Raw genomic sequence first — 57,671 nt, forward strand, 5'->3', positions numbered from 1 at the left:
GCATCTCCTACGGGAACGGTAATCTCTGCTGTTAACGCCGTAACAATTGAGCGATTAATCATTACAGTTTTTCGATCTGGTGTTAATAACGCAACACTATCACCATGATCGGATTGTCCGAGTGTGAAAAGTGTTTCCACATTTAAGATGCTTCTTTCCCTGGGGCGTAACGCATCTGTTGCACAATACACAAAATCTGGTTGACCTAGTTGTTCCAAGGTAACAAATAATGAGCGTGCTAAATTGGTAAATTGAGGCAAGCCATTCCATAAAGGTGAAAATAAACTGACAGACTCACTGGCAGGTAAATGAGGAACAAGCAATTTTAATTTGTCCCAATATCCATCCCCTAATTTTTCCAAGCGTTGACAATCAGAGTATAAAGCCTGCAAATACTCCATTAACCCTTCGATATCATCTAAATCTACAACAGCGTTAGTCGTATTCGCGCTTGCCCCAGCAGCATCAAATAAAGCATCAATCTGTTTATCTTCCATCGATAATTCTTTGACCTTAAAATCCTCCAAGGATGTATTGGTTAAGATCTTAATAATATCCACTGCGGACAATAACCGTAAAGGCACAGGCATATTATCTTGAATGACCTGGGGTGTTCTGGTGGTAAAGCGAGAAACCAACCCTGTAGATTCATTTCCTCCTTGAGGGTTCATATCTTGCAGAAAGTTTAGCTTTTCATTTTGGTAATGAGCCTCCAAAGTTTTCCCTGGTTTAGTAGCTAAACTTGAAACTAAATAAGACTTTCCAGACTGGGAGGCTCCGAACACAGCAATGGCTGGTGGTTGACGACAGGCTCGGTTTAATTGACGTGCTTGACGGCGAAATCGTCGTAACGTTGCTTTGAGACGTTCACCATCCCCTTTGACTGCTTTTGGATTATCATCAAACCAAGACAAAGCTTGGTCAGAGGCGTTTAAAACTTCACTGTTACGCGCTTGTAGTGTTTGGATCATTTCTTGATTATCTTTAACCATCTTAATCATATCTTTCCTTAAGCTAACGTAAAGCGACCTGTATCTCGCCAATATCCTTCGATATTTTGCATGGTTTGCAATCGTAAGGATAAAATTCGAGGCGGATATTGTTCACCCTTTTGGTCTGTTACTTCTGCAATTTTAAATTGCTCTCTGCCTGAATAATCATTTTGTGCTTGTTCTTTGTCAAAATCGATATCTTGTCGAATAATATTCACTGTTAAAGGCAAAGCAACTTTGTTGAACCCAGGGAAATTACCAAACTCTAATGTATATAAAGGGGATGCTGGCCAGCGTTCTATTCCCAACTGTCTGAACCCAATTCGCGTCGTATTTTCAAAATCATGAATGGTAAAGCCAACATCTTCAGAGGCTTGTCCCTCTAAATCAATATTTGATAACCATACATTTTTGTTACGCAACTGGCCATTCTTTTCAAGGCGACCGATAAATCGTGCCGTAGAATACATTTTCAAATCACGTGTTCTTAAGACAAAATTTTGTAACTTTCCTTCTGCTTGTAAACAAAGCGAAGCCCCAACAACAACCGTTGTCTTGGGATCACTAATCCTATTTCTTGCATCACGAAACGCATAATAAGCACCCACGCGATAATGATACATTCCAACAATACGATGTGGAGGCACAGGCATTGCTGCTTTGATCATATCCACAATACGTCTGAATCGTGAGGGTCGTCCTGAAACCAATAATACATCACAATTATAAGCCCAGATGGCTTCACATAAATTAGAAATAACCTCTCCCATGACGTGGGAAATAGAAGCTTCAATATGCTTGACTTTAATCGCAATCTTCACAACAGCAATGTTGAAATTTTGAGCACCAGCAAGCTCTGCTTGGCGATGAATATAACTGGCGGATCGATTGATATTCTCTTTATCTTGCCCAAGAATATCTTTGACATAAAAAGGCGTTAGATCCTCAATACTGCGATCGCTAATGGATTCATATTCTTTTAAAACAGCAATTGCAATCGGTTCCAAAATAGTGCTGACAAACAATTTTCTTAAATGGCGTTCTTGTTCAGATTGACCACCCCAGTCTTGGCCAATCATACGGCTGAATAATGCTTGTGTATCTTGAACTCCAGCTTGTTGTAATGCCTCTGCTAAAGGAGGCAAAACCACATGAGTAATTAAATGTTCTAATATATCATCCCCAGCAACTTTAAAGCTTTCTCTAAATTCTTGCTTAGGGCAAATGGTTTCTCCAGAAGGAACAGTATAAGAGCTAATCATTAAATCAGTCGTGCCACCACCAATATCCAAACTAGCTACTCTGATGGAGGGTTCAAGCTGTTCATTTCGATCTGCATTAGGACGCAACCGCCCATGTAACCGCATAAATTCATCCACATTCCCACCTAAACGTTCTGTGATCTCATTATAAAGCCAGACAATTTGCGTAGCCATTGCCTCGTCCAAACGACATTGTAATTGTGGGCGTGTATTCCATGAAAGACCAAGCATTTTCCAGCATAAATCAATGGCTGCTTTGGTTCTGTTTTGTAATATCTTTTGTTCGGCTACGGGCATCCCAGGGGGCATAGTCAACACAATTGATCGTAACCTGCGCATCAATGTTTTATCTTGGCGCTGTTCTCTATTTTGAGGAGAATTCATTTGCAAACGGGCTTGCATTAAGATTTCGACAAACATAAACGTAAATAAAGAACTGCGAGAGAAATTTGGTTGAGTAGTAATATTCTGCCCTGATGCTCGTTCTTCATCGGATAAGACACGCCCTTCAGGCGAGATCATCGCCATGAAAGCACCATTCACTGGTGGATCAATAATGCGCCCTCCGTCACTGATTGAACGGCTGTTATATCGCCAGCTTTGTAACGATAATCGGCTGTCCCAAATATATCGTTTAGGAGAAGAAAGACCCGTTAGCCCTTCATTTCCAATACGCATTCCTGCTAGATGAGCTGCTTCAAATCCAACTCTGACAGGACTTGGCCAAAAGAACGCTTTTGTTCTGCCAGAACGACGAGAAAGTAAATCATTGCCAAAATTTGCTTTGGCAAACTCGATACAACTTGGAAAAGGTTGGTTATATTCTAAATAAGGACGAGATAAATCTCTGAGTGCTAAGGGATAACTATTGGAAAAATTAACATCTTGTCCCAAATGATCTTCGATCAGAATACCACAACTGCGTGAGTTGCCTAAATCAAGTACCAAATCAACTTCAACGACATTTTGGATGTTTTTTTCTGTATTACCATCCAATAAATGAATCGTCGGCATTTGTTGAACAGCTTGTAAAATTTGTAAAAAAGTTTGATAAACAGCATAATGCCAACAATAATATTGACGATCTGACAAATTCTTATGTTCAGATTTTTCTTGAGCTTCTTGCTGAACTTTTAAAAGCCAATCACCAACCCAAGCTTCATTTAAAAACCAAGCAATATCTTGTAAAGAAGAAACAAATTTGAAATGATCTTGACGTTGGCTATCTTCAAAAGTTGGTGCATTATATACCCCATCCTCATGCAGCTCTTCTAAACTGGTATCAAACACCAAATCAAGACGTATTTCACCCTCTTCAAGCTCTGCAAAGCGACCACGCACCCAGTTTCCAGGCCCTTTACGGAACAATTTATCCCCATCTTGTTCAGCAGAAAGTAATGCGAAAAAAGGTAAAGGAAGCCATTGTTTTTGCAAGAGTTGAACAACAGATTTCCAAGAAACATCATAAATCTGATCTTCTGGAGGAACACGACCTGTCAAGGGATCTTTAATAACTCCAGTTTCTGTATCTTCTTGCAAAGCATGTAATATATAGCGTGGGCTACCATCTTCGTATTCACCGTTTCGTTCTTCCCAAAACCAACATCGAATATTCTTGATCTGTTCAGTTGAAAATAATACGGGCCAAAATTGCAATCCACTCTCGGGTATTAACGTGATGGTACGGTTCATACGCTGTTTACTCTTCTACCATTAATTAACAAATCATTTGTAGGTTACTATGAGCCAAGCGGCAAATAATATCAATTTATAACATGAATTATGCTTCACTTTTAACAACACAAATATCTATTTTGAGCTATAATAGCTTTTTTTCTGCAATAAAATGCATATAAAAGCCATAAATTATATTTATAGACACTTGAATTAATCGTCTGAATTCAAATCAACAAACGAATATTTTTACATACTCATGAACGCTGTTAATCAAGATAAACAAAAGACCTTGTTACCAATTGTTGCCGCCATTGCTTTTTTTATGGCGTCACTAGATACAACTTCTGTTAACACGATTATACCGTATTTATCGACCATCTTTCATTCGCCATTAGCAACAACCAAAAATATTATTATATTTTATATGATTGCAAATTCTTTGTTCATTCCTTTGACGGGCGTTCTGTGTCAAAAATATAGCTGTCGGACGATTTTTTGTATTGCTTTGTTCATCTTTACCCTTGGCTCCTTACTTTGTGGAATATCAAACACCATGAATGAGCTTTTGGCTGCCAGAATTATACAGGGAATGGGTGGAGCATTAATGCTGCCTGTTGGGCGATTGGCGGTTATACAAACTTTTCCCAAAGATCAGTTAATCAAAGCATTAAGTATGGTAACAATCCCTGGATTGATGGGGCCATTAATAGGTCCTATTGTTGGCGGTATTATTGCTTCTTATTTGAATTGGTCGGTCATTTTCTTTATTAATATTCCATTTGGAATTGCTGGTATTTATTTCGCATTGAAACATTTTCCAACTCAAAATGACAAAAATGTCCGTATTGATATATGGGGATATTTTATTTTTGCAGCTGGGATTGCGCTGGTCACTTATGCACTCAGCTTATATAGTGAAACAACAGCCTATACGCTCCCCACGATTATTTTTTGTGTTGGACTAGTATTACTTGGTGCTTATTGGATTAGATCTTTGTATCATGATTATCCTTTATTCAGCCCAAAATTATTTAAAATTAAAAGTTTTTCCATTGGCATTTTAGGAAATTTGGTTGCCCGCCTGGGATGTGGTGCCGTGCCTTTTATGATTCCTTTGATGTTACAAAGATTATTAGGTTTATCACCCGTTGCTTGTGGTGTTGCTATGTTACCCTTAGCAATATCTGCCATGGTTGCGAAACCTTTTGTTTCAAAAGCAATCAAGTTAATGGGTTATCGTAATTTTCTATTTATCAATACTCTTATTTTAAGTGCGTCTTATGTATCTTATTGCTTGGTTAATGAGCATTCTAGATGGATTTTGATTTCTATTTTGATGTTCATCACAGGGTTTGTAAATTCAATGCAATTTACCGCAATGAATACTGTCACTGTATTAGATCTATCCCCTAAAAGACAACCTGCAGGCAGCTGTTTATTATCAACCGTTATGCAAGTTTCAATGGCTTCTGGCGTTGCGATTTCCGCTATTCTTTTAACCTTGGATGAGACAGTTCATCTTCATGCTTTGCCTGCTACTCATTTTCATTTTACTTGGTTATATCTTGGAATCATTACGATTATTAGTGCCTTTATTTTTGTATTATTGCCTAATAAAAGAATTTAGATCGCATCATGCCTTGGACATTTTCCCATCCAGCCGTTGTTTTTCTAATCAAACAATTAAGCTTCTTTAGATTATTGCCTTTTAAATAGTAACTTTTAGATAAATAGGCGACAACGTAAAACTAATATTCATTTTATTTATTAAATGAGCTTATTCGTTTTCTTTCATCAAAGATAGAATGTCGCCAACCATTAAATAAGTATAAATCACATATCTATCTGCTTCATCTTTGCTAGTGATGATATCATGGGTACCTTTGTTCATAGCATTATAAATTGCATCTAGTCGTTCACCCAAATAACTGATATTGGAACCAACGATTTTTTCAAAAGCATCTGAGTCTGTATGTTCTTCGACATAGGCAACCAATCGATTAATATAATTCCCTGAACCCAGTTTGATTGTTTTATCCTTACCATTAGACAATTTAATGATTTTATCTTCTCGAACAGGATAAAGAGCATCAGCAATATTTTGTAAGATACGACGACAACTATGCACTGCATTCGACCAGTCTTCAGTATTTTCCGAAGCTAAATTCTCATAAACTGAGGTAAATTGTTTCATTGCATCAGGAACTAATTTTCCAATATTTTTATCAACCATTAATCTGGTTCTAGAGAATATATCAGTTGAAATTTTTGAGCATTTTAGTTCGTAATACCTATTAGTGACATATTCATGAAGAAAAAACCTTCTTTTCTCCATATTTATTTTTAATATTGAAAAATTATGCATAAATATGTTTAAATCAGCATCTTGTTCAATCATGTGATGTAAAAGATTTTCTGATGCCTTAATTTTCTCCTCTAGTGTCTTGACACTTTGATTATTTGTAAGTAACTCAAAGTTGTTATCTTCCAAAACAACTTCATGAACTCTTCTAGATAATTGTAATAACTTTAAATTTCTTTGATTTAATGATCTTTGTTCATTGTGTTTTGGGTAGCCACTAACTTCATATTGAAATATTTTCTGATAATCAAAATCATTTAATAACCTAGCCAGTCGACTAGCTTTTAACATACAATTTGATAACGAAGTCGTTTCCAACTCTATCGCCGTTAAAATCTCTTCACTTAATTGTAATGCTTCTTCTAATGTTTTCGTATTAACAGGAATATTGTTCATTTTGTTTTCCCGTTACTTATTGCATTATTCATAAAAAACAACTTGTGACGAGAATAAGATACCCAAACATGACGAGATGCGAACCAATCTGATCCAATCAGCATATTCATTGAATCATAAAGCTGGGAAACGGTTAAGATTGGATTATGCTCTATATCTTGCCCCAATTGAAATGTTTTAAATTTATGCCAATAATAGCGAGAGCTGCGCATATCGACACCACTGGCTATCCCACCAGGGTCTTTGGTTAAAACATGATAAGGCACACCGATTTTTATGGCTGTTTCAAACGAAACAATTCGGGAACGCGCGCCACTATCTAATAATGCCACCAACGGTTTACCATCCACTTTAACCGTAACAAAAGGACGATGACCTATCATTTTCAATGCTACTGATTGCATTTCATCGCCCCAAAAAGGAGGCACGTGACACAGCATAGAATTAGATTCGATATGCCAAAAAGACAATATTCCTGATTTGATATTAAAATCCAAATCAAAATGAGACAATATATCCCCACCAATTAACCCTATCACTGGAATATCTAACTTAGGATAAGTTGGTAAGTTTCCTAAAGGTACAGACAAAGGTCCAATCGTTAATTGTCCCAATTTCATTTGCCGAATAAACACATTTTTGACAAGCTCTTGCCCACCTCTTGGACCTTGAACAACCGTTTGACGATTAGGATCAATGGGCAGGTTTAATAATTTTGCCCCTTCTGGAAAGATTAAGCTGCCCTCTGACCCAGTATCCACCACCATATTAAATGGATGGCCATTAATGCTGACGGTAACCAATAAAAAACCGCCAACATCTTTTAAAGATGCTTGTCCCAGTTTTTCATAATCACACGAAGTTTGAGCTTGCACATCATTGGAGGCTGCACTGTGTAACAAAATAAAAAGGCTAAAAAAACAAAATATTAGCGTTTTTTTCATATTATTTATCCTGACGTGCACGGGGATGCGCATTTTCCCATATTTTTAACAAATGTGCTTCGTCCATCAATGTGTATTTCTGTGTTGTTGAAAGGCTTGCATGCCCCAGTAATGTTTGGATAGTCCTTAAATCTCCGCCATTTTGCATAATGTGCGTGGCAAAAGAGTGGCGTAAAGCATGAGGTGTTGCCAGATCAGATAATCCCATCATACGACGATATTCTCGCATTGTTTTTTGTGCAATCGAAGGATTTAATCGTTTGCCACGTAATCCAATAAAAACAGGATTTTTTCCTTCTGCAATGCCAGGATATTGTGCTTTCCATTGCATTAGTGCTTCTGCAACCATCGGTAAAATGGGAATTAGGCGTTCTTTGTTTCCTTTACCGGTAACTCGTAATACGCCCCCTTCTTCATCCAGTCTTGAATGGTGTAAATCTATCCAATCCAATCCCAATGCTTCTGATAACCGCAAACCACAACCATACAGCAACGTAAATAATGCAATGTCTCTGCTTTGAGCAATCGGCGATTGATCGACAATGGCAATATCTTTTGATAGCGCCATTGCTTCTTCTTGCGATAAAGGATGAGGCAAAATCTGTTTCGTTTTTGGCGTGCTAAGTAACGTGGCAGCACTATTTTCAATTTGGTGATAAAGTGTTAGATAACGATAAAACGACTTAAGTGCCGATAAACGGCGACGACGTGTGCGAATAGCGGCGTCTTGCGTATGGCGACCATGTCCTAATCGTGGGTTATTTAACGCTTTATCATTTTCATTGGCTAACCAAGAGCGCAAATCTTTATGGCTTAAGGTCGATAAAGTATTTTTGGTAGGCTCTTCACCTACATGCTGAGTTAAAAAGCTCAAAAATCGTGTTAGATCTTGTTGATATGCTATCAAGCTGTGTTCCGAAGCTCTGCGACTATCTTTCATCCATCCTAAAAATTGTTGTAATAATTCAAAAGCCAGCATTTACTTTACCCTGATCTACAATTGATCTTTTACTTCCATAAATTACAAAAATGATGCAATGGACCATGCCCGTGACCAACAGATAATTGATAACTTGATTGCAACGCCTGTTCTAAAAATGCCTTAGCTTTTTCAACTGCCTTCGGAACAGTCATCGTGGGTAATAAGGCTGTAATTGCTGAAGATAACGTACATCCAGTCCCGTGATCGTTTTTCGTTATAATCCGTTCGCCAACGAATTCATAGGTTTCTTGTGAATTACGTAATACATCACGACAAATATTACCCGTTAAATGACCGCCTTTTAACAAAACCCATTGCGGATTTAGTTGTAATATATTCTTTGCTTCTACTTCCATTTCATCCAAAGAAATCGGTTCTTTTTTATTTAATAAAACGCAAGCCTCTGGAATATTAGGGGTGACTATTGTTACTTGAGGGAGCAAAATATCTCTGATCGCGGCAACAGCGGTTTCATCAATCAAAGGATCACCACTTTTCGCCACCATAACAGGATCCAAAACCACGTTTTTAACATTATATTGTTTTAGCTTCGAGGCCACCACTTTAACAATGTCAGCATTTGCCAACATGCCGATTTTTACAGCATCAACTGTTATATCTTCAAATACAACATCAATTTGTTCCCCGACAAATTCGGCGTCCATTGTTCGATAAGACCTGACCCCTTGAGTATTTTGAGCAACGACGGCTGTAATCACAGACATTGCATAGGTTCCAAGTGCAGAAAAAGTTTTCATATCTGCTTGGATACCCGCCCCACCGCTGGGATCAGTACCTGCAATTGTTAAGATATTTTTAATCATCAACTCTATTCCTCTTAAAATATATCATTCATCTTTATTTAAATATTTGGTATAACTTAGAAACAACTTTTAGACAAAATCCTTATCTTTTCTACATTATAATTATAATCGATTGTTGTCTTGATAATAAAGGGGCTTTGATGACCTATTTTGCATTAGTTTTTCTGAAATTTATACTCGGATTTATAATCGTTATTTGTTATTTTAATCTTTCGGGTAAAACGCAAATCTCTCAAATGTCGCCCATTGATTTAATCGGCAATTTTATCCTCGGTGGTATTATAGGTGGCGTTATTTATAGCGATACAATACCTGTTTACACTTATGTATTAGTATTAATCATTGGCACTTTTTTAATGCATATATTAAATAAAGTCGCCAAAGAGTTTGAAATGTTTCGATCTTTTACATTAGGTGATCCTATTATTATCATCAAAAATGGTCAATTGATGATCGATACAATTAATAACAAACATAATAAAATTGATATTATTAATCTGTTATCCATTTTACATTCCAGAGGCATCGGCTCTATTCAAGATATCCATTACGCCCAAGTTGAACCTAATGGACAATTGACCATTATTGAAAAGGACCAAAATGAGCCTTCGATTGTTTTGATTTTAAGAGGTGATATACAACGGTTACCCCTTGAATTATTTGATACTGACAATGAGTTTATTGCGCATCTTCTAGAAAATAATAATCTGGAACAAAAAGAAGTTTTTATTGCTGAATATTATAGCCAGACAATTATTATTACACTTAATAGTGGGAAAAAAGTAACCGTTCCAGTTACGTTAAAACCGAAAGAATCATTCTAGGATTTAATTGGGTCAAATTTTTTCTAATTCAAGCCGTTCTCGTCTGAATGCGACTATCCTTCATAGGGATAGACGACGTTTTCCAATATAATTTTTATAACTTATTCTGTTTTAATCAACCACTCTTAGGATATTTAATCGAAACCAATAATAATGAAGTCATTTGTTTTTGGTTAATAATACCATAAAATAACAACAGTGATGCTTTATTACCCTATAGAAATTAAGTAATAATTACACTAATATTCTAATTAAATCGATTATTTGTCATATTCAGTATTTGCCGACCCACCGCTTATCAGAGTATAAATATTATATATATCATATATATCATTGAAACATTCTAAGTATTATGTGCCCTCATATTCTACCTGTATTATTACCTTATCCTTTCAAAGAGCCTTTTTATTATCAAGTTCCGCCTGAACTTGAACATGATTCTTTAAGACCTGGCACAATCGTCATCATTCCATTGAGTAATCGCGAAGAAATCGGTGTTATTTGGGAAAAACATGCTCTACCAAAAGGCATTGCTCTACCTGTGGAAGAATCTAAGAAAATTAAGAAAATAAAATCTATTATTTCTATTATACCCATTCCTCCGTTACCTTCTATCCTACTCCAATTTATAGATTGGGTTGCTGCCTATACATTATCACCACCAGGGCTAGTATTAGCCATTGCTTTACGTGGCATTCAAACCTATGCTTCAACCAACGCCCCTAAAACAGGATGGGTTTTATCTGATCTACCAACAGATAAACTCCGTATAACCCCTGCCCGTGAGAAAATTCTTCAATTTTTAAAGAATAAAGAAAACCCAATTACCACTGGCTTTTTAACAGATGCATTACAAGTCAGTTCTAGTGTCATTCAAGGTCTTGCCAAAGCGGGTATTCTAGAAGAAAAATTACTACCCTATCATTTTCCTTTTTTGGAACCAGATCCCTCTTTTCATATCCCGCAATTATCAGAAGAGCAACAAGAAGCTGCTGATTTTCTAAGCACAAAAGTCAACAACAAAGAATTCTCTGTTACTTTATTACAAGGGGTAACAGGTTCAGGCAAAACCGAAGTTTATATGCAGGCCATCGCGACGTGTATTGAACAAGGGCAACAGGTTTTAATATTACTTCCTGAAATCGCACTCTCTTCACAATGGGTAGAACGATTTGAAAAACGTTTTGGGGTTAAACCTGCACTTTGGCATTCGGACTTAACTAACAAACAACGAAAACTTACTTGGCAAGCCGTTATCAAAAATGAAGTATCTGTTCTCGTCGGTGCAAGATCTGCGTTATTTCTTCCATTTACCCGTTTGGGATTAATAATCATTGATGAGGAACATGAGACATCCTTTAAACAAGAAGAAGGTATTATTTATCATGCCAGAGATATGGCCATTGTTCGAGCCAGACTATCCAATTGCCCCGCTGTGTTGGTCTCAGCAACCCCATCACTTGAAACGCTAACCAATGCCTATCATCATAAATATCATCATTTAACTTTGACCGCACGTCATGGCGGAGCATCCATGCCTGATGTGCAAATTGTTGATTTACGGGCTACTCCACCCCATAGAGGCTTATTTTTATCGCCACCGTTAATCACTGCCACTCAACAACGCTTAGAAAAAGGCGAACAAGTTCTATTCTTTTTAAATCGCCGAGGCTATGCACCATTAACGCTCTGTCGTGCTTGTGGTCATCGCCTTGAGTGTCCTCATTGTTCAGCGTGGTTAGTCGAACATCGCAGCACTCAACGACTGGTTTGCCATCATTGTGAATATTTTATTCCTATTCCCAAAGAATGTCCTCACTGTAATGCTCCAGATAGTATGGTGGCTATTGGTCCTGGGATAGAACGGATTACAGAGGAAGCACGCGCAACTTTCCCTGATGCCAAGATCCTTGTGATGTCCAGTGATAATTTAACCAGCCCCAAAGCCACCGCAGAAGCCATTCGTCAGATTGATAAAAAAGAAGTTAATCTGATTATCGGCACCCAGATTGTCGCCAAAGGCTGGCACTTCCCGTTTTTAACGTTAGTGGGTGTAATTGATGCCGATCTTGGACTAAGTGGTGCTGATTTACGAGCCTCTGAAAAAACATTGCAACTGCTACACCAAGTTGGAGGTCGAGCAGGACGCGCACAATCTGCAGGGGTCGTGATGTTACAAAGTTACCTTGCCGATCACCCCGTTATGGAAACATTGGTCAAAGGCGATTTCAACGAATTTATGTTACAAGAAGCCGCCGAACGCCAAATGGGCTTTTGGCCTCCTTATGGACGATTAGCCGCCATTATCGTCAGTGCAGATACGAATGATGAAGCCATGCAAATTGCTTATGAACTTGGACAAAACGCCCCGCAAATGGAAGGTGTGATTGTTCTTGGTCCTGCTCCTGCACCTTTGGCTTTACTGCGCAATCGTTATCGGCAACGATTGTTACTCAGAACACAAAAACATATCGCTATTCAACCGATTTTACATCAATGGCTATCCAGCGTTAAGGCTAAAAAAAGCGTTAAGATTGATGTGGATATTGATCCTATTTCATTTTTGTAAAGATTACATAAGATGCTATTAAAAAATTCTTTTTTCATTATAACCCTTTTCGGATTTCTATCCTGTGCAAAAACTTCCCTTGCCAGAGAAGCCTGCAACGATGGCAGTCCTGTGACAGCAGACATTATGAATTGTCTTATGATTGATTATGAAAAAAGTAATAAGCAATTAAATACGCTGTATCATACCATAATACAAAATTTATCAATTCCCGAACAGAAACAACTTAAATCGTCACAAATCAAATGAATTAAAAGTAAAGATGAGTGTAATCGATTCTATAATGAGATGGAATATGGACATGAAGGTCGTTTTTCTGTTGTTGTTTGTCAAACTCGGAAAACAGATAGTCGTATCAAATATCTCACTATTTACCAACAATGTTATCAAGTGAGTTCTCAACATTCAAATATAAAAAGCTGTTTATGGGATGAATATCAAAAATTAGATCAACAACTCAACCTAGTTTATAAACAAGTTTTGTCCAAATCTTCCACTGAAAAGCAAAAAGATATTAAAAAAGACGAAAGAGAGTGGATTAAAGAAAAAGATATTGCTTGTAATAAATATAAAAATATTAATGACAAAAATTCGAGTAAAATTGAATGTCTTATTGAAAGAACACAAGAACAAGTATCCATACTTGAATCTCAATTAAAGGAAAATGAATAAGAAATATTTAACCCTTACCAGTCACCTTATTCACATAATCCCTCGGCGTAAACCCAAGCCTCTGTTTAAACACAGTGGTAAACGCGCTGGGGCTATCATATCCGACTTGCAAAGCAACCTGAGTAATCGGTTCGCCAGAGGTTAACAGTTCCAAAGCAACTTGCATCCGTTTCCTGCGGAGCCATTCGACAAAGCTCAACCCTGTTTGTTTATAAAATTGACGCGTAACGGTTCGATCACTTACCTTTAATCGTTTAGAAAAATCAGCCACAGACCAAGGGTAGTCTAGATTTTTAGATATATAGCGACAGATTTCTTGATACTCAGCATCTTTAGGATAAGGCAGTTCAAACGCGTACAAGTCCGATAACGACCTCAACTCGTTTAAAAAGAGCTCAATCGTCCATTCTTCAATAGAATGAGGTAAATAATGACTATCGATCCCAACCAGTTTCGGCATCAACGCATGCATTAACGGTGAAATATTCACGACTTGAGTTTTATAGGGAAAATCAGCACGCGCAAACGGATCAACATAGATACTATATAAAGACGTATCCTTAAGCATTGTCAGCTTATGCATCGCCCCTGCAATGATCCAAATACCATCTTTTTCTGTAATGACCGAGCAACTTGTCTGTGTTTCTACTCGAATCAGCCCTTTTTTAATGACCAATAATTGCACACATTCATGCCGATGCAACTTGTCTTCAAACTGCTCACTCGAAAAATGATATTCTTTAACGGATAAGAGGGTCAAAACAGACAAACCATTCATGCTATATATTATCAAACATACGATAATTTACAGCAATTTTAATGCCAACAACAGAACAAATTGTCCATTTTAAGCAAAAACATGTCTGGGCTTCAAAAGCGAATCAAATTGACCTTGGTTATACTATTCTTAATCGTCATGAATAAAGACATTTAAAAGGTAAAACCAATGTTGACTAATCCAGAAACAAAATATCGTCCGTTTAACGCATTCCCTTTCCCTGAACGCACATGGCCAAATAACACTATTACCAAGGCTCCGATTTGGTGTGCTGTGGATATGCGTGATGGCAATCAATCTTTAATCAACCCTATGGATCATGATCGTAAAATTCGGTTTTTTAAATTATTAGTCGATTGTGGCTTTAAACATATTGAAGTCGGTTTTCCATCCGCCTCTGAAACAGAGTTCAACTTTGTTCGTTACTTAATTGACAACAACATGATTCCTGAAGATGTCACTATTCAGGTATTAACGGCTGCCAGACCAGAATTGATCGAACGCACCTTTGAAGCGTTAAAGGGTGCAAAAAAAGTCGTCATTCACGTCTATAACGCCATTGCGGAAATCTTCAGACGAATTGTGTTCAATAAATCTCAAGACGAAATTATCGATATGGCCACAACAGCCACACAATTAGTGGTCGATCATTGTAATAAAAATCCAGAAACTCATTGGACATTTGAATATTCACCCGAGAATTTCTCGTTGGCTGAAATTGATTACGCAATTCGTATTTGTGAAGCTGTGGCTGATGTATGGAAACCTTCCGAACAAAGACCAATGATTATCAATTTACCCAGCTCTGTAGAAGCCAGCACTCCGAACGTCTTTGCCGATCAGATCGAATATTTTTGCACGCATTTTTCACAAAGGGACAAAGTCTGTATCAGCGTCCATCCTCATAATGACCGCGGCACCGCCATTGCAACCGCGGAATTATCCTTACTAGCCGGTGCTGATCGTATCGAAGGATGCTTATTTGGTAATGGCGAACGTACGGGCAATGCTGATTTGGTTGTATTAGCTTTAAATCTATATTCCCAAGGGATCCATCCTAACCTTGATTTCCATGATATTAAACATATTGGTGAAGTGGTCAAAGAATGTAACGAGCTTCCAATTCATCCAAGGCACCCTTATGTGGGTGATTTAGTATTTAGTGCATTTTCTGGTAGCCACCAAGATGCCATTAAAAAAGGCTTTCAAAATCGTCAAAAACAAAATCATACCTATTGGGAAATGCCTTATTTGCCAATTGACCCTGCTGATTTAGGATGTAGCTATGAAGCCGTCATTCGCGTAAACAGTCAATCTGGAAAAAGTGGCGCTGCTTGGATTTTACAACAAAATCATGGAATTGAATTGCCACCGCATTTACAACGTGAATTTAGTACTATTATTCAACAAAAAACAGATCAATCAGGTCATGAATTAACCCCTGCTGAAATCTGGTCTATTTTCCGTGAACATTATGGCTTAACGGGTCAAAACAAATTGACCTTACAAGAATTTAATGTCGAGCAAAATGCGCCCAACAGCACTAAATTGAAATTAACATTGAATATTGATGGTAAAAAATCAACGATGGAAGGTGAAGGTAATGGTGTATTATCCGCAGGAACAGCAATCTTAAAAGAAAAAACACATCTAGATTTTCGTATTGTAGAATATAATGAACATACTTTAGGGAAAAATAGTGATAGTCGTTCAATAAGCTATATCAAATGTTCTAATAAAACTGGTGAGAGCTTCTGGGGGGTTGCGATCGATAACGATATTCTTAGCTCTTCTTTGAAAGCATTATTAAACGCAGTCAGTAAATTTGTCGGCTAATCTAATTGTAAAAATAAGTTTCTGATATAAATTTGAAATATCAGAAACTTAATAATGATATCAATTAAACGATTTGAAATCCTTTGTGAAAAGGATCTTCTTTATTAATCCAAATTGTATTAAATCCCGTTGAAATGGCACTGCCTTGAATTAATGGAAGAATAGCAGGTTTTCCATTAATATCCGTTTCTGCTGCAATGGTTGCGATGAACTTACTATGAATAAAGCTTTCATGAGTAAAAGCTTCACCGACAGATAATTGTTTTTTATGCCATAAATGCGCTATTCTTGCCGAAGTTCCTGTACCACAAGGGCTGCGATCAATGGCTTTATCCCCATAGAATACTGCGTTACGACCGCGTAGACGATCAGTTTGAGGATCAGCCCATAATACATGGCTGACGCCTTTAATGGTTGAATCCAAAGGATGCACTGGTTGAATAGCGTCTCGCATTAACGCACGGACAATCGGACTGTATTTTAAAATTGCAGCAGCGCCAAGTTGATCGATGCTGTGATAGTTTCCTTGAGGCTCAACGATTGCGTAAAAATTCCCACCGTACGCCACATCAACGGTTAATTGACCAAGCTCTGGAACATCAATCACAATCCCTGTTGCTTCGACAAAAGCAGGAATATTATGAATGGTCACAGCCGTAACTTTGTTAATTTCATATTGATAATCAATTTCGATAATCCCAGCAGGCACTTCTAATCTTAATTTACCAGGTGTTCTGGGTTGTATTAATCCATGTTCCAATCCAAAAGTGACCAATCCAATCGTGCCATGCCCACACATTGGTAAGCAACCACTGGTTTCAATAAATAAAATCCCAGCATCAGTATCTTCTTGTGTAGGAGGATATAAAAATCCACCTGACATCATATCATGCCCACGAGGTTCGAAACATAAGCCTGTTCTAATCCAGTCAAAACGATTTAGAAAATCTTGTCGACGTTCGCTCATATTTTTCCCTTTTAATAAAGGCGCGCCACCCGCAACCAATCGCACAGGATTTCCAGCGGTATGTCCATCTACACAAAAAAAAGTATGCTGCATGTTATTATTTTTCAATTCAAGTAAGGGAACAGAATATAAGCATCATCTGGGGCGAATTTTACCCCAGAGTTATATAGACCTAAGCCGCAGTCGATAACAAAGTTGGACGTGTTTTCGCTGCTTGTTCTACCATATCAATGATTTCTTTACGACGAGCGCCTTCTAATACATAACGTGGTTTACGGACACGTTCATTACCACGACCCATAATTTGTTCAGCAAGCTTAATACATTGAACCAAATCATGTTCTGCATCCAGATGTAATAAAGGCATAAACCAACGATAAATTGCCAATGCAGTTTTTAAATCACCTTTTTCTAAAGCAGCTACCAAAGCAACTGATTCTTGAGGAAATGCACTGGTTAAACCTGAAATCCAGCCTTTTGCGCCTAATAATAACCCTTCGTAAGCCACATCATCCAACCCTGCCATCATTAAATAACGATCGCCAAAGGCATTATATAAATCTGTGTAACGTTTTGTATCAGGAGAGCTCTCTTTAACTGCAACAATATTTTTCACTTCAGTCAATTGTGACAAAACATCCGCACCGATATTCACGCGATATGCGTTGGGATTGTTATAAAGCATTAATGGTAAATCTGTTGCTGCAGCAATGTCTTTGAAATGTGCAACCAATTCGTTTTCTTTAGGCACATATACCATTGCTGGTAAAACCATCAAACAATCTGCACCGATTCGAGTAGCTTCTTTGGCAAATTTAACGCCACGGCCTGTCGTCATTTCAGAGATTCCCACAATAATAGGAACGCGTTTATTCACGACTTCACATGCTGCTTCTAAAACGCGAATCTTTTCTTCTGGTTCCAAAGAGTTATTTTCACCACAAGTACCCATGACGACCAACCCGTGAACGCCGTCTTTGATCAGTGCATCTAATACATCTTGAGTCGCTTTGATATCAATAGAAAGATCAGGAGCAAACTGTGTTGTTGCTGCTGGGAAAACGCCGGTCCATTTCATTGTGTATTTCCTTGTTCGATTTAAATGAAATTCTCTTCAGAATGTTACTTGTATTTTTTCACAAACAGGTTGTAATCTAATACATATTGTATATCGTATACGAAATACGAATATATTTGTATATAAAATTTTTGTGAGAAGCGAAAAAATTATGGCCAATATGCAAAATAACGAAATGGTAATTATTGGCGGCGGTATTATCGGCTTGCTCAGTGCAATTCATTTGCAACGTGCTGGTTTGACCGTCACGATCATCCAAGATCAGCAATTTCCAGCCTCTTATGGGAATGCTGGACATATCGCTATTGAACAAGTTATGCCATTGGCTAATCGTGAAAATGCACTTACTGGATATAGAAGACTTTTTTGTATGGGGGGTGCATTAGATATTGGTTGGCAATATCCACATAAATGGTTTCCTTGGTTTGCAAACTATTTAAAAGCCAGCTTTTCACAAAAACAAGTTAATGAAGGTAAAGAATCGATCAAATCTCTTTTGAATCATTCTGTTGCATCATGGGAAAGATTGGTAAATTCAATTAACCAACCCGATTTGTTGATGATTGATGGCCATTATGTGATTTATCATGACAAGGATAAAGGGGAACATGGCTGTAATGATTGGCAGAACGCTGATATCGGTACAGCCAGCGTTCATTCTATGGACAAACAAACCTTAGAACGAATCAGCCAACAACTCAGCACCCAACCTGTGAATGGTCTTTGTTTTGAAAAAACAGGACAAATCAAAAATGTATCAACATTGTTAGAGGTTTGTAAGAATCATTTCATTGAACATGGTGGGATATTTAAATATGAGCATGTCACCTCCATTCAACCTGATAATGGACAGACCAAAATTATATTCGGTAACAATATTGCTATCTCATATCAAAACGTTTTGATTTGTGCTGGGGCAAGGTCTGGCGAATTATTGAAAAAGATGGGGGAATATTTTCCTGTCATTGCCGAGCGCGGTTATCATATTGAATGGGAGCATGACGGCTCTTATGATTTACCACCACTGGTTTTTGAAGATCTTTCCTTTATTGTCACGCGGTTTGAAAACCGTTTACGTTTAGCATCTTTTGTTGAATTTACTCAATTCAGCGCCAAGCCAGATGAACGTAAATGGGGAAAATTAGAAGAATATGCCAATAAATTCGGGTTTTCAAGAAAATCAGAATTTAAACGGTGGGTTGGATCACGCCCGACTTTACCAGACTATCGACCTGTCATTGGAAAAAGTAAAAAAAATCCTGGTTTATTTTTTGCCTTTGGTCATCAACATCTTGGACTAACTCTGGCTGCCATTACTGGCGAGATCATTACCGATCTAGTCACAGGTAAACAACCATCAGTCTCAATATCCGCTTTTCGACCTGATCGATTTTAATGTTCATCACCCTTTAGGAGAAATTATTTAATGCATATTACTGGAAATCTTTTGATTGCTGGACAAGCTATTCAAACTTCAAAAACATACAAAGCAATTAACCCTGTAACCAATCAAGAATTAAATACTGAATTTTATTGTGCAAATCAGGCAAATATAGATCAAGCATGTAAAGCGGCTTTTGAAGCTTTCGATCATTATCGCTCTTTACCTTTGGAAAAACGTGCACAATTTTTAGATAAAATTGCTGATAATATTGAAGCATTGGGGGATGTGTTAACCAATCAAACACGCCTTGAAACAGGCCTTCCAGAAGCTCGCGTCAAAGGCGAAACGGGTCGTACCATCAATCAATTACGTTTATTTTCCAGTGTCGTCCGTCAAGGGGATTGGATGGATTTACGTTTTGATCCTGCTTTACCAGATCGTGCGCCTTTGCCTCGTCCTGACTTACGTCAAATTCGGATTGCCATTGGCCCCGTTGCTGTATTTGGTGCCAGCAATTTTCCTCTTGCCTTTTCAGTGGCCGGTGGTGATACCGCCTCTGCACTGGCTGCGGGTTGCCCTGTTGTGGTAAAAGCTCACCCTTCTCATCCAGGAACCAGCGAGTTAATTGGTCAAGCTATTGCCAAAGCAATTAAAGATTGTGGCTTGCCAAGTGGAGTTTTCTCATTAATCGGTGGAACAGGCAATGATGTTGGCGAAGCATTAGTAAAAAATCCTTATATTTGTGCCGTTGGGTTCACAGGATCAATGGGTGGTGGCACAGCATTAATGCGCTTTGCTGCTGAACGTCCAGTTCCTATTCCTGTTTTTGCCGAAATGGGAAGTATTAATCCAGTCTACTTGTTTGACCATGCATTACAAAATCGTGCTGAATCTATTGCCAAAGGATTTATTGGTTCTTTGAGCATGAGTGCAGGACAACTTTGCACCAATCCAGGATTAATCATTGCTAAATCAGGTGCGGCGTTGGATAGTTTTTTAACCAATGTTCAAAAAGAGCTTGCTCAAACCCCGACCTCTACAATGCTCAGCCCTTCTATTCATCAAGCATTTTTAAAAGGCATACAACGATTAACAACGACCACAAATGTTAATTTGATTGGCCAAGGTCAAGACAATTCTTCACCTAATCAATGTCAAAGTATCGTTTGTCAAACGGACGCTCAAACCTTTATCAAAACGCCTTGTTTATCAGAGGAGATGTTCGGTGCTGCTGCTTTGATTGTAACGTATGACACGATCGACGAGCTTCATCAAATTACAGAGAATCTACAAGGTCAGCTCACGGTTACTTTACATATTGATCAAGAAGATATTCAAACAGCGCATGCTTTCTTACCCATTATGGAACGTAAAGCAGGCCGTATCTTGGTTGATGGATGGCCAACGGGTGTAGAAGTCTCCTCAACAATGGTTCATGGTGGACCTTTCCCAGCAACCAGCGACAGCCGTATGACCTCTGTCGGCACCGCTGCAATTGAACGCTTTTTGCGCCCTGTTTGTTACCAAAACTTCCCCTCCTCCTTATTACCTACGCCACTACAAGATTCTTCGATTTCTGAATTTAATCATCGTATTGATGGCAAATACGTCAAGAAATAATCGCAAAAGGCTAAGGACATTACGAAAATATAGGAAAATCTATGATATAAGCTAAAGGAAATGCCATATGAATAAGCATTCTAAACATTTTAAAAAATCACTATCGCTACTTGACCTTATGATGATTGGGTTGGGATCTATTTTCGGCTCTGGATGGTTATTAGCCGCATCCCATGTCTCCACGATTGCTGGCCCTGCTGGCATCTTATCTTGGGTCATTGGAGGGTTTGCGGTTTTGCTACTTGGGTTTATTTTTTGTGAACTTGGTGCAGCTCTACCCCATGCTGGCGGTGTTGTAAGCTATCCTGCTTATTCACATGGATCCGTTGTTGGATTTTTAACGGGATTAATTACGATCATTGCATATTCCAGCTTAATTTCAATCGAAGCGATTGCTGCGCGACAATATGCGTCTGCATGGTTTCCATTTTTAAGTGCTAATAGTGCTGGCGATGCCACGTTGATTGGCTGGATCATTCAAGCTGTATTACTGGCAGGCATGTTTTATTTGAATTTGGTGGGCGTAAAAACTTTTGCCAAAGTAAATAATGTCCTCAGTGTATTTAAATTCATCGTTCCCACTTTGATTATTGTTTGCTTGCTCTATTTCTCTAGCTCTGCCAATTTTACCAGCGCTGGATTTGCACCTTTTGGCAGCAAAGGAATAGAAGAGGCAATTTCAACGGGTGGTGTTATTTTTGCTTATCTTGGATTAACGCCCATTGTCGCTGCTGCTGCTGAAGTGAAAAATCCACAACGTAGCATTCCCTATGCTTTAGTAGGCTGTATCGTTTTATCTACGATTATTTATGTTTTGCTTCAAGCGTCTTTCATCGGCAGTATCCCAAGCAGTTATATTAATCATGGATGGGGATCAATTAGCAGTTCTTTTGTATTACCATTCCACGATATTGCTTTGATCTTAGGGATCGGCTGGTTGGCTAAATTGGTAGTTGTTGACGCGATTATCTCACCAAGCGGCACTGGCAATATTTATATGAATACAACCTCCAGAGTTATTTTTGCATGGGCAAAAGATGGGTCTTTTTTCAGTAAATTCGCTCATGTTGATGAAAAATCTGGGGTTCCAACACCAGCATTATGGTTAACATTTGCTTTATCTATATTTTGGACTTTGCCCTTTCCATCTTGGAAAGCGCTGATTGGGGTTGTGTCTTCTGCATTAATGCTCAGCTATGCGCTTGCTCCCATTTCCGCTGCATCATTGCGTAAAACTTCTGCACAAATCGAACGTCCTTTTTACCTAAAAGGAATGGGAATTTTATCCCCAATTGCTTTTGTGATTGCATCATTAATTGTATATTGGTCAGGTTGGCAAACCGTTTCTTGGTTGTTGGGTTCTCAGATCCTATTAGGATGTGTTTATGTCATTTCTAAAATGATTGCAAAAGATCGAACAATCTATACGAATTTGAAATCAGGTGCTTGGTTGATGATCTATTACTCGGGGATTATAATGGTTTCTGCCATGGGAGATTTTGGTGGATGGGAATTATTGCCTCATGCCGAAGGATTGATCGCGGTCACAATTGTGGCATTAATTTCATACTTTATCGGGGTGAATACTGGCTTGAGCCCCGTCACTCATCAATTAGAGGATCATTCGTTAATCATAAATAAGTACCCAGAAAAAGAGTTGGTTGAAGCACGAGTTTAAATTTATTTTATAATGAGTATAAAGTGAAGATTTGTAAGGATTCACTTTATACAATACATTCTCTATCTCATTGTACAATTTGCTTTAGGAACGGACTTAATGTATATTGTATACAATATATTATTTTAAATTGGATTTTACTGTTTAAATGCAAGTCCCTCGCGCGGATATTTCATCACATAAACCAACCATAATCGTGCAATCTATTGCAGATCAAGTTTATAATTTTGTCAGAAGAAATATCCTTATTGGAGAATTAGCACCTCTATCCCCAATTCGTCAAGATATCATTGCCGCCCAATTAGGGGTCAGCAAAATTCCCCTACGCGAAGCTTTGGCAAAACTAGAACATGATGGGTTGGTACAATCTAGCCCTAATAAGGGTTTTTTTGTTCGTCCGATTAGTGCCGCTGAGGCAAGAGAAGTTTTCCTATTACGATTGAAACTTGAACCTGATGCCACTGTTGAAGGTTCTCTCGCAGCGACCAAAAAAGACCAAGAAGATGCCAAGCAGGCTTTGCTGGAATTAGAAGCGGTGCAAAGCCAAGTGGGCAATCCAGAACATGTTCGATATAATCGCAAATTCCATATTGCCTTGATGTCCCCCAGTATGGGACAAATCACCTATCACATTATTAACCAGATCAGTATTTTGGCTGAACGATATGTACGATTGCATATTGAACCCTATGGACGAGAAAAACACGCTATTCAAGCGCATCGGGAATTATTTGAAGCGTGGTTGGAAAAAGATACTAAATTATTAAGAAAACTCACCAAAGAACATTTGCAAAGCACTTTGCATGATTTGGAAGAAGAACTAAAGCATCAATAAAAAATCAATTTAGTCTCGCATCCCTTTTCTTTTTTCTTTATGATGCCTATTTATATCTTACTAATACTATAATCTCAAACAGGAGCAACTATGCCTGACGCAATGATAACCCTTTCTGATTCGTTAACAGAAGGACTGATGGATCGTAACAAAGAACTTTTAATTGTTACCCATAACGGTCGTTTCCATATTGATGACGTATTTGCCTTTACGACCTTAGCCATCGCGTTAGACCTTGATAATCGGCCTTTTAAAGTCGAAAGAACTCGGGATACCGACATCATTGAAAAAGCCGATATTGTTTTTGATGTGGGTGGTATTTTCGATGGTAAACGCCGTTTTGATCATCATCAAATTGGCGCACCAGAACGAGATATTAAACAAACACCGAAAGGGATCGAAGGCACCATTCCTTACAGCTCTGCTGGATTAATATGGCGTGCATTTGGATTGGATGTGATACAAAAGCTTGCTCCTGACCTTGATGATAAATCACGCAAAATAGCACATAACGTTATCGAAAAAGCGCTTGTTATTCCGATTGATGCTATCGATAATGGAAAAATGCACCCTGAAAATGGATTGAATTTCTCTTCTATTATTAATGTCTTTAACCCACCATGGGACACAGATGATTCATCAACTCAGTTAGAACGCTTTTTTGAAGCATCAAAAATTGTTCGCACAGTATTGATCTATCAATTAAATATTGAGTTTGCTCGCCTCAGAGCGATTGGATGTACTGAAGAGGCTTATAAAGAAAGTCCCGATAAACGTATTTTAATGCTTCCTCGTTGGATGCCTCATATTTATCCAATTTTTGCGAACGCATGGGGAACTCAATTAGTCATCTATCCTGCTGAAAATGAATGGCGGATCGGAACAGTGCCTATTCGTATGCATGGAAATGATCGCCGCAAACTATTTCCAGCCAGCTGGGGTGGACTTGAAGGTGAAGCATTAACCGCAGAAACAGGTATACCTGGATCTAAATTCGTTCACAAAGGCTTATTCATAGCCGTTGCAGAAACAAAAGAAGCAGCCATTGCGATGGCTGAAAAAACATTAGGCGGTTAAACTATTAACACTCTGAAAGGCTATTTAGAAAAAATCTAAATAGCCTTTTTCTTTAATTTATTGATTAATGCTTACACACAAATATTTAATTTCAAGATAATCATCCATCCCGTATTTAGAGCCTTCGCGACCTAAACCAGAAGCTTTAACGCCACCAAAAGGTGCCATTTCATTTGAAATCAAGCCGGTGTTAATACCAACCATTCCATACTCTAGTTCTTCTGAAACTTTGATAATTCGAGACATATCATTTGCATAAAGATATGAGGCTAAACCAAATTCAGTATCGTTTGCTAAACGGACCACTTCTTCATCTGTTTCAAAACAGAACACAGGTGCCAAAGGTCCAAATGTTTCTTCTTTTGATACAGCTGCACTTGCTGGAACATTCGCAAGAATAGTAGGTTCAAAGAAATTACCGCCCAAAGCTTTACCACCAGCAGCAATTTTTGCACCTTTTGAAACAGCGTCTTCAATATGTTCTTGAACTTTTGCCACCGCTTTGGCATCAATCATTGGCCCGATTGTAACGCCTGCTTCGGTTCCGTTACCAATTTTTAATTTACCCACAGCAACTTTTAATTTTTCAACAAAGGCATCATAAACCCCTTTTTGAACATAGAGACGATTAGCACAAACGCATGTTTGTCCAGCATTTCTATATTTAGAAATCATTGCGCCTTCGACAGCAGCATCCAGATCAGCATCATCAAACACAATAAAAGGTGCATTGCCACCCAATTCCATTGATGTTTTCTTTACCGTTGAAGCACAGTTTCTCATCAGCTCTGCACCAATTTCAGTAGAACCTGTGAAGGTCAATTTACGGACAATTGGATTTTCACAAAGCTCATCACCAATCGCTTTGGCGGCACCTGTGATAATATTCAAAACCCCTGCTGGCACACCAGCTTCTTCAGCCAAAACAGCTAATGCAAAAGCGGAATATGGGGTTGCGGTTGCGGGTTTTAATACCATTGTACAACCTACTGCCAATGCAGCACCTGCTTTGCGGGTAATCATCGCATTGGGGAAGTTCCACGGCGTAATTGCAGCAGTCACACCAATAGGTTGTTTTAAAACGATCACTCGTTTATCACCCATATGACCAGGAAGTACATCACCATAAACACGTTTGGCTTCTTCAGCAAACCATTCAAGATAAGACGCACCGTAAGCAATCTCTCCTTTAGCTTCTGCCAAAGGCTTACCTTGTTCCAATGTCAATAGCAAAGCAAGGTCTTCTTGGTTTTTCATCACCAGATCATACCAACCACGCAAAATGACAGAACGTTCCTTGGCTGTCTTTTTACGCCATTGAATTTGTGCTTTTTCTGCCGCTTCGATTGCTCTACGAGTTTCATCTGTACCCATTTTAGGCACAGTACCAATCACATCATTTGTCGCAGGATTTGTTACATTAATCGTTTGACCACTATCTGCATCTAGCCATTGTCCATTAATATAACATTGTTGACGAAATAAGGATGGTTTTTTTAAATTCATAATAATTTCTTTCGCGTTTTATCTAGTATTTATCGTGATTTATTAGGGTTATAATTCAGAAAATTGAATGATATATTTATTTTCTTTTGATGAACGGTAACCTTTTAAATTGCTCACTATATAAATTAACCTATTCTAGCCGTTAATCCTATATACAATAAAATCACATTCAAGTGCGTTATATTTTTATATATAAAATTGCTATTTTGAATAAAATATGTTTGTCTAGTGACCATAGTAACAAATAAAATTTTTAAAAGCTATTGCATGTAAAAGAATTTTGTTATTCTATATTTTGTAATAAAATTACATAAACCAGTTACTTAAAGAAAGATAAGAAAATGAGCTCTGAAAAAAGCCTTTCTATTATAGTTGAAAAAAATCCATCTCCTGCATCAGAAGCACAAAGACAATCTATTTTACAAGATCCTGGTTTCGGAAAAGTCTTTACAGACCACATGCTGCTTATTCGTTATAGCGAAGAAAAAGGCTGGCATGATGCACATATCAAGCCCTATGGAAATATTAGCCTAGACCCCGCTGTTTGTGTTTTTCATTATGCACAAGAAATTTTCGAAGGGTTAAAAGCTTATAAAGCAAAAGATGGACGTATTTTATTGTTTCGTCCAGAAGCCAATGCACAACGCTTTATTAATTCAGCTAAACGTATGGCGATGGCCCCTTTACCAGAAGCGTATTTTTTACAAGCCATTCATGAATTTGTTAAAATGGAACAAAATTGGATCCCAGATCAGTCTGTGGGTACTTTATATTTACGCCCCTTTATGATCGCCAGCACACCGTATCTTGGCGTAAAAGCTTCCCCTGATTATTTATTTATGTTAATTGCCTCCCCTGCAGGTTCTTATTTCTCCAAAGGTGCAAAACCTGTAACCGTATGGATTTCAGAATTTTATACACGTGCTGCATCTGGCGGAACAGGTGAAGCAAAATGCGGTGGGAACTATGCGGCAAGCTTACTTGCACAACAAGAAGCGACTAAGAATGGCTGCGATCAACTTGTTTTCTTAGATGCTGCCGAGCATAAATGGATCGAAGAAATGGGCGGAATGAACATTTTCTTTGTTATGGATGACGGTTCATTATTGACCCCTCCTTTAAGTGGCACGATTTTACCTGGTGTAACACGTAATTCCATTATCACGCTTGCAAAAGAAAAAGGTTTAACGGTTCGTGAAGATCGTTATTCTGCTGAACAATGGATCAAAGATATTCAAAGTGGCAAAATCCGTGAAGTATTTGCCTGTGGGACTGCAGCAGTTGTTACCCCAATTGGGTTCGTTAAAAACAAAGACGGTGAATACCAAATTCACGATGGAAATCCTGGCAAATTAACCCAAGAAATCCACAAAATGCTTGTTGATATTCAATATGGCAATGCACCAGATACACATAACTGGGTTAAAGAAGTAAAATAAAATTAATTATTTTAACACCTTCTGTCTCTGATTATTTCAAATCAGAAGGTGGATTTTGAACTTACATTTCTAACAAGATGCATTAATACACTATAAAAACTTGCATAATTATTTGGATAATATATTCTCGAAGTGTCAAATTTATTTATGGAGACACAAAATATTATGAAAATGATCACTAGAAAATTGATTCTATCATTAGGTGTATGCGCTGGTTTGTTAACTGCTGGTATGTCTGCATCACACGTGCATGCCCAACCAGTTGGTGGAAACATGGCCAGTGCAATGGCTGCTTTTGATAAATTAACACCAGAACAACAAAAAGAACAGCTTATTCAATCTAAAAAAATGATCGAAGCTCGCATGGATCAAATGATTAAACAAGCATCTACTCCTGAACAAAAACAACAACTTGAGGCTGCCAAAACCAAAGCTTTAGAACAAGTCGATGCAATGGCCAAAATGACCCCTGAAGAACGCAAAGCATTAGTTGCAAAAGCCCAAGAAAATGTTAACCAACAAATTAACAAACTAACACCCGAACAATTAAAACAATTAACACCTGAACAAAGAGCTGCTTTGGAAAAATACAAAGCAACGCAAGGTTCAAAATAATCTTTAACTTAAAAGGCTTTATTATTTATAAGGCCTTTTTCCACATAAACCATTATTAAATTCTGCCCTTAATCTTATTGGGGATACAATAATAATGAATCTAGTTTTCAAAAAAATCTTACTATGCTTTGGCGCATGTGTTGGCTTATTAATCGCCAGCACGTCTATATCCTTTGTATATGCACAGCAGCCTTCGCGTGAAGAGATAGCCAAAAAGATGGCTGCGTTTGAAAAATTGACAAAAATTGAACAACAAAAAGAATTTGCCAATATCAAAAAAATAATTGCTGCAAGAGCAGATCAAGAGATTAAACAAGCATCTACTCCAAAATGGAAAAAAATACTTGAAGAAAACAAGCAGGAAAATCTAGCAAGAATTGATGCGATGGCGAAAATGACACCAAAAGAGCTGCACGCATATCATAAAAAAATGCTAACAGAGTTCGACGCGTCGATGAAAAAACAAAGAACACCTCTAACTCCTGAAAAATTAACCCCAGAAAAAAAAGCCGATATCATTGCCAGAGCTAAAGCTGCTTTAGAAAAAGCTAAGGCAACACAAGGTCAAGAGTAATCGCCAAATATTAAATAAGCTCTTTAAAAATTAAGTACTTTATATGAACCCATATAATTTCATTGATAATCTTTAAATTGAGCTTTCTCTACACATTGATGAAACTTTGCCAGCATGTTGGGTAATCCTGATAAATCAACCATTGAAACGGGTGCTTTTTGATATTCTAAAAATGCAATTTGACCATAAGATAAGGTCTGCAACAAACGTTTAAAATCAGTTTCACTTAATCTATTCATGGACATATTTTTATCCATGGCTTGCATGGTAAAAATAAAATGTTGCTTACCCACTGTAATCGCTGCTTTAGATTTTGTTTTGGGGACTAAGGTTCCTTGTTTATTCCAAAGTAACAACCCTACGCCTTCATGATTACTTTTAAATCCCAATACCAAATCATTCGAAAGTGCAAAACACGCCGTGCTTTTTTTAGTTTGTTCGTCAGCATAGTGAAACGCAGACCAATTTCCTTCTTTTCCATCTAATTGATATACAGGCTCTGTTGCATGAACAGTGACTGATCCCATAAAAATACCCGTCGCCAATATTATTTTTTTTAACATCATCCAAATACCATTTAATTTATCGTTTGAAAATTCCAATGACACCTTTACCATCACGCACATCATTATCTTTATACAGACATGTTGCCTCTTTATCGTTTGATCTTGTACAAATCTGTGTTCCTCGAACCAAATTAAAACCGCCCTTACAATTTTCTGGCTGTTTGATAACCAACTTATCACCTTGAAAAGATGCAGAAAGAGGACCTTGGCATGTTATATCATCCATTGTTGTAATGATTTGATTGCCCCCACCTGAATTATCAAAACATACTTGCCAAATCTTTATGGGTGTCCATTTATCTGTGCCTCTAGCAACTAATTTCAATGGTGTTGTTAAATGCCAACACCCATTTAACATTGACTTATCTTTTTTCTCCCAAGCCTCTTTGGGCAAAGGGGTTGATTTTGGCGTTTGTTGTGGTTCCAAAGGGCGAACAGGCGGAATTCTACATTGTTTTTTTAACAGTACCAAAGATTTTGATAACTCATCTTGTTTTTTATTTAATGTTTGATTTTTGTCTTGCCCATTCAAAGCCTCTTTTACTTCTTGAATCTTTGGATAGGTCGCATAACAAACTTTATCTGAATGGTGATATATGCTCAATAATAAAGAAGTTAAAACGCCTGTAAATAACGCCAGTAAAGCGGTTACCCACGGGAATTTAGACCAAAGTAACAGTCGTATTTCCCGCGATATATTTGATTGTTCATTTATCAAAGGATTATAAAATCCATTGCCCCCTGAATATCCCCAAGCTGTTATTACAGGATGACCATCGACGAGATAAATATATTCTGATGAAGGGAAATATCCATAATGTGGGAAAAAACGATATAACAACAAATTCGGATAAAGATGCGCAACTTTAGAAATATCAATCAACATAGATTGAATAACTTGAATAACTTCTTTTTGTTTAGCTTCAGATAATGCTCTCCAAGGGACGACTTCCTCACCCTCTGCATACCAATAAAGCATTTCGTTTATCATTTTAGGTTCAGCAAAAAGTAGTGCATGTTGAGGACTAATAAATTGAGAAATCTCAGCTATCATTGTTTTATATAATCCAGCCATTTCTGGATTTAAAAGCGTGAATTGATCCGAAGGGTGATGTGTTAAAATTAATGTCATCTTTAGTTCTTTTAGACCTTCACCCTTTTTGTATTTTTAATTGGAAATCAATTAACGCTTAAATGTACCTGTTGATCGATGACCTTCTGCATCAATATAAGTGCAGTTTGCTTCTTTATCATTTATCCGTGTGCAAACATTTCGCCCTGGAATCAAATGAAATGCACCTTGACAATCTGTCGGTTGATTTAACACCAACTGAGTACCTTGGAATTGAACATTTAACGGCCCTGTGCAAGTGCCACCATCTTTGCGAGTAAGAACTTGTCGACCAGCGCCACCACTTGAGTTGAAACATAACGTCCAATTTGTGACGGGTTGATGGGACATTCTGAATAATCGTTGCTCATATAGCTCTAAATGAGTTGTCAAATGCCAACATCCATTCAACATTGATTTATCTTTTTTATCCCAAGCATCTTTCGGTAAATCTGCCTTTTTCTCAGGTTTTGGCTGAGGGATATCTTGTTTTTTAGGTGTATTTTGATCGGGCAACGGCTCTGTTTCTGGAACAGGTGGTAAATCTGGAACTTTTGGATCTTCTGGCAAAGGATTTAACTTTGGGACTTCTTGGGGCTCCAAAGGCTGCACAGGAGGAATTTTGCATTGTTTTTTTAATAATTCTAGCGACTTTAATAACTGGTCATTTTTTTTATTCAGAGCTTGATTATTATCTTGTTCTTTAAGCGCATCTTCAACATCTTTAGCTAATGGGTAGGTCGCATAACAGACTTTATCTGAATGATAATACATATTCCATAATAAGGACGTTAAAATTCCTGCTGATAAAGCAGTCAAAGCTGTAACCCAAGGAAAAACTAACCATCTATTTTTTTGGTTTGGTTGAACAGAAGAAAGCACTGATGCCAAAGGATCGTAACTGCCTTTTTCCCCTGAATATCCCCAAGCTGTCAAAACTGGCTTTCCATCCACCGCATATAGATAATCTAGAGATGGAATTTGTCGATATTGGTCAAAATGTTGAGCAATCATCATATTAGGATGATCTTGGATCTCACTACGGATATCCAATAAAATTGACTGCGTCGCTTGTAATAGTTTTTCTTGTTGAGTTGAATTTAACTTATTCCACGGCGTAAATTCCTGCCCTTTGGCACTCCAACGAACCGCATCATGGCTATGTTCTGGACGAGCAAAGAGCGCAGCATGTTCAGGGCTAGTAACTCTTGAAATTTCTTGAACCAAACGATCATATAGCCCTACTTCTCTGTCACATAAGGGCGTTAATTGATCGTTAGTTTGCCTGCTTAAGACGACAACCATATTATTATCTTCCTCTAACAGACAAAGAACGATTTCTAAGCATCATTGCTATTAAAGGGACTAACAACAACAGCAAAATCAATGGTCCAAGCCAATAATAACGACAATATTGCATGGGAATTAACCCTTCCCACCATGGTAAAAACGTCAATATTAACAGCAATAAAACCGCAAACAACCAAGGCCAATAAGAAATAATCCCTCGATTATGATTGGCTAAATTTGGAGCGGGTAAAATCGACATAGATTTATACCCTTGCTGATCGCCTTTTGCTGTTACGAATGCCGCTTTCTTATCGGTTTCATTGGATTGATGCCCCCATGCAACCAGTGCTGGACCATAAGGTGTCTCTATAATATACTCATCCGTAGGGTAACTAAGCGCTTGTTCTAATATAGCACCTTTTTGTCGTTGCACAACGTCAGATGATTGAACCATTCTTTGTGCCAATTGCTTTGCTTGAGCAATTAAACGATGAGCATTTTGTAGTAGAGCATCCCTTGAACCAGCAGAATATGCCAAAGAATTTAAATCAGCTGGTAAATACCAATCCACTTCCCCTCTTTGTCGATCAATCACGGGTTCTAATAATAATCCTGCACATTGAAGGCTAATTTCATGTTTCAGAATTTGAAACAATACTTCCCATTGTTCTAAAACAAGTTGCCCACCAACCCCTAGAGGTTGAACAGCGTTAAAATTCGTCGTAGTAACAGGTTTCCCTGTAATAAATTGTAAGTTCATGGCTTATCTCCATGAGGTGTAGAGGGCTTGTCGGATTTATTTTCTGGCGTTGTAGAGGACTTTACTTCCTCTTTAGGTTTAGAAGGCTCTGCTTTTGAAGGTGTCGAAGGCGTATTTTCCTGCTTATCCTGTTTATTTGGGGTTTCAGGTTGTTTTTCGGAGTTATTCTTTCCAGAAACAACACCGTCTTTACAAGCCCCTGACTGTACTTGAATGGGAATATTAGCAGCTTGTAATGCCCTGATAATCGAATCAGATTTTTGGGCATAATTACTGTGAGAAGATGTTTTACTATCCATCGTTACAAACGTATTGACCCCAACCACACGTCCACATAGATCAACTAACTCGCCTCCTGAATTTCCAGGAGAAACCATAGCACTATGAGGAATGACTTTCTCGCCTTTGGCATTTTCTTGAATGGCGTTAACTTCCCCTTTGGTCAACACAACCCCAGGAATAGCATTTACATCCCCCTGAGCCAGTTTTTTCAAAGCACCATCTTGTCGAATAATAATCCCAGGATATCCAGCAGCGACAACCGTTTGTAAAGGCTGTGCCTCTAATGAAAAAACCAAAGGTTGTTGAGGTGGGGCATCTTCTATTTTCAAAACAGCAAGATCAAATGAATTCACATCTTCAGAATGATCACTCGTCGAAACAATATGTGCCGCCTTTAATTGCCCCAAGGCTTTGTTGGTGACTAAAACCGTATTATTTTCAGCATTTTCAACAACATGTCGATTGGTCACGATTAAATCAGGCGTTATGAAAAAACCACTTCCCGAAGAAATAGTTTGATCTCCATCTTCATCTTGACCTTTCACTAAAATAAAGACTGTGCTTTTTTCCAGTAATTCTGGCAAACTACCTTGGAAATTTTGACCATTAGATTTCATCGGTGCGGATGAATGATCTAGGCTTTTGTTCAATTCAGGTGCAGCCCTGCTTTTATCCAAATCACAAGGAGGCGTTTTTAACTGTTCCTCTAACTTTTTGATTTCATCCTCTAAGGCTTTATTTTTCTGTTCTATTTCGGGTTTTTTACGAACAAGTTCTTGCGCTTCAATCACAGGGACTTTGGCAATTTTTGTAGGACGCTCTGCATATAAGATGCGCCATCCAAGCAGAAACCCAATGATAAAAAATAAAATCGCTGCTACTAATCGAGTTATAAATAATGGAAGTCCCCCTTTAAGTCCAACAAACTTCTTTGAATTATTCAAGTTATGTTTGATATCCGAAGCAGCTTCTTTTGGCACAATAGAATCATCAGGAACATCGTTCAAAGATGATGTAGATTCTGTATCAGCATTCTTGTCTTGAAATGGAGTTAAAGGAAATAAAGATAAACCTGACCCCTGAGTATTGGCTAAGGATTGTATTCCCCAATTTTTTAAAATAATTTTATCATCTGCAATCAAAATATCTTGTTTATCTTGTAGATGAAGAGCAGCTTTTAATAATTTACTTTCTTTACTATCTTGGGAATAGGCCTGGGATAAGCTGGACACAGCTTCTGATATTTGTTGATTTATATAATCTTGTTCAGCCTCGGAAGGGAGTTGAGGCTCGGTTTTAGTATCGATATACCAACTTATAAAAGATTGTTTAGGATCTTTGCTAACAGTAACTGTTGGCTCAGCCAAACAAATTTTTGGACAATTTGTTCGTAAAATCTGTGAAATTTGTTCATAATACTCATAAATGGAACGATCATTAAAACCTATTTCCTCTGACGAATTAAAAACTGTTTTTCCAAGAAGGTAAAGCGCCATTATATTCCCAATATGAATAATACAAAATTGTTATCACTTTAATTCATTCTCTATTCCTTGCCAAGCAACTCTTGTTCACAGTTACTTTTTTAAAAAACACTATAACGATAATTTTAGACATTATCTATTTTATCAAATATTTAATCTAGTTTTGATGCTGTCAATTTTATTTATTAATCAAAATTATAATAAATTATGAATAAATGACTATATTTTCTAAGAAAACAAGGTAAGAAACGATTTAATTTATCAATTGGAATTATATCATGAAAATTAATTTCTATCTCTTTTGTGTTTCATCTTTTCCTTTTCTCTTTATTCAAAACAGCTTTGGTGAAACAACTAATCCCAAAAGTGGTTTTTATATTACTGGTAAAGTTGGTGCATCAGTACTACAACAAAAACAACAAAAATATTTAGAACGTTATCAAAATTATAATTATGATACAGATACGATCTATTATCAAAATAATTATGGCTACCTTGGTGGTACACACACAAATGCTAGACTGGGTGGGGGTATTGCCGTTGGTTATAATTTTGATAATCATTTTAACATTCCTATTAGAGCTGAAATTGATGTAATGGCTCGTATGAGCGATAGCTCGAATTACCTACGAGATCGTCAGTTGCTTCATTATCCTTGGTTAGAAGGAAAAACAGATTATGAAAATAGAATCAACAATAAGGTGCAGTTAAACACTTTTATGGTTAATACTTTTTATGATTTTAAAAACAAATCAGCTTTTACACCATATATTATGGCCGGTGTTGGCTTGGCATCACTTGAACATACTTCGAAACCAAGTGTTTTATATACAGATTATGATTCTGCAAATCGAATTACAGGATATTATAAAAACAATATCAAAGCATCTCATAGAACTAATAATTTTGCTTGGAATGCCGGAGCTGGTGTTCGATATAAAATCAACAACAATTTTGATTTAGATATCAGTTATCGATATTTAGGAGCTGGTAAGTCATCTCTTACAACTTGGAAACAAGCCCCATCCGTATATTTTTTTAGAGGTTATGAAAAGTCAAAAATAAAAGTTGTTACACAGGATATTATGCTTGGATTAACTTATAATTTCTAAGACTCATTTATTCAACAATATCAACTCTTATTTGAAATACATTACTATTTCTAGGTAAATGTTCGATAACGTCATTTACCTATGTTTTAAAGAGATTTTTTATCGTTCAATATCAATATCAATAGCAATGCCAGCACCTATATATCTTAACCAATATAATTTAGTAAACTAGCTAAACCAACTGATTAATTTATTAAAATTGATATTTTACCTTTATTTCTATTTTAAATTTTAATAGGTTATATTTTTTCTCCAACTAATTTATATAAATTTACAATGGCAACAGTTTCCTCTTCTTTTTCTTTTGATATACGTGCAGGAACGATTATCCAAGCGGTCATCGTTTCTTCACCTGGACATTATATATTAAAGGTTAATTTTGGTTCAATCATAGGTATTCGTAATTGTATACTACATACTGCACCACATATTCATGCAGAATCACTTTTGGAACAGCATGTGTGTGCCATCATTAATTTTCCAGAATTTAAGAAAAATATCAAAACGCTAAAGACGATATTGCTTTGTATGCCTGATATCCACGGATATTACATCCCTATTCAACCCGATCATTGCATCCCTAACGGAGGTTCTTTATTTTTATGACAACACATTACATGACCATTTCATGGGATCAACTGCACCGAGATGCTCGCACGCTTTGTGAACGCCTCAGCCATAAAAAATTCAAAGGAATTGTCGCCGTTACCAGAGGTGGAATGGTTCCCGCTGCAATCATTGCCAGAGAACTGGAATGTCGATTAATTGAAACTGTTTCGATCATAAGTTATGACGAAGAAGAACAAGGTGAGCTTAAAATTATCAAACAACCAACTGTTGCAGGTGATGGTGAGGGATTCTTGATCGTCGATGATTTAGTTGATTCGGGCATCACTGCAAAAGCCATTCGTAAATTACTACCCAAAGCTTATTTTGTTTGTTTATACGCAAAACCAGCAGGAAAACCCTGTGCCGATGATTTTATTATGGAAGTTCAACAGGATACTTGGATTTTATTTCCTTGGGATTCAGCCCCAGCTTTTGCCCCGCCGTTGATTAAGAATAAAAATTAATAAAAAATGAATTTTTTTTATAAAAAAGACTTGCGTTCTTTATCAGAACCGTCTAATTAAATGTTCATTCGGGGTGTGGCGCAGCCTGGCTAGCGCGCTTGTTTTGGGTACAAGAGGCCCCCGGTTCGAATCCGGGCTCCCCGACCATCAATAAACTCTAACTTTAAAAAGTTAGAGATTCCTAAGAACAAAGAGGATCATATGGCAAAGGCTCGTATTTACAAACGCGCCAAAAAGGCAACACAATCAGGGCATGCTCATCATTTATGGGTTCTTGATTATGGACAATCCTCTTCTCGCTCTCACGATCCTGTTACAGGATGGGTTGGAAGTAACGATACTCAAGTTCAAGTTAGTATTTCTTTCCAAACTAAAGAGCAAGCAATTGCTTACGCTGAACGTAAGTCTATAGACTATAATATAGAAGAACCAGGATCAACACGTTACGTAGTTAAAAATTATGAAGACAATTTTCATAATAATCGCAAAATGAACTGGACACATTAGTTTTAAGCGCCCTTAGCTCAGCAGGATAGAGCAACAGCCTTCTAAGCTGTGGGCCGCTGGTTCGAATCCAGCAGGGCGCACCATAACTTATGCAATTAGTTTAAAATTGATATATTTACTCTTAACTGAGTTAAATATCCTAAATCTTAGTTTTCCAACACATCGTTAATTAATTCAAAATAAAAAATTAATTTAGAATATTTTAATATATAGTTTATGTTCTTAAAAAATCTATATTTGCTAAGAAGAATCAAAATATTCTTCAAAATGAATATCTACATTACATTTATACACCATGTCAGCCTGAAAAATTATTGTACATAGTAATATTTATAATTATGATACTAACTACCAGTAAAGATACGTTAGCAATAATCTTTTTTGACACTCTCATTATTGATACAAAGAAAACGACTTTATCCGTAAATAACAAAAATATTAGCCTGAGCAAAATTACTTTTGTTTGTTACAGCGCCTCCGCCTCACTATTTAAATATAGATATTCATCTGTAATGAGATTGAATATCCTATTCATATTTTGCTATTTTCGGTAAATCCCATTTATAAATATTTCGTTTATATATATCGTGTGGCAATAGAATAAAAACAGGATCGTTATGCTTATCCAACCAACTTAGTAATTCCTCCATATTCTGTTCATCCATAGCAGTACAACCCGCAGTTGTTGAGGTCTTTGCTTGTCGAAGATGCACAAAGATACAGCTACCTGATTTAGGCACATTCTGAGGATTATATTTTAAAACAAATCCCAATTTATATAATTGATCTCCATTCAAATGAATGTCGCGTCGCATTGGTTCAGTGGAATCTTTAACAGGATCAAAAGTGATTTGTTGTTGATTTATAATACGATTGTAATAAGTCGACTGGCTATTATCAATACAATAATCATCTTTTGTTAATGCCTGGTATGGATAAGATGAATTAGATTTGGGAGCATACCCAAAACTTTGTCCAATTTGATAAATACCAGCTGGACTGCGCATATCCCCTTCTGTTTTTATTGTTTTTTTATTGTGCAGCTTGAGCATCCCCGCCCCCCATGCTACTCCATTTTTTCCTAAGGACACGGTGAAAGGATTTCCAACAGAAATCCAATGATGGTGTTGATATTGAAATCTGAACAACATACCATGATTAACATTCCAACCATCCGATAAAACCAAAATTAATTGTTGTTTTCTTTTCCACCTAATCTCTGATTGATTATTTCCTTGCGTCGCACAAGAACATAAAAAGATCAAACCAAAAACGTTTGTCGATATACGAATAAGAAGATTCATATTGATACTATCATGCTAAGGATTACTCTTGAGAATCATATACTATTTTATCTTAAAAAGAAGATGTTTCATTAATTTAGATTTAATTATATAATTTCGAGTACTATTTAATAATCATTTCTTTTATAAAAGGTTTCTTAAAATGAAAATCTTAGTGACTGGTGGTTGCGGCTATATTGGCAGCCATACTTGCGTTCAATTAATCAACCAAGGCTATACGCCAATTATCATCGATAATCTTTGTAACAGTAAGGAAATGGTTTTAGATCGTATCGAAGAAATCACAGGGCAAAAGCCTAAATTTTATCAAGGTGACATTCGCGATAAAGCGCTATTAAAAACAATTTTTGCAGAAAACCAAATTGATAGTGTTATTCACTTTGCGGGATTAAAAGCAGTTGGTGAATCTGTCCACAAACCTTTAGAATATTATAATTGTAATGTTTATGGTTCTTTAATTTTATTCGAAGCAATGCGTGAAGCAAATGTAAAGAAAATTATCTTTAGTTCTTCTGCCACGGTTTATGGGACACAACCAATTGTCCCTTATGTTGAAACGATGGAAACTGGTGAACCAACGCAACCTTATGGACGTAGCAAACTATTTATTGAAAAAATATTACAAGATTTAATTATTGCAGAACCTGATTGGTCCATTACGTTACTGAGATATTTTAATCCTGTCGGCGCCCACGCTTCTGGATTGATGGGTGAAGATCCACAAGGTATTCCCAATAATTTAATGCCTTACATGACCCAAGTGGCTATTGGAAAAAGAGAGTCATTGGCTGTTTTTGGTGATGATTATGAGACGGCAGACGGCACTTGCGTACGTGACTATATTCATGTGATGGATCTTGCCGATGGGCATTTGGCAGCATTGAAATATAACCAAGATCATCAAGGTGTGCATATTTTCAACCTTGGCTCTGGCCATGGAAATAGTGTGTTAGAGGTTATTGCTGCATTTGAAGATGTCTTTGGTAAAAAATTAGCTTGGCATTTTGCCCCTCGCCGTGCTGGTGATCTCCCTGCTTATTGGGCGGATGCTGATAAAGCTAAAGAATTATTACATTGGGAAACGAAACTAACTCTTCATGACATGGTGAAAGATTCGTGGAATTGGCAAAGTAAAAATCCTAAAGGGTTTATGTAATAGTATCTGTATTAGGAGATTCCAAATGTCTGACTTCAACCCCGTCGATCATCCACATCAACGCTATAATCCATTGACTGATGAATGGGTGTTGGTATCTCCTCATCGTGCGAAACGACCTTGGCAAGGACAAACAGAAGTTCCCGTTCAAAAAGAGACTGTTCACCACGACCCTAATTGCTACTTATGTGCAGGAAATAAACGCATAACAGGCGATATAAATCCTCAGTATAGATCCACTTATATATTTAATAATGATTTTGCTGCCCTACTGCCTGATACCCCTTTTTACCAAAAAAATGATGATCCTTTATTTAAAATAGAATCTGTTCAAGGAACCTGTAAGGTCATTTGTTTTTCACCAGACCACAGCAAAACTTTGCCTGAGCTTTCTGTTTCTTCTATTCAAGACATCATTCAAACATGGATTGAACAGTTAAACGAATTGGGTCAACAATATAAATGGGTGCAGCTGTTTGAAAATAAAGGTGCTATGATGGGATGTTCCAACCCGCATCCTCATGGTCAAATATGGAGCAGTAATTTTATTCCAAACGAAATCCATCAAGAGGATTTATGCCAAGAGCGTTATTTTCAAGAGCATCACGGTGTACTATTAATGGATTATGTGCAAAGAGAGTTGCAGCAAAAAGAACGTATTGTTGTTGAAACTGAATATTGGGTAGCTCTCGTTCCTTATTGGGCAGTTTGGCCCTTTGAAATAATTTTATTACCGAAACAAATTGTTCATCGCTTAAACGAATTGTCTTCAGAACAACAAACCGATTTAGCAATTATTTTAAAAAGCTTAACCATAAAATATGATAATTTATTCAATTGTTCTTTCCCTTATTCGATGGGATGGCATGGCGCACCGTTTACAGAAAAAACGACAGAACATTGGCAACTTCATGCACATTTTTATCCTCCACTCCTCCGTTCTGCAACAACCAAAAAATTTCTTGTCGGTTATGAAATGCTTGCTCAAGCACAACGTGATATTACCCCAGAACAAGCCGCAGAACGCCTGCGTATATTAAGTAATACTCATTATAAAGAAGTCTAATTATGCAAAAAATGATTAAAGAAATACAACTTCTATTTGGAAAAAAATACGGATATTCAGCTGAACTTGTTGTTCAAGCACCTGGTCGAGTTAATTTAATTGGTGAGCATACGGATTACAATGATGGGTTTGTTTTGCCTTGTGCAATTAACTATAATACATTGATTGCCAGTAGACCAAGAACCGATTATCAAGTCAATATGATTGCCGCTGATTTCGATGGTAAAGACAGTTTTGAACTGAATAAACCTATTACACATTCTGAAAATAGCTGGGCTAATTATGTCCGAGGCGTATTTAAATATATCCAAGAAATACATCCTAACTTCACAGGAGCGGATTTAGTCATTCATGGTAATGTTCCTTTGGGGGCTGGGTTAAGCTCTTCAGCAGCATTAGAAGTATCAATCGGGACAACAATTAAAATCCTTCATAACCTCGATATTGATCCAAAAGAACTGGCAAAAATTTGTCAAAAGGCTGAAAACCAGTTCGTTGGCATGAATTGTGGCATTATGGATCAGTTCATTGCTACACTTGGTGAGCAAGATCACGCTTTATTAATTGATTGTCGTAATCTTGAGACTCAATCAATTGCGATACCAACCGACTTAGCCGTCGTTATTATTAATAGTAATGTCAAACATGGTTTGGTTGACAGCGAATATAACTTACGCCGTCAGCAATGTGAAGAAGCTGCTAGCATTTTGAATGTATCAAAATTACGGGATGCGACAATAGAATTACTTGAACAGCATCAAACGCAATTAAGTGACATTTTATATCGCCGGGCTAGACATATCATCACTGAAAATGCTCGCACATTAGAGGCTGCAACGGCATTAAGTGAAAATAACATTACAAGAATGGCAGAACTGATGCAGGAGAGCCACCTTTCTATGAAAGATGATTTTGAAATTACTGCCCCTGCTGTTGATGCTTTAGTTGATATTGTTAAAGCGGTTTTAGGTGACAAAGGTGGCGTTCGAATGACTGGTGGTGGCTTTGGTGGCTGTGTTGTTGCCCTTGCCCCAACTGAAATGGTTGATGATATTCGTCAAGCGGTTGAAAAAGAATACCAAGCCCAAACAGGTTTAAAAGAAAGTTTTTATCTTTGTCATGCTACTAATGGCGCTGGTTCTGTTAATCAATAATGGGAATGAATAATTTATCCTGCAATATAGATTCGCAAGCAGTTTATCTTACTATTTAGTAATTTTTGCTGATTATTTCTGGTTGTGTGGCACCTGATATATTACATTAATAAAGTAATTTAACGCACTTTACAGATTAAATCACTGAAAGATTATATTGGAATTTTAGTTCTATAAATTCCAATATAATCATTTAGATATTTTTATTTCACTTTGCAAAACTGAGAAATTAATCCTTCAATTTCTCTTGTTGATCTAATTCATTTGCTACATTTTTATGAGTAAATAAAGGGTCGCTTTTTAATGCGGTGGCAAGACCGTAGATATAAAGCAGCAGAATAGCCGAGAACGGTAAACCACATAAAACAACACCATTTTGCATAGCACCAAAGCTGCCTGCTAACAAAAGACTGATACTGACAATCGTAATCACAATTGACCAAAAGATTCTTAGCCAAATAGGAGAATCTTCGTCATTTGTTTTTCCTTTGGTAGACAAGCTTGCAACCATCATCGTCCCAGAACCGACTGGGCTAAGGAATAGAATAAAACACATGATAATAACAATAAATGCAACATAAGGATTCAAAGGCAAGAATTCCAAGAATTTAAATAAAGATAAAGCTTGGTCAGTCAATGCTAGTTGCCCCAACCCTGTTTGACCTTGTTGAAATACAAGTTCTATTGCAGAATTACCAAAGATGGATAGCCACGCTAATGTGAATCCTAAAGGTATCAAACAAACACCCAAGGTTACTTCTCGAATTGTTCTGCCTTTTGAAATACGTGCAATAAATAGCCCTACGAATGGTGCCCACGCAATCCACCAAGCCCAATAAAATATTGTCCAGTCAGCCAGCCAATCTGATGCTTTATTGTTATAAGTATATAAATTAAAACTTTGTTTAACAAATTGACTTAAATAATCTCCTACATTCTGTACGAGTGCATTAATTAAATGAGTCGTTGGTCCAGTAAAAAATACAAATAATAACAATAAACATAACATACGAATATTGACGTTGGATAAAATGGCTAATCCTTTGTCAATTCTGACAACTGCCGTAATCGTTGCAACCATCATCATTGCAATAACGACAACGACAAGGTTGAAGTGATTATTCGCAATTTCAGGAAATACGAAATTTACGCCTGACAAGATTACCAATGCACCAATACCCAAATTGGTCACAAGTGAAGTAACTGTTGCCAATATTCCGAATCCGTCAACAAGATCACCAATGATTCCGTATATTTTATTACCAAAAATTGGATATAACGCAGACCTCAACGCCAAAGGAAAATTCAATCGGAATCCGAAATATCCAATGGTAATTCCAACAAGCGCGTATAAAGCCCAGCCATGAACGCCCCAATGCAGAAAAGTATAAACCATTGCCTGACGAGCGGCATCACGTGTCCCTGGCACCCCTTCAGGAGGTCGTAGGAAATGATCCAAAGGTTCAGCAGTGCCATAATATAACAAAGCAATACCGATACCTGCGGAAAATAACATTGAAGTCCATGCTAAGTACCCAAACTCAGGTCGATCATCGTCTTTTCCCAAAGGCACGCTGCCGTATTTGGAAAATCCCAACCAAATGACAAAACCTAGGCAGGATATCACCACCAAGATGTAATACCATCCGAAAAAATGGTTAGCTTGTCTTTGTGACCATTGTAAAATATTGGCACATATATCTGGAAACAAAACAAAAGCTATTCCAAACAGTGTAATGGAAACAGCTGACCCTAAAAATACAAGCAAATTTAGACCTGTTTTATCTCTACTTACTACGTCATGAGGCATTATAGACTCCGAAAAGATCTGAAAATAGCAAAGCCCATATGATTAACGGGTCTTAGATGTATTTTGCAGAAAAGATTTTATCTGTGGAAATAATATACATAATTTTATTTTTCATTCAAGCGATTGATTGATCGTTCAATCAATGTTACTGTATTTTACATAACATCGATACATATTCTTTGACACAGGCATTAATTATAAGAATGAACGATCATGAAAAAAAATAGATATGAACCAGAAAGTATCAGAACTAAACAAATCTTAGATGCCACGGTTGATGTTATTCATGAAGTTGGTCTCGCAAATACAACTCTTGCTAAAATAGCGCAAAAGGCTGATTTATCCACAGGTATCTTAAGCCATTATTTTGGTAACAAACAAGGACTTCTTAATGCCTGTATGCGGGATATGTTACGTAATTTACATTCAATAGGCGAGACAAAAAGAAAAACCGTAACAGATCCTGTAGAGATTATTAAAACGATCATTGATTCGAATTTTGATATTAGCCAAGTCAATAATAAAGCGATTCGTGTCTGGTTGGAATTTTGGAATTCCAGTATGCACGAACCTGAACTTCATCGCCTACAGCGTGTGAATGAAAAGCGTCTCTATTCAAATCTTAAATATCAATTTCAACGAATCATTCCAGTTGAACAAGCCATCATTGCTGCCCGAGGAATGGCTTCGTTGATTGATGGTTTATGGCTTAGAGGCAGTTTGATGAGTATCCATGTTCAATTCGATATTTTACAAGCTCGTGAAATTGCTTATCAATATTTAGACATGCAAATAAAACTATATAAAATAAAAAAAGAGGATCCTAATGAGTAACAACAAAACATATCAACTTTATATTCATGGTAAATATGTTAACGCAACCAGCGGCACAACATTCGAAACTGTAAACCCTGCAAATGGTGAGACGATTGGGATTGTTCAATCTGCGTCACAAGAGGATATTAATCAAGCAGTAAAAAGTGCAGAAAAAGGACAAGCGGTCTGGGGCGCGATGACAGCAATGGAAAGATCGCGTATCCTAAGGAAAGCGGTTGATATTCTTCGTACACGTAATGATGAGTTGGCCGAGCTTGAAACATTGGATACAGGTAAAGCTTATTCTGAAACATCAACGGTTGATATCGTCACAGGTGCAGATGTCTTGGAATATTACGCAGGGTTAGCAACCGCGATCCAAGGTGAACAAGTTCCTTTACGTGAAACCAGTTTCTTTTATACACGCCGCGAACCTTTGGGCGTTGTTGCGGGTATTGGTGCGTGGAACTATCCAATTCAAATCGCTCTTTGGAAATCAGCCCCTGCTTTAGCTGCTGGAAATGCTATGATTTTTAAACCAAGTGAAGTCACACCGTTAACGGCTCTTAAACTTGCAGAAATATATACAGAAGCAGGCGTTCCTGATGGTGTATTTAACGTTGTTCAAGGTCTGGGTGACGTTGGTGCAATGTTATCTGCCCATCCTGTTATCGAGAAGATTTCATTCACAGGCTCTGTTCCAACTGGCAAAAAAGTGATGTCTTTGGCTGCCAGCTCTTCTTTAAAAGAAGTCACGATGGAATTAGGCGGCAAATCGCCGTTAATTATTTGTGATGATGCAGATGTGAACGATGCTGTTAATATCGCAATGATGGCGAACTTCTTTAGCACAGGTCAAGTTTGTACCAACGGTACTCGTGTTTTCGTGCCTGCTTCTATGAAAAAAGCTTTCGAAGCAAAACTACTAGAACGTGTTCAACATATTCATCTTGGTCACCCAATGGATGAAAAAACAAATATGGGACCCCTTGTTAGTTTCCAACATATGGAAAAAGTATTGTCTTATATGGAAAAAGGGAAACAAGAAGGCGCAAATTTACTTTGTGGTGGTTCACGCGAAACATCAAAAGATTTTGGCAAAGGTGCTTATGTTCAACCAACAATCTTTACCGACTGCCAAGACGATATGAGCATCGTTACAGATGAAATCTTTGGCCCAGTTATGAGCGTTCTGTATTATAATACCGAAGAGGAAGCAATTGCGCGTGCTAACAATACGCCTTTTGGTTTGGCTGCTGGTGTGGTTAGCAAAGATATTAGTCGCGCACATCGTATTATTCATCAGATCAAAGCAGGGATTTGTTGGATTAATACATGGGGAGAGTCCCCTGCTGAAATGCCCGTTGGTGGCTATAAACAATCTGGCGTAGGCAGAGAAAACGGTATCTCAACTTTGGAACATTATACACGTGTAAAATCTATTCAAGTAGAGATGGATAAATATAGCTCAATTTTCTAATTCATTCGTAATGTTACTTAATTAAGATAAGGATAAAAACAATGACCATTAAAGAATATGATTATATCATCATTGGTGCTGGTTCTGCGGGAAATACAATCGCAACTCGCTTAACAGAAGATCGTGATACAACTGTTCTGCTTTTAGAAGCGGGTGGACCTGATTATCGCTTCGACTTTAGAACCCAAATGCCTGCTGCATTGGCATATCCTCTTCAAGGACGTCGTTATAACTGGGCTTATTTAACTGATCCAGAACCGCATATGAATAACCGTCGTATGGAGTGTGGTCGTGGTAAAGGGTTGGGTGGATCGTCCCTTATTAACGGAATGTGTTACATTCGTGGTAATGCCATGGATTTAGATAACTGGGCTGAACAAGACAAAAGCCTGTCTGATTGGACTTATGCTGATTGTCTGCCTTATTATCGTAAGGCTGAGACAAGAGATATTGGTGCTAATAACTTTCATGGTGGAGACGGTCCCGTCAGCGTAACCACACCGAAAGAAGGAAATAACGAATTATTCCATGCGATGGTCGAGGCTGGTGTACAAGCTGGATATCCACGCACAGATGATTTAAATGGGTATCAACAAGAGGGCTTTGGTCCGATGGATCGTACAGTTACCCCAAATGGTCGTCGTTCAAGTACTGCTCGTGGATATCTAGATAAAGCAAAAAAACGTAAAAATATTAAAATTATTACCCATGCTGTGACCGACAAAATTTTATTTTCTGGTAAGCGTGCCATTGGTGTTCAATATATCCATGGTAATGAAACAGAAATGAATGTTGTTTACGCTAAAAAAGAAGTAATTTTAAGTGCGGGTGCCATTGCATCACCACAAATTTTACAACGTTCTGGCGTTGGACCAAAAGATGTTCTTGACGAATTCGGTATTACTCCTGTGCATGTTTTGCCTGGCGTTGGTCAGAATTTGCAAGATCATTTAGAAATGTATTTACAATATGAATGTACAAAACCAATTTCTTTATATCCTGCTTTAATTTGGTATAATCAGCCTCCAATTGGTGCAGAATGGCTATTATTTGGAAAAGGTGTTGGAGCCTCTAATCAATTTGAAGCGGGTGGCTTTATTAGATCAAGTGATAAGTTTGAATGGCCAAATATTCAATACCACTTCTTACCTGTAGCTATTAATTATAACGGAAGTAATGGGATTAAAAAACATGGTTTCCAAGCCCATGTTGGTTCTATGCGCTCCCCTTCAAGAGGCAGAATTCGTCTTACCTCATTGAACCCTCATGACCATCCAAGCATTCTGTTTAATTATATGTCTGCAGAACAAGATTGGGAAGAATTCCGTGCTGGTATTCGTATTACTCGTGAAATCATGCATCAACCAGCCTTGGATGAATATCGCGGTAAAGAAATCAGCCCTGGTAAAATAGCCAAGACCGATGCAGAGCTAGACGAATTTGTTAAAAACCATGCTGAAACAGCTTACCATCCGTGCGGTAGTAACAAAATGGGATCTGATGATATGTCGGTCGTGGATTACGAAGGACGTGTTTATGGTGTAGAAGGTCTGCGTGTCGCAGATGCATCTATCATGCCGATCATTATTACTGGAAATCTTAATGCAACTACAATTATGATTGGTGAAAAAATAGCGGATGCAATTCGTGGTAAAAAATTGCCACGGTCAACCGTTGAATATCATAAAGCTAACGGCTCACCCGTTCGTAAAACACCAATGAGAGCGTTTACAGAAGATATGTTAAAATAGTCTAACTTATTTTAAACATTATTTATGATTAAGGGCATAAAGAATTTCCTTTATGCCTTTTTTTTACCTAGCTTATTTTTCGGTTCCAAAAACACAAGTCAATTGCGCCGATCCTAAAGAATGGAAATGCGTATTGAACCCGATATAGGCTGGGGACACATCTTGGGTAATATCCAGTTTTTCAACATCCAGAGCGTGAATTGTTATAATATAACGATGTTTAACCCCAGGAGGCGGTGCTGCTCCACCATATTCATAAAAACTGAAATCATTACGAACTTGAATAGACCCTTCTGGCATTCCTTTGGAGGATGCACCCTCGTCTAAATGCGTAACAGTTGTGGGGATATTTGCAACCACCCAATGCCACCATCCACATCCTGTCGGTGCATCAGGATCAAACATGGTAATTACAAAACTTTTCGTGCCTGTTGGTGCATTTTCCCAAAATAAAGAAGGTGACAAATTATCCCCATCTTGTCCCATTCCATTAAAGCGTTGTGCCTTTGGCATTATATCGCCGTCTTTATAAGAGTTGCTCCATAATTTAAACATTCTTAAATCCCTTCACAAAAATAATTGTTGATAAAATATATTACCTGTTATTATTTAGTTGCTTCTAGCACATAAAAATTTATATCATACTCTTAATAATCAATCCATTTTAAATGGGATACCTCTCACAATCACACTATCGATTAATATTTTAGAGGATTGTTATGCGCTCACTTTTAGCTTTATTAAGCTCATTCCTGCTTTTTGGATGCAGTGTTAAACCGCCTAAAGATATTCATCCAATAACAAATTTTGATTTATCACGTTACTTGGGAACATGGTATGAAGTCGCAAGAATTGATAATCGTTTTGAAAAAGGATTAACACAAGCTTCTGCCAACTATACATCTCGTACAGATGGCGGTATCAGAGTTCTGAATAAAGGATGGGATCCTAATAAAAAAAAATGGAAAGAGGCCGTTGGTAAAGGTTACTTTGTTGAAAATCCTAGCATAGGTGCTTTAAAAGTTTCATTTTTTGGACCCTTTTACGGCGGATATAATATTATAAAACTTGATGAAGACTATCATTATGCTCTGGTTGTTGGCTCTAATAAAAATTATTTATGGATATTATCACGGACACCAACAATGCCATCTGACAAGTTAAAAGAATATGTCCAACTTGCGAAACAAGCAGGGTTCGATACTCAAAGAATAATATTCTTTCAATGATCTAATATGACGTAGATATAAATAAGAAATATCCTAAACCATTATACCTATGTCAAACATGATTGCTAACCCAAAAAACTATAACACTACAGAAAAACGATAAATCGTTTTCTCATCGAAAACTTCTGTTGGTTGTAAAGTCGTGGATGGAAAATTAGCCTGATTAGGACTATCTGGATAGTATTGTGGTTCAAAGGCAATACCTTCACATTGACGATAGGCTTTACCAGAATATCCTTTCAAATTACCACGCAAGGCATTGCCTGTATAAACTTGCATACCTGGCAAGGTCGTGAATAATTCTAATTTCCTACCACTTTGTTCGTGATGTAATATCGCTGCGGGGCGCATGGTTTCTTTTGAATATCCATCGATCACGAAATTATGATCGTAACCAATCGCTTTGTAAAGTTGATCAAAATTATCACGAATATGATCCCCAATATATCTATTTTCTCTGAAATCCATAGGTGTATTTGCGACAGAAGCAATCTCTCCAGTTGGAATCATATACTGATCGACAGGCGTGTAACCACTACAGAAAAGTTGCAATTTGTGGTTTTCGATTGAACCATTCCCCTCACCTGCTAAGTTAATATAACTATGATTAGTTAAGTTAATGACTGTTGTTTGATCCGTTTTTGCCTGATAACGAATAGAAAATTCATTGTCATTATTAAGGCTATAAATCACTTGAACAGACAAATTTCCTGGGAAACCTTGATCTCCGTCTTGACTATGTAATGATAATCCTACAGATAGTTGATGATCTGATTGCTCCAATACTTCTGCTTGCCATACTTGTTTGTCAAAACCAACTTTACCCCCGTGCAAGCAATTGGAATTTTCATTTAAAGAAGGACTATATTCTTTCCCCTCAAGGCAAAATTTCCTTGCAATACGGTTAGCATAACGCCCGATTAATGCACCAAAATAAGGCCTAGCTCCTGGATCATTTTCATATTGTTGAAGACTTAAAAAACCAAGGATTACATTTTCAAAATTACCGTTTTTATCAGGCACTTTGACAGAGGTAATTGACCCACCATAGGTAATAAATTTCACCTCTACGCCATGAATATTTTGTAATGTAAATTCTTTTACAGTTTCACCATGTGCAGTCGTGCCATAATCTTTTTCTTTGACGAGTAATGTTTTGGTATCTTGAACAGCAACCATCATCTTTTCCTAATTTAATATTATTGTATAATAACGATAGCTTTATTACAAAAGAAAAGGAATGGATGAATACGTTCAATTTATGAATAGCTGTTGTATTTCCAAGTTATAAGTTTGCTGATCGATATTATCAATAGTCATATTGTCGAAACGAAAATAACATTTAGTTAAAATGTCCTCATTATCTGCTTACCGAGTTTCTAAATGTAAAAACAATTGTTTGTCTATCATTACAGAGTTCATTCAATGTGATAATTTATTCAAAATAAATAAGCATTATATGCGAAAAAAAATGATTGAATATGGTCTTTATCCATGGGCAAAATGCATTAATTAATAAAAATTATGCTATTGAATTACAGCCCCTTTCAATATTAAGCTCAAAACAAGGTTATCAATAACTTTGTGCAGAGCAACACCAAGAATATTTAATTGGACTAGAATCTGTCGAAGTCATACTTCATTTAAATAGCAAAAACAATTATACATAATGATTTATTCTAGTAACTGATGATCATGTTTTTGAGGTTACTAGATAATATCGTCTTACTTACTCAGAGTAATTGATTAATTTTCTCTGTAAGTAATCGTCTAGCATTGGGTAGAGGTTTATTTTTCAGATAAAACACGTGTTTCTCTAAAAAATAACCAGTCAAAAGCAACCCATCATACCAATCTTGAAGATTGCCTTCGTCAGTGTCATCAATAAATAACAAAGGAAGACGGAGTAAACGAGGTTTCCATTCGCCAGCCATTTCTTCTGTTACAACTTTCCCTGTTTTAGGAGATACCCAATAAGCCTTGTCTGCTCCATATTCTTTACAAACAGAAAAATCTAAACCATAACCAAGCTCAGCCAACAATAAAACTTCCCAACGAAGAAGTTGTGGCATCGCTTTTTGTTCTGCTTCTTGAGGATCTAAACTTAAAAAGGTCAGTATTTTGAATAATAATCGTGCGATATCTGGGACGGGTTGTCTTTCAATCAAGCTACTTTCTGCGACCGAGCAGATTGAAGATAAAATTGAATATGCAAATGGAAAGGGTGAGATAGAAGCAAAATTGGCTCTGACCAACTCCCCTTTAAAATGTCCCAACTGATCTGACAATCTTGCTGACCATTCAGCCGCAACAAAATTGCCCATTTGCCAAATAGAGGTATTTTTTCGAGCCCCCATAGCTCGTACTAAACCACGACATAATCCTTGATCCAAAGATAAGAGACTGACAATTCCGTCAGTTTCACCATAATGTCGTGTGCTTAGGATAATAGAAGGAGAAGACCATTCAAGCATGAATCTCCTCTCCTTTCTTTAAAAACAGATTAACCTTTAGCGGCTTGCGCAACTTCAGCAGCAAAATCTGATTCTTCTTTTTCAATGCCTTCACCAAGGTGGAAGCGTTCAAAAGCAACAAGTTTAGAACCACTTTTGTCGATTACAGCTTTAACTCTGCTTTCGCCGTCATGGATCCATAGTTGTTCAAGCAACACAACTTCTTCATAGAATTTGCGGATACGACCATCGATCATTTTTTCAATGATATTGTCTGGTTTACCAGAAGCACGAGCTTGCTCTACAAAGATCGCTTTTTCACGTTCTAATTCTTCAGAAGAAACTTCTTCAATTTTTAACGCAATTGGGCGAACTGCTGCAACTTGCATACCGATTTTACGACCTAAATCTTCAAGATCAGCTGATGCTGCTGGAGCTTCTAATGCAGCCAATACGGCAATTTTACCAACAGTTGGACGTAATGCACCGTGAATATAGCTGCCCACGACACCATTACCAACTTCTAATACACGCACACGACGGATGGTCATGTTTTCACCAATGGTTGCGATCAAAGTGGTTAAGTTTTCAGCAACTGTTTTACCATTTTCCATTGTCGCATTTTTCAATGCTTCAACATCGTCACCTGTTGTTAATGCAACTTTTGCTGCATCTTCAACAAATTGTTGGAATTGTTCATTACGTGCAACAAAATCTGTTTCAGCATTGATTTCAACAACCGCAGCTTTATTACCAGCTGTTGCAACACCAACAAGACCTTCAGCAGCAACACGACCCGATTTTTTAGCAGCTGTTGCAAGACCTTTTGTACGCAACCAATCGATTGCTTCTTCGACATTCCCAGCGGTTTCGTTCAGTGCTTTTTTACAATCCATCATACCAGCACCGGTTTTTTCGCGTAATTCTTTTACTAACGCGGCTGTAATTTGTGCCATAATCGTCCTCTTTTTTAAATGCAGAAGCGTCCCGATCAATTCGAGACGCCCACTTATCACTATTCAGACAAAGCCGATGGCTTTGCCTATATCAAATCAAAATTCTGATAACTTATGATAATTAAGCAGGAATTTCTGATGTTTCTTCGATAGAAACAGTTTCCATCATGACTTCAGGAGGTAACTCTTCTGAAGCGCCTAGATCTTCACCAGAAGCACCAAGTTCAGCAGAAATACCGTCAAGAACTGCACCAGAAATCAACTCACAATAAAGATTGATAGAGCGTAATGCATCATCATTACCAGGAACAGGATAAGTAATTCCTGCTGGATCAGAGTTACTATCCAAAATCGCAACTACTGGAATACCAAGTTTATTTGCTTCTTGAACAGCTAATTTTTCTTTGTTGGTGTCGATAATGAAAAGAATGTCTGGAAGACCACCCATTTCTTTAATACCGCCCAAAGAACGTTCCAATTTTTCACGTTCACGTGTTAATTGCAGAACTTCTTTCTTTGTCAAACCTGCTGTGTCGCCATCAAGGGTTTCTTCAACTTGACGTAAACGTTTAATTGAATTGGTAATTGTTTTCCAGTTGGTCAGCATTCCGCCCAACCAACGATGGTTTACATAATATTGACCACAACGTTTTGCAGTTTCAGCAACGCTTTCTGCTGCTGTACGTTTTGTTCCAACAAAAAGAACACGTCCACCATTAGCAACGGTATCACGAACTGCATTTAATGCGCGATCCAACATAGGAACGGTTTGTTGCAAATCGATGATATGAACCTGATTACGAACCCCAAACAAAAATGGAGCCATTTTTGGGTTCCAACGACGGGTATGATGTCCGAAATGAACACCAGCTTCTAATAATTGACGTAAGGTAAAATGTGGCATCGCCATTTGACGTGCTTCCTTTCTTTCTGGTTAAACCTCCGTAAAGCGCCGATCCATATTGCAGGCACCAGTGGCAAAAACTTTACGTGTGAATTTATCGAGCAATCTCGATAGAGTTTATATGAAAGAATTTTTCCAAAAAATCAAGTGATTATTTGTATAATTATCTGATTGAAAATGCATATTTTAAATATAATGATATATTAATAAAATACGGGATATAAAGGCAGAAAATGACATGGATAAATTTGACATTGAATCATTACAAGAAAATATTCATTTTAAAGAAACAAAATTATATTTCCAAGAAGTCATGATGACCTATCAAATCGGGGCATATCGATCTGCTGTAGTGACTTTGTGGTCGGTTACAGTCTGCGATATCGTTTTACGCTTACAACATTTAATTGATTTATATAATGATCCAAATGCGGCTCAAATATTGCAAAAAATCAAAGTTGAGCAAGATAAAAATAATAAATCCTCTGCTTGGGAGCTTCAAATCCTTGAGGAAGTTTTAAAACATACGAAGCTTATTAATCATGCAAACTTTGAAAACTTAAAATATTTACAAAAACAACGTCATTTATGCGCTCATCCAATCCTGAGTGATGGGTTACAACTTTATAAACCCAATAAAGAAACCACCAGAGCGCTTATTCGCAATACACTTGAAAGCGTATTATCAAAACCACCTTTTTATACTGATAAAATTATTCCTACAATCTTAGAAGAGTTATCTGAAGCACAAAATATTTTAATAACACAAAGCAACATTAAACGTTATATAGAAGATCGATACCTTAATAAATTACCTCTAGAAGTTGAATTAAAATTATATCGCTCATTATGGAAATTAACATTTAAACTTGAAAATGAAGAATGTCATAGAAACCGTTTCCTTAATCGGCAAATATTGATTATATTGATACAACGTTATCCTTCTGAAATTTACAAACTTGTTTCTGAAGAAACAGATTATTTTAGCAACGTCTCAAACTCAAAACTAATTATTCAATACTTGATAATTTACTTATCTCAACTCAAAAAGAGCTTTTTTCTTTTGTTATCTCAAAGTACCCAAACATTAATTAGACAAGCATGCCCACAAGATCATTTATGTTTATTATTTGGCTGGTTTGTTCACGAAAATCTAACAGATTATTACAAGGTTATTTGTAAACATATAATTTATAGTCGCTCATTTATTATAGACTCATACAGTTGGAGAAAAATTTTTACTTTCTCCGATAACACAGAATGGGAAACACAAGTCAATCAGTTAATGACATTTTATTACTCTCGCTCTCCATCTAATGATGTTGCCTTTGAACGTTGTAATTCAACGATTTTACCTTTTTTTGATAAATTCAATAATCAAGAAAGAATAGAGTTCTTATTAGAAAATATAGAATTGAGTTATAAGCTTTGTAACAAAGAAAATCTCAAAAACAATCATCAAGCACTACGCAAGCATTTTGAAAAAATCTTACCCAAAGAATTTGACTTTACGGTCTATCCACAATTTAATGCCCAGACTCTTCAGGACATACCCCCTGATATTTCTCAGCTCAATAAGTTAGATTGATATATAAACAATGTCTGCAAAGCTACAAGGTATTATTCTAGTCCTCCTCGGCACCATCAGCTATGGGTTGCCAGCTTCTTTGATTAAACTGTCTAAACAAGATGGGATCACCGAAGCAAATATACTCTTTTTCCAATTCTTCTTTGGTTGCCTTGCTTTGGGCATACTCTATTTCATTAGCACAAAGAAAATAAAAACCAATGGAACACCATTAAACTCCAGCGCAAAGAGAAGTCTTATTCTGTCTGGTACTGCCTTGGCATTAACAAACTCTTTTTATTTTACATCATTAGAATATGTATCCGTAGCCATTGCAGCGGTCATGCTGATGCAATCTGTATGGATTACATCTGTTCTCGATTTTATTTTTAAAAAAGTTGTCCCAAACCCGATACAAATCATCTCTATCATCGTAGTTCTGGTGGGAACGGTTTTTACAGCCAATCTTATCAATACAACGATTGTCATTTCTCCTTTTGGATTGTTCCTCAGCTTTATGTCAGGGGTTTGTTATGCAGTCACGATTATGGTTACCAATAATTTAGCCCCCCAAGCCTCTGCTGTGGGCAGGTCATTTTATATTTCTTTGGGTGCATTTATCGTTATCAGTCTTCTTTGGGGATGGTCAATTAATTTCACTATCATTCCACTCTCTTTAAAATGGGGAATGATGATTGCTTGTTTTGCGATTGTTTTACCTTTGTTACTCTTTGCCAAAGGTATGCCAAAAATCACAGCGGGTATTGGGGGCGTTTTATCCGCGTTGGAGTTGCCCGCAGCAATTGCTTTTGCTTATTTTATTCTTGATGAACACATAACGCTTTTACAATTTATTGGCGTTATATTAATTTTCATAGCCATTAGCAGTGTTAATTTAGTCCGAAAAAAATCTATTGAAATATAAAATTCAAAAAATAATCACAATACCGTCATAAATCATACATAACGGTATCGGATTATTTTTTTATTTAGTTAAAAATTTAATGTTGTTCCAAGCATTCCATTGACACCATGACTGTTTAGTCCAGCACCATAGTAATCTGCACTAATATTAAAAGACCACTGACCTCTTTGAGCCGTCAAATGTGCGCCCGCCTTGTAGATATTTGGACTATTAAACGCTGAATATTGTTTAACACCAACTCCGTAAATACTGCCATATTGATTGACACTGGCATTGCTTAGAATACGTTCATAACCCAAAGTCATCCCTGGTGTGAAACTCCATTGTCCCGAATGTAATGGATTAAAGTTGAGATCAACATTCGCAACCAAGCTGGGTTGGATTTTGTCAAACCTAGACATATTTAATGCCAGCTCACTGCCTTTTTCGCGAACACGACCTAAATGCAGGCTGGTCACTTGTATTCCAACCGATGGATCAATGGTGAATGCATTGGCTTTGAACAACCACCCTGCCATCGCACGACCGCTGTAATACGCACCACTAGTATTGCCTTTCGTTGAGCTGAAACCATTCCCTAATTGGCGTTCACTTTGATAATTGACGTAACCAATATTCGCTTGCGCTCTTATCCATGCGCCAGAGTTATCAAGCCCTTTAAACGCATAGTTGCCACCTAAAGTAACAAAGCCACTATTGGTTGTAACCCGTCCACCATTACTGTTGACATTACCATAATTATAACCCAACCCACCGTTAACAGATAGTTTCTGATTAAAACGATGCGTTAATCCAAAAACTGTCCCACCTGTATATTCATTACTGGAATTAAACCCATTTCTTGAATCTGTGCTGAGATAATTACTGAGCCCCTGCATCCAAAAAGCAGTTTCACCGTTTTTCATTCCTCTGCCTGTTGTTAAAGGCATTAACATATCATTCATTTTAGAAGGCTGGCGCAATAAATAGCTTGCTGCATCAGCGTAAACTTGTCCACCGACACGCATTTCCAAACCGTTCAACGTACCTTGATCGATTGCGGATTGAAGATAATAATTGTAATTTGTGTAAGCCCCTGACAAAGCAGTACCTTGTAATGCATTTAATAGATTAGCACCAGAAGCAGCATTGCCTTTAAAATTTTCTTGACCAGGCAAGGATAAATAACGCACCATCTTTCCACGCAATACATAGATAGTGGCTTGATCTAAACCAAGTCCTTGTTTAAGATAATTCTCCATACTGCCATAAGTTTGGGAAACTTGATCAAACCCTGCTTCTAACCACGTTTTATCAACCGATAAAATTGTGCGATATGCACCTTGCACTGCGGTTGGCATCTTCGCTACAGTTGCATTAATACGCTCGCCACTATACTCATTGGTTGCTAAATAATTAGACATAATGTCCTTGCTGTCAACGCCAGCAATAGATTGTAATACAGCCGCAGTCCAACCCGTGCGATCCTTACCTGCTGTACAGTGAAAAACAGCAGCAGACTCAGCATTTGCTAATATTCTCAGTTCATCACCAAAACCCAATCTTGCACGTGGATCTGTAACAAAACTACGTTCTGTATTTTGCATACCCCTATTCACTTGATCAGCCGTCAAATTTTGAAGATCAAGTGTCACAAGACTTTGCTTGCCTCCGATAATATCAATATGATGATAAGAACTACCAGACGGAATAGTATCTGGTGTGCCAGCAATTTCAGCGTCAGTTCTAAGATCAATAACTGTGCCTATATTTAATTTTTCCATTATACTTAAATCGTTACCAACAGGCGTGATTGCATTAGAACGATAGAAAACTCCAGATTTCATTACCCCGTTATGAGCAGTTGTATAAGCTGTATCAGTTCCTGCAAGATCACGAAAATTATCCATTCCCTGTAATCTTGGAGTATTTAATGCCGTTGTTTGCGCCAAAGAAGCATCCGTAAAACACAGTAACGGTGTAATAAATAATAAGCTAGCAATGCAAGAAGACGGAAAAGAAAACTTTAAATTCATGATAAACTC

Annotated in this window: 50 protein-coding genes and 2 tRNA genes (1 of these 52 running past the window's edge); 29 read left to right on the forward strand and 23 right to left on the reverse strand. The window is 37.3% G+C overall.

Annotation, left to right across the window (positions count from 1 at the left end; translation table 11 throughout):
- Both PQG52_RS04315 and PQG52_RS04320 read right to left on the reverse strand, forming a co-directional pair.
- A protein-coding gene (locus PQG52_RS04315; protein WP_271828094.1) for a virulence factor SrfC family protein crosses the window boundary here: on the reverse strand, positions 1–1,001 show its 5' portion. It extends 1,642 nt beyond the left edge of the window; only the first 1,001 of its 2,643 coding nucleotides appear in the window; its start codon is at positions 999–1,001; its stop codon lies off the left edge, out of view.
- An 8-nt stretch (positions 1,002–1,009) separates the two neighbouring features.
- Positions 1,010–3,946, reverse strand: coding sequence for a virulence factor SrfB (locus PQG52_RS04320; RefSeq protein ID WP_271828095.1), 2,937 nt, complete (start codon positions 3,944–3,946; stop codon positions 1,010–1,012).
- Positions 3,947–4,187: 241 nt separating this feature from the next.
- Between PQG52_RS04320 and PQG52_RS04325 the strand changes: the two genes are divergently transcribed.
- Positions 4,188–5,558, forward strand: a complete 1,371-nt coding sequence (locus PQG52_RS04325; protein WP_271828096.1) for a DHA2 family efflux MFS transporter permease subunit — start codon at positions 4,188–4,190, stop codon at positions 5,556–5,558.
- A gap of 150 nt (positions 5,559–5,708) precedes the next feature.
- On the opposite strand, the gene PQG52_RS04330 is transcribed toward PQG52_RS04325, so the two are convergent.
- The 4 genes from PQG52_RS04330 to thiD are packed head-to-tail and all read right to left on the reverse strand — an operon-like array spanning position 5,709 to position 9,439.
- On the reverse strand, positions 5,709–6,689 hold the full coding sequence (locus PQG52_RS04330) for an AbiTii domain-containing protein (RefSeq protein ID WP_271828097.1): 981 nt from the start codon (positions 6,687–6,689) through the stop codon (positions 5,709–5,711).
- A complete protein-coding gene (locus tag PQG52_RS04335) occupies positions 6,686–7,633 on the reverse strand; it encodes an aspartyl protease family protein (protein WP_271828098.1) in 948 nt (315 codons plus the stop codon). The genes PQG52_RS04330 and PQG52_RS04335 overlap by 4 nt, the downstream gene beginning before the upstream one ends.
- Position 7,634: 1 nt before the next feature.
- Positions 7,635–8,612, reverse strand: coding sequence for a tyrosine recombinase XerC (locus PQG52_RS04340; RefSeq protein WP_271828099.1), 978 nt, complete (start codon positions 8,610–8,612; stop codon positions 7,635–7,637).
- Between the two features lie 29 nt (positions 8,613–8,641).
- Positions 8,642–9,439, reverse strand: coding sequence for a bifunctional hydroxymethylpyrimidine kinase/phosphomethylpyrimidine kinase (gene thiD / locus PQG52_RS04345; RefSeq protein WP_271828100.1), 798 nt, complete (start codon positions 9,437–9,439; stop codon positions 8,642–8,644).
- 140 nt (positions 9,440–9,579) lie between these two features.
- Here thiD and PQG52_RS04350 point away from each other — a divergent pair, with 140 nt between their 5' ends.
- The 4 genes from PQG52_RS04350 to PQG52_RS04360 all read left to right on the forward strand — a co-directional run bounded on the left by PQG52_RS04350 (position 9,580) and on the right by PQG52_RS04360 (position 13,504).
- Positions 9,580–10,263, forward strand: a complete 684-nt coding sequence (locus PQG52_RS04350; RefSeq protein WP_271828101.1) for a DUF421 domain-containing protein — start codon at positions 9,580–9,582, stop codon at positions 10,261–10,263.
- A gap of 352 nt (positions 10,264–10,615) precedes the next feature.
- Positions 10,616–12,832: a primosomal protein N' gene (locus tag PQG52_RS04355; RefSeq protein ID WP_271828102.1), complete on the forward strand. Its 2,217-nt coding sequence runs from the start codon at positions 10,616–10,618 to the stop codon at positions 12,830–12,832.
- 12 nt (positions 12,833–12,844) lie between these two features.
- A complete protein-coding gene (locus PQG52_RS11455) occupies positions 12,845–13,081 on the forward strand; it encodes a lysozyme inhibitor LprI family protein (protein ID WP_408869531.1) in 237 nt (78 codons plus the stop codon).
- A 39-nt stretch (positions 13,082–13,120) separates the two neighbouring features.
- A complete protein-coding gene (locus PQG52_RS04360) occupies positions 13,121–13,504 on the forward strand; it encodes a lysozyme inhibitor LprI family protein (protein ID WP_271828103.1) in 384 nt (127 codons plus the stop codon).
- Positions 13,505–13,511: 7 nt separating this feature from the next.
- Here the strand turns inward: PQG52_RS04360 and PQG52_RS04365 are convergent, their stop codons facing one another.
- Positions 13,512–14,264, reverse strand: a complete 753-nt coding sequence (locus PQG52_RS04365; protein WP_271828104.1) for an AraC family transcriptional regulator — start codon at positions 14,262–14,264, stop codon at positions 13,512–13,514.
- A gap of 186 nt (positions 14,265–14,450) precedes the next feature.
- Between PQG52_RS04365 and leuA the strand changes: the two genes are divergently transcribed.
- Positions 14,451–16,118 carry a 2-isopropylmalate synthase gene (gene leuA / locus PQG52_RS04370; RefSeq protein WP_271788673.1) on the forward strand — a complete coding sequence of 556 codons (1,668 nt, stop codon included), beginning with the start codon at positions 14,451–14,453 and terminating at the stop codon, positions 16,116–16,118.
- A 64-nt stretch (positions 16,119–16,182) separates the two neighbouring features.
- Here the strand turns inward: leuA and PQG52_RS04375 are convergent, their stop codons facing one another.
- On the reverse strand, positions 16,183–17,178 hold the full coding sequence (locus PQG52_RS04375; protein ID WP_271828105.1) for a 4-hydroxyproline epimerase: 996 nt from the start codon (positions 17,176–17,178) through the stop codon (positions 16,183–16,185).
- Between the two features lie 79 nt (positions 17,179–17,257).
- Positions 17,258–18,163 (reverse strand): dihydrodipicolinate synthase family protein, encoded by a 906-nt coding sequence (locus tag PQG52_RS04380; RefSeq protein WP_271828107.1) that lies wholly within the window; start codon positions 18,161–18,163, stop codon positions 17,258–17,260.
- 151 nt (positions 18,164–18,314) lie between these two features.
- Here PQG52_RS04380 and PQG52_RS04385 point away from each other — a divergent pair, with 151 nt between their 5' ends.
- From PQG52_RS04385 to PQG52_RS04405, 5 genes are all read left to right on the forward strand, one after another.
- The gene (locus tag PQG52_RS04385; protein ID WP_271828108.1) at positions 18,315–19,559 is read left to right on the forward strand and encodes an NAD(P)/FAD-dependent oxidoreductase; all 1,245 of its coding nucleotides are present in this window, start codon (positions 18,315–18,317) and stop codon (positions 19,557–19,559) included.
- Between the two features lie 30 nt (positions 19,560–19,589).
- Positions 19,590–21,167 carry an aldehyde dehydrogenase (NADP(+)) gene (locus PQG52_RS04390; RefSeq protein ID WP_271828110.1) on the forward strand — a complete coding sequence of 526 codons (1,578 nt, stop codon included), beginning with the start codon at positions 19,590–19,592 and terminating at the stop codon, positions 21,165–21,167.
- Between the two features lie 67 nt (positions 21,168–21,234).
- A complete protein-coding gene (locus PQG52_RS04395) occupies positions 21,235–22,845 on the forward strand; it encodes an APC family permease (protein ID WP_271828111.1) in 1,611 nt (536 codons plus the stop codon).
- Positions 22,846–22,993: 148 nt separating this feature from the next.
- Complete coding sequence (locus PQG52_RS04400; RefSeq protein WP_271828112.1) at positions 22,994–23,680, forward strand: GntR family transcriptional regulator; 687 nt, start codon at positions 22,994–22,996, stop codon at positions 23,678–23,680.
- 90 nt (positions 23,681–23,770) lie between these two features.
- Positions 23,771–24,757, forward strand: a complete 987-nt coding sequence (locus PQG52_RS04405) for an MYG1 family protein (protein WP_271788666.1) — start codon at positions 23,771–23,773, stop codon at positions 24,755–24,757.
- 57 nt (positions 24,758–24,814) lie between these two features.
- Here PQG52_RS04405 and gabD read toward each other — a convergent pair whose 3' ends face one another.
- The gene (gabD, locus tag PQG52_RS04410; RefSeq protein WP_271828114.1) at positions 24,815–26,263 is read right to left on the reverse strand and encodes an NADP-dependent succinate-semialdehyde dehydrogenase; all 1,449 of its coding nucleotides are present in this window, start codon (positions 26,261–26,263) and stop codon (positions 24,815–24,817) included.
- A 341-nt stretch (positions 26,264–26,604) separates the two neighbouring features.
- Between gabD and PQG52_RS04415 the strand changes: the two genes are divergently transcribed.
- The 3 genes from PQG52_RS04415 to PQG52_RS04425 all read left to right on the forward strand — a co-directional run bounded on the left by PQG52_RS04415 (position 26,605) and on the right by PQG52_RS04425 (position 28,891).
- Positions 26,605–27,702, forward strand: coding sequence for a branched-chain amino acid aminotransferase (locus tag PQG52_RS04415; RefSeq protein ID WP_271828116.1), 1,098 nt, complete (start codon positions 26,605–26,607; stop codon positions 27,700–27,702).
- 165 nt (positions 27,703–27,867) lie between these two features.
- On the forward strand, positions 27,868–28,317 hold the full coding sequence (locus PQG52_RS04420; RefSeq protein WP_271801296.1) for a hypothetical protein: 450 nt from the start codon (positions 27,868–27,870) through the stop codon (positions 28,315–28,317).
- Positions 28,318–28,411: 94 nt separating this feature from the next.
- The gene (locus PQG52_RS04425) at positions 28,412–28,891 is read left to right on the forward strand and encodes a DUF2059 domain-containing protein (protein ID WP_271828118.1); all 480 of its coding nucleotides are present in this window, start codon (positions 28,412–28,414) and stop codon (positions 28,889–28,891) included.
- A gap of 59 nt (positions 28,892–28,950) precedes the next feature.
- Here the strand turns inward: PQG52_RS04425 and PQG52_RS04430 are convergent, their stop codons facing one another.
- The 5 genes from PQG52_RS04430 to PQG52_RS04450 are packed head-to-tail and all read right to left on the reverse strand — an operon-like array spanning position 28,951 to position 34,396.
- Positions 28,951–29,493: a hypothetical protein gene (locus PQG52_RS04430; RefSeq protein ID WP_271828120.1), complete on the reverse strand. Its 543-nt coding sequence runs from the start codon at positions 29,491–29,493 to the stop codon at positions 28,951–28,953.
- Positions 29,474–30,589, reverse strand: a complete 1,116-nt coding sequence (locus PQG52_RS04435) for a hypothetical protein (RefSeq protein ID WP_271828121.1) — start codon at positions 30,587–30,589, stop codon at positions 29,474–29,476. The genes PQG52_RS04430 and PQG52_RS04435 overlap by 20 nt, the downstream gene beginning before the upstream one ends.
- A 51-nt stretch (positions 30,590–30,640) precedes the next feature.
- Complete coding sequence (locus tag PQG52_RS04440; RefSeq protein WP_271828122.1) at positions 30,641–31,873, reverse strand: hypothetical protein; 1,233 nt, start codon at positions 31,871–31,873, stop codon at positions 30,641–30,643.
- Between the two features lie 4 nt (positions 31,874–31,877).
- Positions 31,878–32,618: a hypothetical protein gene (locus PQG52_RS04445; RefSeq protein ID WP_271828123.1), complete on the reverse strand. Its 741-nt coding sequence runs from the start codon at positions 32,616–32,618 to the stop codon at positions 31,878–31,880.
- Complete coding sequence (locus tag PQG52_RS04450) at positions 32,615–34,396, reverse strand: trypsin-like peptidase domain-containing protein (protein WP_271828124.1); 1,782 nt, start codon at positions 34,394–34,396, stop codon at positions 32,615–32,617. Before PQG52_RS04450 ends, PQG52_RS04445 begins: the two co-directional genes overlap by 4 nt.
- 266 nt (positions 34,397–34,662) lie before the next feature.
- On the opposite strand from PQG52_RS04450, the gene PQG52_RS04455 reads away from it, so the two are divergent.
- The 6 genes from PQG52_RS04455 (at position 34,663) to PQG52_RS04480 (ending at position 37,159) form a co-directional block, all read left to right on the forward strand.
- Positions 34,663–35,496 (forward strand): outer membrane protein, encoded by an 834-nt coding sequence (locus tag PQG52_RS04455; protein WP_271828126.1) that lies wholly within the window; start codon positions 34,663–34,665, stop codon positions 35,494–35,496.
- A gap of 276 nt (positions 35,497–35,772) precedes the next feature.
- The gene (locus PQG52_RS04460) at positions 35,773–36,102 is read left to right on the forward strand and encodes a hypothetical protein (RefSeq protein ID WP_271788655.1); all 330 of its coding nucleotides are present in this window, start codon (positions 35,773–35,775) and stop codon (positions 36,100–36,102) included.
- Positions 36,099–36,569, forward strand: a complete 471-nt coding sequence (gpt, locus tag PQG52_RS04465) for a xanthine phosphoribosyltransferase (RefSeq protein ID WP_271788654.1) — start codon at positions 36,099–36,101, stop codon at positions 36,567–36,569. Before PQG52_RS04460 ends, gpt begins: the two co-directional genes overlap by 4 nt.
- 69 nt (positions 36,570–36,638) lie before the next feature.
- Positions 36,639–36,716 (forward strand) — tRNA-Pro (locus PQG52_RS04470).
- Positions 36,717–36,770: 54 nt separating this feature from the next.
- Positions 36,771–37,076 carry an ETC complex I subunit gene (locus PQG52_RS04475; RefSeq protein ID WP_271788653.1) on the forward strand — a complete coding sequence of 102 codons (306 nt, stop codon included), beginning with the start codon at positions 36,771–36,773 and terminating at the stop codon, positions 37,074–37,076.
- 6 nt (positions 37,077–37,082) lie between these two features.
- Positions 37,083–37,159: transfer RNA gene (locus tag PQG52_RS04480), tRNA-Arg, on the forward strand.
- A gap of 444 nt (positions 37,160–37,603) precedes the next feature.
- Here PQG52_RS04480 and PQG52_RS04485 read toward each other — a convergent pair.
- Positions 37,604–38,380, reverse strand: a complete 777-nt coding sequence (locus tag PQG52_RS04485; RefSeq protein WP_271828128.1) for a L,D-transpeptidase family protein — start codon at positions 38,378–38,380, stop codon at positions 37,604–37,606.
- Positions 38,381–38,522: 142 nt separating this feature from the next.
- Between PQG52_RS04485 and galE the strand changes: the two genes are divergently transcribed.
- The 3 genes from galE to galK are packed head-to-tail and all read left to right on the forward strand — an operon-like array spanning position 38,523 to position 41,756.
- Positions 38,523–39,536 carry a UDP-glucose 4-epimerase GalE gene (gene galE / locus PQG52_RS04490; protein ID WP_271828130.1) on the forward strand — a complete coding sequence of 338 codons (1,014 nt, stop codon included), beginning with the start codon at positions 38,523–38,525 and terminating at the stop codon, positions 39,534–39,536.
- 25 nt (positions 39,537–39,561) lie between these two features.
- The gene (galT, locus tag PQG52_RS04495; RefSeq protein ID WP_271828131.1) at positions 39,562–40,602 is read left to right on the forward strand and encodes a galactose-1-phosphate uridylyltransferase; all 1,041 of its coding nucleotides are present in this window, start codon (positions 39,562–39,564) and stop codon (positions 40,600–40,602) included.
- A gap of 2 nt (positions 40,603–40,604) precedes the next feature.
- Positions 40,605–41,756, forward strand: a complete 1,152-nt coding sequence (gene galK / locus PQG52_RS04500; RefSeq protein WP_271828132.1) for a galactokinase — start codon at positions 40,605–40,607, stop codon at positions 41,754–41,756.
- Between the two features lie 229 nt (positions 41,757–41,985).
- Here the strand turns inward: galK and PQG52_RS04505 are convergent, their stop codons facing one another.
- The gene (locus PQG52_RS04505) at positions 41,986–43,566 is read right to left on the reverse strand and encodes a BCCT family transporter (protein ID WP_271828133.1); all 1,581 of its coding nucleotides are present in this window, start codon (positions 43,564–43,566) and stop codon (positions 41,986–41,988) included.
- 213 nt (positions 43,567–43,779) lie between these two features.
- On the opposite strand from PQG52_RS04505, the gene betI reads away from it, so the two are divergent.
- The 3 genes from betI to betA are packed head-to-tail and all read left to right on the forward strand — an operon-like array spanning position 43,780 to position 47,613.
- Positions 43,780–44,400 carry a transcriptional regulator BetI gene (betI, locus tag PQG52_RS04510; protein ID WP_271801285.1) on the forward strand — a complete coding sequence of 207 codons (621 nt, stop codon included), beginning with the start codon at positions 43,780–43,782 and terminating at the stop codon, positions 44,398–44,400.
- Positions 44,393–45,862 (forward strand): betaine-aldehyde dehydrogenase, encoded by a 1,470-nt coding sequence (gene betB, locus PQG52_RS04515; protein ID WP_271801284.1) that lies wholly within the window; start codon positions 44,393–44,395, stop codon positions 45,860–45,862. Before betI ends, betB begins: the two co-directional genes overlap by 8 nt.
- A 41-nt stretch (positions 45,863–45,903) precedes the next feature.
- Positions 45,904–47,613, forward strand: a complete 1,710-nt coding sequence (gene betA, locus PQG52_RS04520) for a choline dehydrogenase (protein ID WP_271828134.1) — start codon at positions 45,904–45,906, stop codon at positions 47,611–47,613.
- A gap of 72 nt (positions 47,614–47,685) precedes the next feature.
- On the opposite strand, the gene PQG52_RS04525 is transcribed toward betA, so the two are convergent.
- Complete coding sequence (locus PQG52_RS04525; protein WP_271828136.1) at positions 47,686–48,168, reverse strand: kinase inhibitor; 483 nt, start codon at positions 48,166–48,168, stop codon at positions 47,686–47,688.
- Positions 48,169–48,332: 164 nt separating this feature from the next.
- Between PQG52_RS04525 and PQG52_RS04530 the strand changes: the two genes are divergently transcribed.
- On the forward strand, positions 48,333–48,842 hold the full coding sequence (locus tag PQG52_RS04530; RefSeq protein WP_271828137.1) for a lipocalin family protein: 510 nt from the start codon (positions 48,333–48,335) through the stop codon (positions 48,840–48,842).
- A 78-nt stretch (positions 48,843–48,920) separates the two neighbouring features.
- Here PQG52_RS04530 and PQG52_RS04535 read toward each other — a convergent pair whose 3' ends face one another.
- The 4 genes from PQG52_RS04535 to rpsB form a co-directional block, all read right to left on the reverse strand.
- Positions 48,921–50,024, reverse strand: a complete 1,104-nt coding sequence (locus tag PQG52_RS04535) for an aldose epimerase family protein (protein ID WP_271828138.1) — start codon at positions 50,022–50,024, stop codon at positions 48,921–48,923.
- A gap of 551 nt (positions 50,025–50,575) precedes the next feature.
- Positions 50,576–51,316, reverse strand: a complete 741-nt coding sequence (gene recO / locus PQG52_RS04540; protein ID WP_271828139.1) for a DNA repair protein RecO — start codon at positions 51,314–51,316, stop codon at positions 50,576–50,578.
- A gap of 29 nt (positions 51,317–51,345) precedes the next feature.
- Complete coding sequence (tsf, locus tag PQG52_RS04545; protein ID WP_271828140.1) at positions 51,346–52,251, reverse strand: translation elongation factor Ts; 906 nt, start codon at positions 52,249–52,251, stop codon at positions 51,346–51,348.
- Positions 52,252–52,372: 121 nt separating this feature from the next.
- Entirely contained in the window at positions 52,373–53,161 is a 789-nt protein-coding gene (rpsB, locus tag PQG52_RS04550) for a 30S ribosomal protein S2 (RefSeq protein WP_271788639.1), read from the reverse strand.
- A gap of 232 nt (positions 53,162–53,393) precedes the next feature.
- Here rpsB and PQG52_RS04555 point away from each other — a divergent pair, with 232 nt between their 5' ends.
- Together PQG52_RS04555 and PQG52_RS04560 are read left to right on the forward strand one after the other, a co-directional pair.
- On the forward strand, positions 53,394–54,743 hold the full coding sequence (locus PQG52_RS04555; RefSeq protein WP_271828141.1) for a hypothetical protein: 1,350 nt from the start codon (positions 53,394–53,396) through the stop codon (positions 54,741–54,743).
- A gap of 10 nt (positions 54,744–54,753) precedes the next feature.
- On the forward strand, positions 54,754–55,647 hold the full coding sequence (locus PQG52_RS04560) for an EamA family transporter (protein ID WP_271828142.1): 894 nt from the start codon (positions 54,754–54,756) through the stop codon (positions 55,645–55,647).
- 68 nt (positions 55,648–55,715) lie between these two features.
- On the opposite strand, the gene PQG52_RS04565 is transcribed toward PQG52_RS04560, so the two are convergent.
- A complete protein-coding gene (locus PQG52_RS04565; RefSeq protein WP_271828143.1) occupies positions 55,716–57,662 on the reverse strand; it encodes a tyrosine-protein phosphatase in 1,947 nt (648 codons plus the stop codon).
- Positions 57,663–57,671 lie beyond the last annotated feature (9 nt).

The sequence above is a fragment of the Commensalibacter communis genome (assembly GCF_947179105.1).
Classification (GTDB): Bacteria; Pseudomonadota; Alphaproteobacteria; order Acetobacterales; family Acetobacteraceae; genus Commensalibacter; species Commensalibacter communis.

Excerpts from the sequence above, each read along its gene's own strand:
- PQG52_RS04400 (WP_271828112.1), top strand. The coding sequence starts at position 22,994 with ATGCAAGTCCCTCGCGCGGATATTTCATCACATAAACCAACCATAATC.
- PQG52_RS04525 (WP_271828136.1), bottom strand. The coding sequence starts at position 48,168 with ATGTTTAAATTATGGAGCAACTCTTATAAAGACGGCGATATAATGCCA.
- PQG52_RS04385 (WP_271828108.1), top strand. The coding sequence starts at position 18,315 with ATGGCCAATATGCAAAATAACGAAATGGTAATTATTGGCGGCGGTATT.
- thiD (WP_271828100.1), bottom strand. The coding sequence starts at position 9,439 with ATGATTAAAAATATCTTAACAATTGCAGGTACTGATCCCAGCGGTGGG.
- PQG52_RS04320 (WP_271828095.1), bottom strand. The coding sequence starts at position 3,946 with ATGAACCGTACCATCACGTTAATACCCGAGAGTGGATTGCAATTTTGG.
- PQG52_RS04355 (WP_271828102.1), top strand. The coding sequence starts at position 10,616 with ATGTGCCCTCATATTCTACCTGTATTATTACCTTATCCTTTCAAAGAG.
- rpsB (WP_271788639.1), bottom strand. The coding sequence starts at position 53,161 with ATGGCGATGCCACATTTTACCTTACGTCAATTATTAGAAGCTGGTGTT.
- PQG52_RS04435 (WP_271828121.1), bottom strand. The coding sequence starts at position 30,589 with ATGACATTAATTTTAACACATCACCCTTCGGATCAATTCACGCTTTTA.
- PQG52_RS04425 (WP_271828118.1), top strand. The coding sequence starts at position 28,412 with ATGAATCTAGTTTTCAAAAAAATCTTACTATGCTTTGGCGCATGTGTT.
- PQG52_RS04535 (WP_271828138.1), bottom strand. The coding sequence starts at position 50,024 with ATGATGGTTGCTGTTCAAGATACCAAAACATTACTCGTCAAAGAAAAA.
- PQG52_RS04390 (WP_271828110.1), top strand. The coding sequence starts at position 19,590 with ATGCATATTACTGGAAATCTTTTGATTGCTGGACAAGCTATTCAAACT.
- PQG52_RS04505 (WP_271828133.1), bottom strand. The coding sequence starts at position 43,566 with ATGCCTCATGACGTAGTAAGTAGAGATAAAACAGGTCTAAATTTGCTT.
- PQG52_RS04405 (WP_271788666.1), top strand. The coding sequence starts at position 23,771 with ATGCCTGACGCAATGATAACCCTTTCTGATTCGTTAACAGAAGGACTG.
- PQG52_RS04555 (WP_271828141.1), top strand. The coding sequence starts at position 53,394 with ATGGATAAATTTGACATTGAATCATTACAAGAAAATATTCATTTTAAA.
- betA (WP_271828134.1), top strand. The coding sequence starts at position 45,904 with ATGACCATTAAAGAATATGATTATATCATCATTGGTGCTGGTTCTGCG.
- PQG52_RS04350 (WP_271828101.1), top strand. The coding sequence starts at position 9,580 with ATGACCTATTTTGCATTAGTTTTTCTGAAATTTATACTCGGATTTATA.
- PQG52_RS04380 (WP_271828107.1), bottom strand. The coding sequence starts at position 18,163 with ATGAAATGGACCGGCGTTTTCCCAGCAGCAACAACACAGTTTGCTCCT.
- galE (WP_271828130.1), top strand. The coding sequence starts at position 38,523 with ATGAAAATCTTAGTGACTGGTGGTTGCGGCTATATTGGCAGCCATACT.
- PQG52_RS04530 (WP_271828137.1), top strand. The coding sequence starts at position 48,333 with ATGCGCTCACTTTTAGCTTTATTAAGCTCATTCCTGCTTTTTGGATGC.
- PQG52_RS04475 (WP_271788653.1), top strand. The coding sequence starts at position 36,771 with ATGGCAAAGGCTCGTATTTACAAACGCGCCAAAAAGGCAACACAATCA.
- PQG52_RS04565 (WP_271828143.1), bottom strand. The coding sequence starts at position 57,662 with ATGAATTTAAAGTTTTCTTTTCCGTCTTCTTGCATTGCTAGCTTATTA.
- gabD (WP_271828114.1), bottom strand. The coding sequence starts at position 26,263 with ATGAATTTAAAAAAACCATCCTTATTTCGTCAACAATGTTATATTAAT.
- PQG52_RS04330 (WP_271828097.1), bottom strand. The coding sequence starts at position 6,689 with ATGAACAATATTCCTGTTAATACGAAAACATTAGAAGAAGCATTACAA.
- PQG52_RS04420 (WP_271801296.1), top strand. The coding sequence starts at position 27,868 with ATGAAAATGATCACTAGAAAATTGATTCTATCATTAGGTGTATGCGCT.
- PQG52_RS04485 (WP_271828128.1), bottom strand. The coding sequence starts at position 38,380 with ATGAATCTTCTTATTCGTATATCGACAAACGTTTTTGGTTTGATCTTT.
- PQG52_RS04360 (WP_271828103.1), top strand. The coding sequence starts at position 13,121 with ATGGAATATGGACATGAAGGTCGTTTTTCTGTTGTTGTTTGTCAAACT.
- galT (WP_271828131.1), top strand. The coding sequence starts at position 39,562 with ATGTCTGACTTCAACCCCGTCGATCATCCACATCAACGCTATAATCCA.
- PQG52_RS04340 (WP_271828099.1), bottom strand. The coding sequence starts at position 8,612 with ATGCTGGCTTTTGAATTATTACAACAATTTTTAGGATGGATGAAAGAT.
- gpt (WP_271788654.1), top strand. The coding sequence starts at position 36,099 with ATGACAACACATTACATGACCATTTCATGGGATCAACTGCACCGAGAT.
- PQG52_RS04335 (WP_271828098.1), bottom strand. The coding sequence starts at position 7,633 with ATGAAAAAAACGCTAATATTTTGTTTTTTTAGCCTTTTTATTTTGTTA.
- PQG52_RS04440 (WP_271828122.1), bottom strand. The coding sequence starts at position 31,873 with ATGGTTGTCGTCTTAAGCAGGCAAACTAACGATCAATTAACGCCCTTA.
- PQG52_RS04325 (WP_271828096.1), top strand. The coding sequence starts at position 4,188 with ATGAACGCTGTTAATCAAGATAAACAAAAGACCTTGTTACCAATTGTT.
- PQG52_RS04560 (WP_271828142.1), top strand. The coding sequence starts at position 54,754 with ATGTCTGCAAAGCTACAAGGTATTATTCTAGTCCTCCTCGGCACCATC.
- betB (WP_271801284.1), top strand. The coding sequence starts at position 44,393 with ATGAGTAACAACAAAACATATCAACTTTATATTCATGGTAAATATGTT.
- PQG52_RS04415 (WP_271828116.1), top strand. The coding sequence starts at position 26,605 with ATGAGCTCTGAAAAAAGCCTTTCTATTATAGTTGAAAAAAATCCATCT.
- PQG52_RS04450 (WP_271828124.1), bottom strand. The coding sequence starts at position 34,396 with ATGGCGCTTTACCTTCTTGGAAAAACAGTTTTTAATTCGTCAGAGGAA.
- galK (WP_271828132.1), top strand. The coding sequence starts at position 40,605 with ATGCAAAAAATGATTAAAGAAATACAACTTCTATTTGGAAAAAAATAC.
- PQG52_RS04375 (WP_271828105.1), bottom strand. The coding sequence starts at position 17,178 with ATGCAGCATACTTTTTTTTGTGTAGATGGACATACCGCTGGAAATCCT.
- betI (WP_271801285.1), top strand. The coding sequence starts at position 43,780 with ATGAAAAAAAATAGATATGAACCAGAAAGTATCAGAACTAAACAAATC.
- PQG52_RS04460 (WP_271788655.1), top strand. The coding sequence starts at position 35,773 with ATGGCAACAGTTTCCTCTTCTTTTTCTTTTGATATACGTGCAGGAACG.
- PQG52_RS11455 (WP_408869531.1), top strand. The coding sequence starts at position 12,845 with ATGCTATTAAAAAATTCTTTTTTCATTATAACCCTTTTCGGATTTCTA.
- PQG52_RS04455 (WP_271828126.1), top strand. The coding sequence starts at position 34,663 with ATGAAAATTAATTTCTATCTCTTTTGTGTTTCATCTTTTCCTTTTCTC.
- tsf (WP_271828140.1), bottom strand. The coding sequence starts at position 52,251 with ATGGCACAAATTACAGCCGCGTTAGTAAAAGAATTACGCGAAAAAACC.
- PQG52_RS04445 (WP_271828123.1), bottom strand. The coding sequence starts at position 32,618 with ATGAACTTACAATTTATTACAGGGAAACCTGTTACTACGACGAATTTT.
- PQG52_RS04395 (WP_271828111.1), top strand. The coding sequence starts at position 21,235 with ATGAATAAGCATTCTAAACATTTTAAAAAATCACTATCGCTACTTGAC.
- leuA (WP_271788673.1), top strand. The coding sequence starts at position 14,451 with ATGTTGACTAATCCAGAAACAAAATATCGTCCGTTTAACGCATTCCCT.
- recO (WP_271828139.1), bottom strand. The coding sequence starts at position 51,316 with ATGCTTGAATGGTCTTCTCCTTCTATTATCCTAAGCACACGACATTAT.